Below are 57671 nucleotides of genomic sequence, written 5' to 3'. Positions count from 1 at the left end.
CTACATCCGCCTGTCGAAGACTTTCGATGCCGGCTCGGCGCTGCTGTTCGATGGCCTCGATCACAAGGAATACGTGATTCAGTTCGTGATCCAGCCAAAAAGCAAAACCGACCCGCGCCTGATCAAATTCGTCGACATCTACCAACATTCGCCAGCCGTTCGGGCAGCGCTGGATAAGGCTCACGGCAAGCTCTATCAAGCTGGTTGGGAAAGCTGAAAATGACGGCCGCTATCCAACGGCGACTGGATATTCCAGAGCCCCACAATGCTGATCAAACTGAACTGCACCCGGAGCTCAACCGCGCCCATGTGCGCTTCATCGGGCTGGGCAAAACCTATAACGGCAAGCAAGGGCCGGTGGCGGCGTTGCATGGCATCGACCTCGCGATCCAGCGTGGCGAAGTGTTTGGCATCATTGGTCGTAGCGGTGCCGGCAAGTCGTCGCTGATCCGCACCATCAACCGCCTGGAACAACCGAGCACGGGCCGAGTGCTGATCGATCAGGTGGACATTGGCGAGTTCGATGAAGACCGTTTGGTGGCGTTGCGTCGGCGGATCGGGATGATCTTTCAGCACTTCAATTTGATGTCGGCCAAGACCGTTTGGCAGAACGTTGAGTTGCCGTTGAAAGTAGCGGGGGTGCCGAAGGACAAGCGCGAAAAGAAGGTCCGCGAACTGTTGGAACTGGTGGGCCTTCAAGAGAAGCACAAGGCTTACCCGGCGCAGCTTTCCGGCGGGCAGAAACAACGCGTTGGCATTGCCCGCGCGTTGGTGCATGACCCGGAGATTTTGCTGTGCGACGAGGCGACTTCGGCGCTTGATCCAGAGACTACTCAATCGATCCTCGGCCTGTTGCGCGAGATCAATCAGCGCCTGGGTTTGACCATTGTGCTGATCACCCACGAGATGGCGGTGATTCGCGATATCTGCGACCGGGTCGTGGTGCTCGAACACGGAGGTGTCGTCGAGCAAGGGCCGGTGTGGGAAGTCTTCGGCAACCCGCAGCATGAGGTCAGCAAGACCTTGCTCGCACCGCTGCAACACGCCTTGCCGGAAGAACTGCAAAGCCGTTTGCGCGCGCAACCACAATCCTCGGATGAGGCCGTAGTGCTGCGTTTGCGATTCACCGGCAGCGCGACGGATGAACCGGATCTGGCGGCGCTGTTCGCCGCGCTCGGAGGCCGCGTGCGCCTGCTTCAGGGTGGCGTCGAGCGGATTCAGGGTCATGCGCTGGGGCAATTGCTGTTGGCGGTGACAGGCTCGTCCCTGGGCGCCGAGGAATTGCGTCAACGTGCCGGCAACTGGGCGCAACAGGTGGAGGTGCTGGGTTATGTGGTTTGATCGCTTGCTTCAGGGTTTTATCGACACCTTCCTGATGGTTGGCGTGTCGTCGCTTATCGCGCTGCTGGCAGGGATTCCGATGGCGGTGATTCTGGTCACCAGCGACAAGGGTGGCATCTACGAAGCGCCCCTGCTGAACCTCGTATTGGGCGCGTTCGTGAATCTGTTTCGCTCGATTCCTTTTCTGATTTTGATGGTGGCGCTGATTCCGTTTACCCGGCTGATCGTCGGCACCACCTATGGTGTTTGGGCGGCCGTCGTTCCGCTGACCATTGCCGCCACACCGTTCTTTGCGCGGATTGCCGAAGTCAGTTTGCGCGAGGTCGATCACGGGTTGATCGAAGCCGCGCAAGCGATGGGTTGCCGGCGCTGGCATATCGTCTGGCATGTGCTGTTGCCTGAGGCGCTGCCGGGGATTGTTGGCGGCTTCACCATTACGCTGGTGACGATGATCAACTCGTCGGCCATGGCCGGGGCGATTGGGGCCGGTGGGCTGGGGGACATTGCGTATCGATATGGGTATCAGCGCTTTGATAGCCAGGTCATGCTGACGGTGATTGTATTGCTGGTGGCGCTGGTGGCGGTGATTCAATTGGGTGGGGATCGGTTGGCGCGGGGGTTGGACAAGCGTTGAGCAAAGCGGGATTTATGCAGCGCTTTCGCAACCGCTCTCGCTAGAAGGCTAGCTCTCACCGTTGGAATGCGTTCCCCTGTGACAGCTAGCCCTCCCCGCTTGATGGCGTATATTCGGCAAACCCACATTGCCTGCGCAGCCGACCATGAAACAGACCCCCGACGACCTCCAGAAAATCACCGCCACCACCCTGGGCCATTACAACTCGGTGGCCGAAGGTTTTCGCGAGGGGACACGCGATCATGATGTGAGCCAGAACATCGACGCGTTGCTGCGGCACATCCAGGGTGAAGCGCCGTTCAGCATTCTCGATTTCGGCTGCGGTCCGGGTCGTGACCTGCAAACCTTCACGCGCATGGGCCACACCGCTGTCGGTCTCGATGGTTCGGAGAAGTTTGCGCAGATGGCCCGAGAGGACAGCGGTTGCGAGGTCTGGCAGCAGGATTTCCTGAAACTTGATCTACCGGCGGAGCGCTTTGACGGGATTTTTGCCAACGCGGTGCTGTTTCATATCCCCCGCCAGGAATTGCCTCGGGTGTTGACGCAACTGCACGGGGCATTGAAACCAGGTGGCGTGTTGTTCAGTTCCAATCCGCGTGGCGAGAATCAGGAAGGCTGGAATGGGCCGCGGTATGGGGCGTATCACGACTTACAGGCGTGGCAGGCGTTGCTGACCGAGGCCGGGTTTGTGGAGCTGGAGCATTACTACCGGCCGGCGGGGTTGCCGCGCGAGCAGCAGCCTTGGTTGGCGAGTGTTTGGCGTAAGCACTGAGTCAAGGCGAGGTCTGCACGCGGTAGTGACTGACCGCTCCTTCAGGTGTCACCACCGTGATGCTTGCGCCGGGCAAAGTCTGCCCGCGCACCTCGCGCGCAGCCTGATCAAAATTGGCCAGCAGCCGAGTGCCGTCCTCAAAAGAAGTCTGCTGCACTCGGCGGTCCGCGCTCAGCCATTGGAAATCAACGAGCGCCTGAGTCGCCAGACGTTCATGCAAGGGACGGAAAAACGCATCCTGCCGGGCAATCAACGGCAACCGCTGCGCAAGCGTCGCCGCACTCAGGTGATACAGCGGCGGCACGTTGTAAAGCAATTGCATGAGTTCGTTGTCCACCCGCACGTTGCTCAGCTTCAGGCTGTCGTACAACCAATGATGCGAGGTGATCACCGATCCGTGGAACACCGCCTGGTACAGCGGCAAACGGCTGGTCGGGTCAAAGTGGATGCGCCGATAGGGCTCTTTCATCGGCACGGACTTGAAGAACACTGCCGGTTGCTCCGGTGGATACCATTTGCCCGTGAAGTATTTCGATTCGGGGTTCTTGCTCATGTCGACATCGCCCCAACCGATGACTGGCGTCTGCATGCCATGTGTAAACAGCACCCCTTGCGCGGTGGTCGCATTACCATCCTCGGAACCGCTTGGCAGTTGCAACACCTGGTTGATCCAGCGTGACGCCAGGACTTTGCCCTCGGCGTTTTGCGCCTGGGTCATGCTGGCGCCGGGGCGATAGCTGTCGAACAGCATGCCGGTGGCGTAGGCATCGAGAAACCAGCTATTGAACCCGGTCTTGGCCTGCACGGCTTTGATGCGAGCCTCGAGCAACGGCCGCACGCAACGCGGATCGGTGTAATGCCCGGATTGCTGGAAACCGCTTTTGAAGGCGCCGCCGTTCAAGACAATCGCACACTCAAGATTGGCCCGTGAGCCGAGGTGCGCAGTGGTCCAGTCCGGGTTTTCAGTGGTGGTCAACGCCGTTTCATAAGAGTCGTACGGCGCCACCAGATAACCGGCGGCCACGCCTTGGCGTACCGTTTCGGGATGCCAAAGACCGCCCTCCCAGCCCTCACCGAGACCCAGCCACAGTCGTGACAACCCGGCCCTTTGCAATTGCGCCAGCGTCTCCAGCGACAGGGTGCTGCCCCACTGCTGCGGGTCGGCAGTCAAGGCGTCCGCGAAGGTATCGATGACTTGCGCCCGCAACTGTCCATAACCGTCTGCCAGTGCCTGCATGTCGGGCACGGCTCGGGCCTGCCAGGTTTTGCGCGCCTGAGTGTTCAACGCACGGTTGAAACTGCGCAACAACACGGTTTTCTGATAGCCATTCAACGCCGTTCTGGTGGCGAGAATCGGTACCGCTTCAGGGTCCATCGCAGCGCGCAATTCACTCACCAGCGCTCCAGGGCCGCGTAGCCCGTCGAGCAGCGCTGGCCAGTCGCGCACATCTTTTTGCCCCAGCAAGTCGTTGCCCCACAGGTAGACATGGCTCGCACCCAGCAATTTGCTCGCCTGCGGGGTCTGCTCAAGCTTGCTGCTCAAGGTTTCATAGCGCCCGTTATCGATAAGCCATTGTCGATAGCGTTTTGCGCCCGCCAACGGGTCCGTCGATCCCAGAAACAGGGTGAACGTCAGCGGCGTCGAAGGCTGCAGGGATGTGAATTGATGCCGCGCAGACAACGCCAAAACATCGCTTGGCGCGCTGAACAGCAGTTGATTGTTGTAGGGATTGGTCAGCAACCAGTTCAGGTTGAACCCTTCGTGCTGGACGCCCCACAGCGGCAGGCTGAGGTCCTGGGTGGTGTTGAACGCGCCCTGACTCGTCAAAAACTTTCGCCACACGGCGTCGCCACGGGGCACGTAATGCCCCTCGGCCAACGGCCAGATCAGTCCTTTGCCCATGGCTTCGGCGGGTTGGCGCAGGAACTCCAGCTCCGCAGGCTCACGCGCCGTGATCGAGAAGGACAGGTCGCGCTGATCCAGAGCAACACTGAGGGACCAGGCGCCCTCGTCCCATTGCCAGTCGATGCGATTGCCGCGTTGCACCTGCTCGCTGACCTTGTGGGCGACAACGCCCGCCGAGGCCTGAACGGTCGGACTGTCGGCCGGGGTGACACCCACAGCCAGAGTCGCGAGATCGATCTGCACCCGCCACAGCGAGTTCTCCAGCACGGTATCGGCCAACGCCGAAGGCGACAGGCACAGCGCGACGATCAACAGCACCGGGCGCATCCAGCAAGTAGCGATCGACATCAGACGTCCCTCTTCCAAATGGAGGAGGGACGTTAACGCATTACCCGTGAGCTGTAAGTCGGATCATTCCCAAAGGTGTAACAAGCAAAATCAATGGGACGCTGGCGATGAGTCCTTCTTCGGCTCGCGGATTTTGTACCAGGCCACATACAGCGCCGGCAAAAACAGCAGCGTCAGCAATGTCGCGATGATAATCCCGCCAATCATCGCGTAAGCCATCGGCCCCCAGAACACTTCCCGCGCAATCGGGATCATCCCCAAACTCGCCGCCGCCGCCGTCAGCAGAATCGGCCGGCGACGATGTTCCGTTGCTTTCGCCACCGCATCCCACGGCTCAAGGCCTTCCTTCTCCAGCGCATCGATCTGCGTCACCAGAATCACCGAGTTACGAATGATGATGCCGATCAGCGCCAGGATCCCGAGGATCGCCACGAAGCCCATCGGCGTGCCCGTCGGGATCAGCGCCAGCACCACGCCGATCAGCCCCAGCGGCGCAACACTCGCCACCAGGAACATCTTCTGCACGCTGTGCAGCTGGATCATCAGGAAGGTCGCCATCAAAAACAGCATCAACGGCACCACTTTGGCAATCGGCCCTTGGGCCTTGCCGCTTTCCTCGACCGTACCGCCAGTGGCGACCTTGTAGCCGACCGGCAGTTTTTCGGCGAAGGCGTCAATGGACGGTTTCAGCAGTTTCACCAGGTCGGTCGGCTGGATCTCATCGCGCACCGCAGCCTTGATGGTGATGGTCGGTTTGCGGTCGCGACGCCAGACCAGCGGCTGCTCCAGTTCATAACGAACCGTGGCGAAGGCCAGCAGCGGAATCGAGGTGCCGCCCGGCGTGACGATTTGCAGGTTTTGCAAGGTTTCCGGCGTACCGCGCTCGGCGTCTTCGGCGCGACCGACGACGTTGATCAGGTAGATATCGTCGTCCACTTGGGTGATCGGCGAGCCGACGACGATGCCGTTCATCAGGTTGGCCACGTCCTCCGACGACAGCCCCAGTTGCCGCGCCTTGTCCTGGGCGATGTCGATGCGCAGGACTTTGCCCGGTTCGTTCCAGTCGTAAATGATTTCGCCGATGTGCGAGTTTTTATCGAGCTCGGTGGCCAGTTCGATCGCGTGCTTGCGCACCTGATCGATGTCCTTGCCGCTGACCCGGTACTGAATCGGCCGCCCCACCGGCGGGCCCATTTCCAGCGCCTGGACGTAGCTGCCGATGCCGACAAAGTCTTTGCGCAGCCGCTCACGCAAGCGCTGGCTGAGCGCGGTGCGCGATTCCAGGCCTTTGCTGACGATCACCAGTTGCGCGTAGTACGGGTTCTGCAATTGCTGGTCCAGGGGCAGGTAGAAACGGATCGCACCTTCACCGATGTAGGTGCTCCAACGCACAATGTCCGGGTCGTCCTTGAGCGTGGCTTCGAGCTTGTCCACAGCCTTGCGCGTCTCGCCTATCGAGGCGTTTTGCGGCAGGTTGAGGTCGACGAGGATTTCCGGGCGGTCGGACGACGGGAAGAACTGGTTCTGCACAAATTGCATGGAAAATACCGACGCCACGAACAACGCAACGGTGATACCAATCGCCCACCAGCGATTGCGCATGGCCCAGAACATGCCGCCATTGAACGCCCGGCCGATGCGACCCGGCTCGGCGGAATGCGGTTTCACATTGGTGCTGAGGATGTGCACGGCAATTACCGGGGCAAACAGCACCGCGACCACCCATGACACCAGCATCGCCACGGCGATCACCGCGAACAGTGTGAAGGTGTACTCGCCGGCCGAACTGGCGTTCAAGCCAATCGGCACAAAACCGGCCACGGTCACCAGCGTACCGGTGAGCATCGGGAACGCGGTCGAGGTGTAGGCGAACGTCGCCGCCTGCTCCTTGGTCTCGCCCATTTCCAGGCGTGTGACCATCATCTCGACCGTGATCATCGCGTCGTCCACCAACAGACCGAGGGCGATGATCAACGCACCGAGGGAAATCCGCTGCATGGTGATGCCGCTGTATTCCATGAAGACGAAGACCATCGCCAACACCAGCGGAATCGAGCACGCCACCACCAGCCCGGCGCGCACGCCGAGGCTGATGAAGCTGACAATCAGCACGATCACCACCGCTTCGAACAACGCGCTGGTGAAGCCGCCGACGGCTTTTTCCACCACGTCGGCCTGGTCGGACACGTTGTGTACACCCACGCCCACCGGCAGGTCGGCGGTCAGGTCGGTCATGCGCTGATGCAACGCCTTGCCGAATTCCTGGATGTTGCCGCCCTTCTTCATCGCAATCGCCAGGCCGATGGCCGGGTGACCGTTGAAGCGAAATTCTGGCGTCGCCGGGTCGACGTAGCCACGGCTGATGTCAGCAATATCGGCCAGGCGATAGAAACGGTCGTTGAGCCGCAGGTTGACGTTGGCCAGGTCTTTCTCGGACGCAAACTGCCCGGAGGTGCGCACGGAAATCCGCTCCGGTCCGGCCTCGATCACCCCGGCCGGGGTCACGGCGTTCTGCGATTGCAGGCTCTGCACCACTTGGCGCTGATCGATGCCCAGCGCGGCGAGTTTGCGGGTGGAGAAATTCAGGTAGAGGACTTCATCCTGCTCACCGACCATCTCGACCTTGCCGAGCCCCGGTACATCGCGGATCGCCGCTCGCACCTGTTCCACGTAATCGCGCAACTGGCGCATCGACAAGCCGTCGGCGGTGAAGGCGTAGATCGAACCGAACACATCGCCGAATTCGTCGTTGAACCCCGGCCCTTGCAGGCCTTTGGGGAAGTCGCCGCGAATATCGTTGATCTTCTTGCGCACCTGGTACCAGATTTCCGGAATGTCCTTGGCACTGGTGGTGTCGCGCAGGTACACGAACACCGTCGATTCTCCGGGTCGGGTGTAGCTTTTCACGTAGTCGAGGGAGTCGAGTTCTTCGAGTTTTTTCTCGATGCGGTCAGTGACCTGCTTAAGGGTTTCTTCCTGGGTCGCGCCCGGCCAGCGGGTCTGTATGACCATGGTTTTGATGGTGAACGAGGGGTCTTCCTCGCGGCCGAGGTTCATGTACGAGAACACGCCCATCAGCAGCGCAACGAACATCAAATACCAGACAAACGACTGATGCTTGAGGGCCCAATCGGATAAGTTGAAACTCCCTTTCATTGTGGGCTGCCCTCGTCGACTTTGACTTTTTGCCCGGGTTTCAGGCTGTTCACACCGGCACTGACCACACGCTCACCGGACTTCACGCCGTCGGCCAGCACCACCGTTGAATCGGTGCGGCTGATCAGGCTGACGTCCCTTGGGGCAACGGTCTGGTTCTGCGGATCAATGATCCAGATGCGGGTTTTGCCATCGACCTCTTGCAGGGCGCTGAGCGGTAATTCGATGCGCGGTTTGATCGCCGAGCTGAGGGTCACGCTGATCGCTGTGCCGAGGCGAAAACCCGGCGGCGTATCAGCCAGGGTCAGCCGGGCGCGACGTGTACGGGTAGCACTTTGGGCCTGGGGTTCGATTTCGCGGATGGTCGCGGTGCTGGTGATGCTCGGGTCCAGTTGCGCTGCGACCTGGAACACCACGTCCGTTGGCAACTGATCGACCAAGGTGTCGGGCAGGTCGATCACCGCTTCCTTGATATCCGGTTGCGCCAGGGTCACCACTTGCTGGCCGGCGGTGACCACTTGCCCGGCTTCGGCATTCCACGCAGTGACGATGGCTTTGTGATCGGTGCGCAGTTCGACGTAGTTGAGCTGGTCCTTGGCCTGGCTGACCGAGGCCTTGGCCTGATCGAGGGACGCCTGAGTGGTTTTCAGGTCGGTCTGGGCGATGTCCAGTTGCGCCTGGGCGCCGACTCCGCGATTGAACAGTTCTTGCTGGCGTCGGGCGCTGGCCTGGGCATTGATGAATTGCGCCTGGATGCGTGCCAGATCGCCTTCGGCCGAGCGCAATTGGTTCTGCTGATCGGTAGGGTCGAGGGTGGCAAGCAAGGCGCCCTTCTCGACTTCAGCGCCGACATCGACATTACGGCTGGCGATACGACCCGGCACGCGAAAGCCGACATTGCTTTCGTAACGGGCCTGGATGCTGCCGGCGAAGCGTCCGAGCTCTTCCTGATTCAACGCTTTGACTTCGATGGACAACACCGGACGCACCGGTTCGGGCGGCGGTTCTTTTTTTGAGCAGGCTACCAACAGCAGGCCAGCGGACAACAGCATCAGGCGCTTCATGGCTGGGCTCCTGGTGCCAAATCCTTATAGGTGTTTTCGGCGATCTCGACTTTCATTCCCGGGTGCAACAACTGGCCGCCGGCGATGATGACTTTTTCGCCACCCTCCAGACCGCCGCTGATGATCACTTTGCCGGTCAGGTAGCGGCCAACGGTGACAGTGTGCAATTGGGCTTTGCCGTCAGCGTCCACTAGCCACACGGCCGGGTCACTGAGGTTTTTGGTCAGGGCTGACCAAGGCAATTCCACGGCGGATTTGCCCGGTGTCTTGGCGGTGGCGCTGACCACCGAACCGAGTTGCATGCCTTCGGGCAATCCATTGAGGGTGACTTTGACCTGCACGGTGCCGGTCTGCGCGGACACCGCCGGGGTGATTTCCCGAACGGTGCCGGTGGTTTTGATCGCGGGGTTGTCGAGCAGGCTGACCACCACCGATTTATCCGAGGGCGGCTCGGCCAGCAGCGATTCGTAGACGTTGAACACCGCGTCGCGCTCACCGTCCCGGGCCAGGCTGTAAATCGGCACCGTGGCTTGCACCACCTGGCCGACTTCGGCCTGGCGCGCGGTGATGATGCCTGGCGCATCAGAGATCAGCGAGGTGTAGCTCAGTTGTTCGCGGGCATTGGCCAGTTGCGCCTGGGCGGCGGTCAGGGCGCTCTGGCTGCTGCGCAATGCGGCTTGGGCGGCATCGTATTCGCTTTGGCTGGTGTAGCCCTTGGGCAGGAGTTTTTGCTGGCGGACAAACGCGGCGGCGGTCTGTTTGACGCGCGCCTGTTCGGCGACGACTTGGGCCTGGGCTGAATCGACGTTGGTCTGCAGGTCTTTCGGGTCGAGTTTGGCGAGCACTTGTTTGGCCGACACCCGGTCACCGACATCGACCATGCGCTGGATGATCTTGCCCCCCACGCGGAACGACAACTCGGTCTGCACGCGGGCCTGGACGTCGCCGGTGAGGGTCACCGAAGCGGCGTAATCCGCGGGTTTGACGGCTTGCACGAAGACACGCGGCAGGTCTTTCTCGACCGGTTTTTTATCGCCGCAGGCGGACAGCAGAGCGAAGACGCCCAGGCCCACTATTATTTTCAACCCGGTACCCGCCATGCAGACTCCTTTTCGTTGTACGAACGTGCAAGTGACGATACGACTGTGAGCTTAGAACAGGGTTCAACGTTCGCTCGTATGATGCTGAATTTACCGTGGCAGCTCCTTGTATCTCGACTATCGCTCCGTCAGGAGCGATAGTTCTCGACTGATCATCGAGGGAGGGACTTGGAAGCCGTGCAGCTCCTTAGGCTTTTTGCCTGTGATGTAGATCGTGCTCCTGCCCTCCACACTCACTCATATAGTTCGAACGGTATCTTGGGCCCGTCTTTGGCGAGAGCCCGCATTCGCAAGGTTGGACAGAGTGCAGTGATGATCGAAAACGGATCAATGGAGAGACAGTCATGTCCAATTTCGTCGGCGTCGATATCGCTAAAAACACCTTTGATATCGCCACCCACCTGCCAAACGGTAAACACAAAACCAAAGCCAAACTGGCCAACGACCCGAAGGGTTTCAAAGAGTTTGAAGCTTGGCTGAACAAGCAGGTCGAGCCTTCGTCCCTGATCGTGATGGAAGCCACCAGCGTGTATCACCTGGAACTTGCCGAGTTTGTTTACAACAGGGGCTACCGGGTCTGTGTTGTAAATCCGTCCACGACCAGCGCTTACGCCGGCAGCGAGTTACGCCGGATCAAAACCGACAAAAGCGACGCCAAACTGATCGCTGACTTTGCTCGGGAAAAGGCTGAGAAGCTTCAACTGTGGGCGCCGGAGCCGTTGAAGTATCGCCAGCTAAAGGCGATGGTGCGGCGGTTGGACGACCTTCAGGAGATGGAGCGAATGGAGCTCAATCGACTGGATGTGTCCGACGAGAAGGTCAAAGACTCGATCAACTCTGTGCTGCGCCACATCGAAAAAGAGATCGCTGAAACGCACAAGGCGATCAAAAAACACATCGACGATGACCCGGACATGCGCCAGATGCGTGACTTGATCGTCACCATCGACGGCATCGGACAGAAAACGCTTGAACGGCTGCTGGCCGAACTGGGCGACCTGCGCAAATATGACGATCCTCGCAAACTGGTCGCTGCCGCTGGGTTGAACCCAAAGCTTCAGGACTCAGGGGTGCTCAAGGGGCGAACTGTGATTTCGAAGATCGGCTCGGCACGGGTTCGGGCTGGTCTGTACATGCCAAGCTTGGTGGCGCTGAAGCACAACGAAGCGATAATCGCCATGAAGGATCGCCTGAAGGCCAACGGCAAGGCTCCCAAGCAGATCATCTGTGCAGCGATGCGCAAGCTGCTGCATTTCGTTTACGCCGTTCTAAAATCGGGCCAACCATTTGACCCGAAATTTGCACTTGCCCGATGAGGGGCAAGACGGTATCTGCAGTGGTCGCCTCAAGAGAAGGAATTTCATGCTCAAAACCCTCGCGGTGGCCAATTACCGCTCGATCAATAAATTGGTGATCCCGCTGGGTCGGCTGAACCTGATCACCGGCCCCAACGGCAGCGGCAAGTCCAACCTCTACCGCGCGCTGCGCCTGCTGGCGGAAACCGCTCAGGGCGGCGTGGTCAATGCGCTGGCCCGTGAGGGTGGGCTGGATTCGACGTTCTGGGCCGGCCCGGAAACCATCACCCGGCGCATGCGCAGTGGTGAAGTTCCGATTGAGGCCAGCGTGCGTCATGGCGTCAAACGCTTGCGCCTGGGGTTTGCCGCTGAGGACTTCAGCTACGCCATCGCCTTGGGCCTGCCTGAAAAAACACTGTCGTACTTTTCCATGGACCCGGAAATCAAAAAGGAATGCATCTGGTCCGGACCGTTCTACCGCCCCGCCAGTCTGCTGGTGGACCGCGAAGGCCCGATGATTCGCGCCCGTGAAGGGCGCAACTGGGACGTGCTGGCCCAGCACACGCCGAATTTTGACAGCTTGTTCGATCAGGTCGGCAGCTTTCGCACCTCACCGGAAGTCATGCAGCTACGTGAGTTCATCCGCCGCTGGCGCTTCTACGATCACTTTCGCAGCGATGCCGATGCCCCGGTGCGCCAGCCGCAACTGGGCACTCGCACGCCGGTGTTGCATCACGACGGCCGCGACCTGGCTGCCGCGTTGCAGACCATTCGCGAAATCGGTGACCCGGACGCCTTGCAGGCCGCCATCAGCGATGCATTTCCCGGCGCGCGATTGAACATCGCGCCGTTGCAGGGCGGACGGTTTGCGATTGAGTTTTATCAGGAAGGGTTGCTGCGGCCGTTGTCGGCGGCGGAGTTATCGGACGGGACGTTGCGTTATTTGCTGTTGGTCGCGGCACTGTTGACGCCTCGGCCGCCGACACTGATGGTGCTGAACGAGCCGGAAACCAGTCTGCATCCGGACCTGCTGCCGGCGTTGGCGCGGTTGATTATCCGTGCGTCCGAGCAGTGTCAGGTGTGGGTGGTGTCCCATGCGCGGCGGCTGATCTCGGCGTTGCAGGAAGATCCGGAGTGCAATTGCATTGTGCTGGAGAAGACATTGGGTCAGACCGGGATTGTCGGGCAACGGATGCTGGATGAGCCGGCGTGGTATTGGCCGGATTGAGCGGCGCCTGATAAACCGCTTTCGCGAGCAAGCCCGCTCCCACAGTTGACCGAGTTGCCCAGGCGGACGCGGTCCAATGTGGGAGCGGGCTTGCTCGCGAAGGCGACGAAAGATCACCGCATCGGTCAGGTCATCACCCCTGCCACTTCCCACCCTCAACAATCACGCTCTCAGGCTTGGTGTCATCGCTCAGTTCTTTACGCACGTACTGGTCGTACAGCTTGAGCAGATATTTCTCTTCACCCAACTTCGCCAACTCGGTATTCACCCAGTCCCGCAGTTCGATGTTGCCCTTCTTCACCGCCGGCGCAATCGGTGCCTCTGCGCCCAAGGTCTGCTCCAGCACACGGTAGCCAGGGTTTTGCTTGGCCCAACTGAACAGCACCAGATTGTCCTGGGCATAGGCATCACCACGACCATTGGCCAGGGCTTGCAGGGACTCGGAGTTTTTCTCGAACTTCAGCAGTTTCCAGTCCGGATGGTTTTTGGTCAGCCAGATATCGGCCGTGGTGCCAGTGGTGACGATGGTGGTGCGGCTCGCCAGGTCATCAAGATTTTTCACCGAGCTGCCCTGCGGCACGAGCGCCTGCACCGCAACCTTGAGGTTCGGGTTGGTGAATTCCACCGCTTCCTTGCGCTCCGGGGTGACGGTCATGTTGGCCAGGATCAGGTCGACCTTGTCGCTTTGCAGGAATGGAATCCGGCTGGCCGGTTCCACCGCGACGAACTCGACTTTGTTTTCATCGCCGAGCAAATCCTTGGCGAATTGACGGCCAATGTCGGTATCAAAACCAACGTAGCGCCCGGCCTCATCGACGAAACCGAACGGCGGTTTGTCGGTAAACACGCCGACGATCAACTTGTCCCGTGCCTTGATTTTTTCCAGGTAGCTGGCCGCCGGGGCCGCGCTGGCACTGGTGGCCGCTGGCTTGGCGGGTTCATCGGTTTTGTTGCAGCCGGCCAGCAGCGCGAGGCCGAACAGCGGCAGTAGCAAGAGTGAAGACTTGGCAGTTTTCATAGCAGTTCCAGTTCCTTTGTTTGAGTCTTTTTGGGCAGGGCTTCGACGTAGGAGAACTTCTCCAGGAACTGCTGCGCTCGTGCGGTTTGCGGGTTCGTAAAGAAAAGCTCGGGAGGGTTTTGTTCGAGGATGCGCCCGGCGTCCATGAACACGATGCGGTCGGCCACCGCCCGGGCGAAGGCCATTTCGTGGGTGACGATCAACAGCGTCATGCCTTCGCGGGCCAGGCCCTGAATCACTTCCAGTACTTCCTTGACCAGTTCCGGATCAAGGGCGGCGGTGACTTCATCGAACAGCATGACGTTGGGGTTCATGCACAGCGAGCGGACGATGGCGATGCGTTGCTGCTGGCCACCGGAGAGCTGACGCGGGAAGGCGTCGCGCTTGTCCAGCAGGCCGACGCGCTCAAGCAACGCTTCTGCCTGGGCACGAGCCTCACGGCGTTCGCGCTTTTGTACTTTGAGCGGGCCGAGCAACAAGTTATCGAGCACGTTCATGTGCGGGAACAGGTGATAACTCTGGAACACCATGCCTATCTGCTGCCGCACATCACGCCAATCGGTGCCCTTGTCCAGCAGCTCGCGGCCGTTGAATTTCAAGCTGCCGCTGTGGGCGACTTCCAATCCGTTGAGGCAGCGCAGCAAGGTACTTTTGCCACAGCCGCTGGGGCCGAGGATGACGATCACTTCGCCTGACTTTACTTGCAGGTCGATCTCGTTGAGCACCTGCTGCTCGCCGAAAAACTTGTTGAAACCCTTGAACTCGATCAATGCGCTCATGCTTGCGTCCAGCGCCGCTCCAGCACGCGCGAAGCGGCCGACAGCGGGTAGCAGATGAAAAAGAAAAACAGAAACAGTGCGCCGTAGATCAGCACCGATTCGTAAGTACGCTCGATGATCTGTTGGCCGACCTTGATCACATCCACCACACCGATCAGCACCGATAGGGAACTGGTCTTGATGATTCGCGTGTAGACGTTGATGGTCGGCGGCGTCATTCGTTTCAGCGCCTGGGGCAACAGTACGTAGCCAAACAGTTGCGGGCCGTTCAGACCAATCGACAACCCCGCCTCACGTTGCCCGCGAGGCAACGAAAGCAATGCGCCACGGACCACTTCGCCCACCTCGCTGGCGCCCCACAGCGACAGCACCAGCACCGCGCACCAGAAGCTTGGAATGCTCAGGCCAAAGAAAATCGGCAGGCCGAAAAACAGCAGGTAGAGCCAGACCAACACCGGGATCGCCCGGAACAGCTCCAGATAGATCCGCAGGATCGCGTTCAGCCATTTTGAATTCAGTGTGCGCAACACGCCGTAGAGCACGCCGCCGACGGTGCTGATAGCGATGCTCAGAAAAGAAATCGATAACGTTTGCGCAGCGCCCTTGCCCAGTTGCGGCAACGACACCCACAGCAACTCAAGACCCGAACTGGCCATGCTGGAGCCTCCTTTCCAGACGGCTGAGCAGCAGCGACAGCGGCAAAAACAACAGCACGCAAATCAGCGTCAGCACGGCGAGCATTTCGTAGGTTTTGTAGTAGAGCGCGATGTAGCTTTTGGTGGTGTAGAGAATCTCCGGCACCGCCACCGCCGAGACCACGGTGGTTTCCTTGAGCAGGAAAATGAAATTGGCGAACAGCGACGGCAGGCTGAGAATCCCGGCTTGCGGCAGGATCACGTACCGCAACAATTGCCCGTGAGAGAGGCCAATGGAGCGACCGGATTCGAGTTGTGCTTGCGGTACGGCATCGACCCCGGCGCGCAGCACTTCGGTGAGGTAAGCGCCGCCGAGGAAGGTCATGGTGATAATCGCCGCCGCGAACCCGGAAACGCTGATGCCCAGGGCCGGCAAGGCGAAATAGACGAAGAACAGTTGGATCAACAGCGGCGTGTTGCGCGCCAGCTCCACGTACAGCCCGACCAGGCGCTGCAAGTAAGGCGTGCGCAACACCAGAATCGTCGCGTTGATCAGCGCCACCAGCAGCGAGGTGCCGATGGCAATGAAGCCAACCTGCAGCGTCACGCCCACGGCTTTGAGAAACGCCGGCAGGGTGCTGAGGATAAAAGCGTAATCGAAGGTCATTGAACATCCTGGACGCCGCTCGGTAAGCGACGGTGGTGCAGTCCATGGGCGGTGGATAACCACCCGGCAGGCACCGACTTTAAAGGTATAAAAAGAAGAATTTAAATACCGTTAAAGCATATTGATATCACGCAAAAAACTATCTCGTGGATTTGCGGCGACAAAGGAAGACGACTATTTTCCTTTGCACTGTAGGAGGGATCTTTTTTTCAAAAAGTCCCTCCAAGGACGGACAGCTTTTGGCCAGACTCCCCGGCCAAACCATCACAAGGAAGAGAAAAATGGCTGACGTAAAAGTGCCGCAGCGGCTGGACCCGCAAGACATCGTGAAGTTGTTGGTGGCGTTACGCAGGGCGTTGAAGGCTCAAGTGGCCTGAGAATCAAGAGCACCCTCACCCCAGCCCTCCCGAAACGTCGGACCGCCCGTAGGGAGAGGGGCTGACCGAGGTGTCTCGCGTTATGCGCCGACCTGAGAGATCGAGTCGATTATGGATTCGGTACAGCCATATCAGGTCGGCGTACCTCTACAGCATCCCCCAATCAGTCCCCTCTCCCTACGGGCGGTCCGACGTTTCGGGAGGGCTAGGGTGAGCGGCTTTTCTATCGCACACACAAAAACGCCGATGACCATCACTGGCCATCGGCGTTTTCATACCTTGAAGGGGTTTGTTGCTGCGTCGAATCAGAACGCCGGCAGTACCGCGCCTTTGTATTTCTGTTCGATAAAGGCTTTCACTTCCGGGCTGGTCAAGGCTTTGGCCAGTTTCTGGATGGCATCGCTGTCCTTGTTGTCTGGACGGGCGACCAGGAAGTTCACGTAAGGCGAATCAGCACCTTCGATCACCAGTGCATCTTTAGCCGGGTTCAGGCCCGCTTCCAGTGCGTAGTTGGTGTTGATCATGTCCAGGTCGACTTGGTCCAGAACACGCGGCAACATCGCGGACTCAAGCTCCTTGAACTTGAAGTTGTGCGGGTTCTTGGCGATGTCTTTTGGGGTAGCCAGGGCGTTTTTCGGGTCTTTCAACTCGATCAGGCCAGCCTTCTGCAGCAGGATCAGGGCACGGCCGCTGTTGCTGCCTTCGTTAGGGATAGCGATGGTTGCGCCGTCTTTCAGCTCAGCCAGGGTTTTGACTTTCTTCGAGTAGCCGCCGAACGGTTCGACGTGCACACCGATCACGGTGACCAGGTTGGTGCCTTTGCCTTCGTTGAAGCTTTTGAGGTACGGCAGGGTCTGGAAGTAGTTGGCGTCCAGACGCTTCTGGTCGACCTGCACGTTCGGCTGAACGTAGTCGGTGAAGACTTTGATTTCCAGATCCACGCCTTCTTTGGCGAGGGTTGGCTTGATCAGTTCAAGAATCTCGGCGTGTGGAATCGGGGTCGCCGCCACCACCAGTTTCTCGTTAGCCTGGGCCAGGCCCGCAGTCAGGGCAGCCGCCAATGCGGTGAACAACAGAACCTTTTTCATGCAGTGTCCTTATCGGGAATCACGGTCGCTTATGGCGACGGCTATTAGTACGAGTGCCAGTGAAGTGCTATCGCTGGCGTGATGCGGACAATACCGGGATTTTTTATTCCCGAACAATATCTTTTATTCACTTTGATATTCCATTTTGTTCATACAGCTCTGGCCCGCCGCTTACCGAATGTGGGAGCAAGCTCTCTCCCACAGGGTTACAGCGCTTGGCTCAAGCTTTCGAGTAGGTCCTTGAGGGCCGAACGCTCGGCAACCGTGCCGTTTTTGCTGACTTGCGCAACTTGCCGCTCAATCTGCACCAACGACGGCAACACCTCCGGCAGATTCAAATGCTCCGGCAAGATCTCATCCCCGGTACTCACCAGCAGCGCAAAGTGAATGACGTTCTCCAGTTCCCGGGTATTGCCGGGCCAGCTATGCGCCTCCAGCACATGCTGCGCCGCATCACTGATCAACGGCACCGGCAAGTCCAGGCGCTGGCTGTAGATGCCAAGGAAATACTCGGCGAGGGACAGAATGTCTCCCACCCGCTCACGCAAGGCCGGCAACTCAAGCTGCCCTTCGCTGAGGTAGTGATAAAGCCGTTCATGAAATTTCCCGGCCGCCACCGCCTGGCCCAGGTCGATGCTGGTGGCGGCGACCAGGCGCACGTCCACCGGGCTCGGCTGATGAGCGCCGACGCGGGTGACTTCGTGGTTTTCCAATGCTGAGAGCAACTTGATCTGGATTGGCAGCGGCAGATCGCCGATTTCATCCAGATACAGCGTCCCGCCATTGGCCGAACCGAACCAGCCAGCCCGGCTGCTGGCCGAACCGGTGTAACTGCCGGCGGCATAGCCGAACAACTCGGCATCAGCGTACGTCGGGCTGATCGCGCCGCAATTGACCGACACGAACAACCCGCCGCGATCACTGGCGCGGTGGATGTGGCGGGCGAGCAATTCTTTACCGCTGCCGGTTTCACCGCGAATCAATACCGAAATGGCGCGCGGTGCCAGTTGCTCCAATTCCTGGCGCAACTGCCGCGAACGCGGATCAACAAACACCAGCGCCTTGGCGCGGATGCTCAGAGGACTTTTTTCTGCATCGGGGAAGGTCAGCAGCGGCTGACCGAAGGCTTCAAAACTCATGGCAGACTCCCGCCCAAAACCGCCGGGAGACGGGGGGCGTTGTTTTAAAAAACAAAAGCAAAAAATAAAGGGTTCAAGCGCGGCGCAGGGCGTGATGTTCCATGCGGTTTTGCAGGCGATAGAGGTACGCAAAACCCTGCTCCCAGCGCTGGTGACCGGACTTGACATTGATATGCCCGGCACCCGCCAGAATCCCCGCCTCGGCGCCCCAATTACGGGCCAGCTCCATCGCACGGGATGCGCTGACGGCGCTGTCGTTGTCGGAACTGACGACCTGGCTCGGGAACGGCAACAGGGTGGTCGGAATCGGTGCAAAGTTACGCAAGGCCGGCGAGCAGGCCGGGCGTTCGACGTCCGCTGGCGCAACCAGCAAGGCACCGCGCACCTGACGCAAAAACTGCAACGGCGCAGTGGCTGCCCAATGGGCAACGGTGATGCAACCCAGGCTATGGGCGATCAGGATCACCGGTGTGCTGTCGGCGGCAATCGCCTCGGCCAGCGCGGCGACCCAGTCTTCACGGCGCGGCGTCAGCCAATCGGCCTGCTCCACCCGTGCACTGTTCGGCAGACTGTTCTGCCAATGGCTTTGCCAATGATCTTCTGGCGATCCTTGCCAGCCCGGCACAATCAGGTAGCGAATTGATTCGTTGCGCATGGGGGAGCTCTCCTGCTGCGTGTCTGTTCCTGATCGAGTATAGGGACGAGAGTTATATTCGTTAAGGAATAAGAAGCTATTTATTAAGACCTTAATTGAATATGCACGTATCCCCCTGTGGGAGCGGGCTTGCTCGCGAATGCGGTGGATCAGACAACATTGATGGCGACTGACCCGCTGCATTCGCGAGCAAGCCCGCTCCCATAGGGGACCTGCGTTTACCTTGGGAATAAAAAAAGGGCCGCACCCTGCCAAGGAGACGGCCCCGGAAAACTTGAAATCTGTTAACGCGCAGTAATCACCGACAACTTGGTAATCCCCGCCCGCTCAATCGAGGCCATGGCCCGCGCCACTTCGCCGTAATTCACCCCATCGTCCGCCTGCAATTGCACGCGCACTTCCGGATCCTTGGCCTTCGCCGATTTAAGGTTGAACTCCAGCAAATCCGGCTGGATTTCATCCTTGTTGATAAACAGCTTGCCGGCGCCATCGATGCTCACCACCAGCGGGTCTTTCTGCTCCACCGGGGCCACGGCCTCGGTCTTGGGCAGGTTGATCGGGATCGCGTTGGTCAGCAGCGGCGCGGTGACGATAAACACCACCAGCAGCACCAGCATCACGTCCACCAGCGGTGTCACGTTGATCTCGCTCAGCACCTCATCACTGTCTTGCGTGGAGAAGGCCATATCAGGACGCCTCCTTCACTTTCTGCGCACCGCCCTGGGCCACGACTTTGTGCGAGGTCGGGTGAATCAGCAGACGGAACGAACTCTTCTGCGCCAGGCTGTAGAAGTCATGGGCGAAGTCATCCAGGTCCGCCGCCGTGAGTTTCAGGCGCCGCAAAAAGTAGTTGTAAACCAGCACCGCCGGCACCGCGACCGCGATCCCCACACCGGTGGCGACCAGTGCTGCACCAATCGGCCCGGCCACCGTTTCCAGGCTCGCCGAACCCGCCGCGCTGATGCCTTTCAACGCTTCCATGATTCCCCACACCGTGCCGAACAAGCCAATGAACGGCGAGGTGCTGCCAATACTCGCGACCACCGCCAGCCCGGTTTCCAGCGAACGACGCTCGCGGACGATCTGCTGACGCAACGCACGCTCCAGACGATCCTGATGATTGATCGCCTGGCTCAAGTCATTCGTGGCCGGCGCTTCACCTACCTGGATCGCCGCGTAACCGGCCTGGGCCACACGGGCCGCCGCGCCTGGCTGGGTTTCGCTCAGCTCGGCCGCTGAGTCGAGACTCGACGCGGCCCAGAACTGTTTATGAAATTTCTTATCCTGGGCTTTCAAGCGCCCGAATTGCACGCCCTTGAGCAACGCCAAACCCCAGGTGGCAACGGAAAAAACCACCAGCAGCCAGATCACCGCACCTTCGATGGATTCAAGTGGAGAGGCTAGTAACGTCATGATGTATTCCCTCGTGTAAACGTTTCGCGCGAAATTGGTTTCGGTTTAATGAATCTTGAAATCGATGGGCACGCTGACCCAGCCATCCTGGGCAACATCACCTTGCTTGGCCGGCACGAAACTCCAACGCTTCACGGCGGTTAACGCCGCGTCGTCGAGCTGGTCGCGACCACTGCTTTTCTGAATCTGGATCTCGCCCGGTTTGCCATTGGCCAGCACATGCACCCGCAACAACACCGTGCCTTCCCAACCGCGACGCTGAGCCAGGGACGGATATTCCGGCGCCGGGTTTTTCAAGTACGCGGCGTTGGCCGAGGCCGGGGTCACTGGCGCGGGCGCCGGTGGTGCGGGTGGCGCCGGGGCTGCGACAGGTGCCGTTGGTTGCGGCGGTGCTGGCGGCTGTTCAACAGCTTTGGGAGCTGGTTTCGGTACGGGCTTAGCGACCGGTTTTGGTTTTGGCTTTGGAATCGGTTTTGGTGGCGGCGGCTTCACGGCCAACTCGTCTTCCACGGGCGGCGGTGGCTCGACCACGGGTTGAGCAGGTTGTGGCGGTGGCGGCTCGACCACGGGCGGTGCCGGGCGCGAAAACTCGATGGTCATCGGCGGAATTTCCGGCGGCACGATCGGCAGCACGGTGGTCGGTTGCTGATTGACCCAATAGATCACCGCGCCATGCACCAGCAACGCCAGCACACCAAGCAGGATCGCTTCGCGCCGGCTCAGAATGCCCTTGGGCGCACGTTGCAAACGCAACTGACCCAACGGCACGCGGTGCACCCGGCCGAGGTCGACCAACTCGCCACTCGGCGCCTGGCGCCAGAGCACCTCATGTGCGCCGGCGGCGGTCTGGACATTGCCCATTGATTAACTCCCTGCGGTCTCTTTTACGGTCTGTTCATGAACAGCTCGACACACCCGCACTTGAATCCCCCGCGAGGCGTATCGACGGGCCAATCATTGGGCCAGACGCTTATCTCTGAAAGTAACCTTTAAAGTTATGGATAGACCTGAATCGAATATATGAAGCAATCACTTTCGCCAAAGCCACGCCGTACAAGGGCTGTAGCGATGCGTGCGAAAAACGATGCTTTTCAAGCATTAAAAGTATTCGCGCAACGCATCGGAAAAGACCCGATGCGCGCTTCAACTATCGACTGGCATTCGTCTGCTGCGCGCCCACACCCGGTGCAATCACCGCTGTCTGCGAACGTGGCGTCCCTTTTGGTACCCAGTCATAACTCACAGGCAACGCGCGATAGACCCAGTTGCTGATGGCATCGCTGCCCGGTGCTTTGCCGAGATAAGGGCTGACGTATTCCCAAACGTTTTCACCGTTCACCGTCACCTGGAAAAACCGCCCGTTCATGCCCTCATCAATCAACGTGTTGCCGTTCGGTAGACGTCGCGCACTGCTGATGAAGGAGCTGTAAAACGCCCAACCCGGCTGCCTGGAACTGGCCGCGCTGTACTGCCAGACGATTTCATTCTTGAGCGGATCGATTTCCAGCACCCGTGAACCGGAAATCAGCCCAAGAGTGACGTTCGGATAACCCGCCGAACCCTGGTTATCGAACACCAACAGATTGCCCGCGCCCGGTAGGCCCGCCGGGATAATGTGGGCGTCATGCTGGCCGACGAACTGGTCGATCGGACGCGGCAGTTTCTGCGGGATTTTCGGATCGATCTGTGGCAGGTTCGGGCCAAGGCGCCAAACCACTTTGCCGCTGTGCTTGTCGATGATCGCGATGAAGTTGGCATTGCGCGAATCGAGCAACACGTTGTCCGGGTTGAAGCGTTTATCGCCGGCATCGAACCACTTGTTCGGACCGACGAGGCTGAGGTTATTGATGTGCAGGTAATCCGGGTTGTCGCTCGCGCGCACCAGCTTCAACTGCTCGGGCGTGAAACCGAATTCATCGAGGTGTTCCGAGGCCAGCCACTGCCATTTCACCTCACCCTTGGGGCTGACCTCGTAGATCGCATCGTCGATCACCTCGGGCACTTTGAACCCGTCGACCTTGTGCACCTTGTTCGCCAGCACCACGGTGTTGCCATTGCTCAAGCGACGCTGGTCATGGTGCTGTTGCGCCGCGCCGCCCGGCGCCTTGTCGCCCCACTGCCAGACCACTTTGCCGTTCCAGTCCAGTTCGCCGACGCTCTGGTTGCCCAGGCCATTGCCGACCGAGCCGAGCTTGCCGGGGTCCTTGTCGCTCAGTTGCAGCAGCACGTGGCCACGTTCGCCGCCGACCAGTTTCGGGTCGATGATTGCTGAAGGGAAACCGGCCTGGGGCCAGGTTTTCACTGCGTTGCCATTCATGTCAATCAGGTGCGTCTGCTTGTCGGCGCCGCTGAAAATCACGTACTGGTTGAAGGCTTTGGCCGGGTCGTAACGGGTGACGCCGGTGGGGTAGACGCTGGGCGCCGCGAAAGCGCCAACGCTCAATACTGCGCCGGACAGCAACACGGGTAACGCCGTTTTGATGCTCACCATGATGAAGCTCCTTGAGTCACGAATCAGAAGTCGTAGCGACCGGTCAGGCCGAGGGTGCGTGGCGTGCCGAGCAAGCCTTCATAACCGCCGTTGGCGCCGGTCCAGAGGGTTGTGTAATAGGTTTTGTCGAAGGCGTTTTTCAGCCACAGCGAGACGTCCCACTGACCTTGGTGGAAGTCGCCGCGCAGGCCTGTGGATAAGTTGACCACGGCATAACTCGGGATTTGCCCGAAATCCGAATCCTCCACCGTGCCTACCGCTTTGGAGCGGAAGGCGTAGCTGCCGGTGACGTACTCTTCCAAGCCGTTGCTCAGGTTCCATTTGTATTCGCCGTTGGCGTTGCCGATCCATTTCGAGGCGCCGACCACCAGGTGGCCGCTGAGGTCGCAAGAGGCCGGTGCGCCCGAACGCAGGCTGACTTCCGGCGGGCACGGGGCATCTTTGTAGGAGAGGTAGCTGACGTCGTTGAAAGAGCCGTTGAGGTTCAGGGTCAGGCCGCGCAACGGGATGATCGTGCTTTCGACTTCCACGCCACGGGAGCGCACGGAGCCGGCGTTGGTCAGGTATTGCACACGGTTGACGTCGTCATAGGCGTTGGTCTGGTAAGCGTTGACCTGGGTCCAGAACACGTTGGCGTTGAGTTGCAGGCGCTTGTCCCACAGGGTGCTTTTGAAACCGAGTTCGGCGTTGTTGGCACGCTCGGTGCCGATCAGCAACGAGTCGGCGCCGGCCGTCGGTGCGGAGCCGACCGCGAGGTTCACGCCGCCGGATTTTTCGCCGTGGGACAGGGTTGCATAGCCGAGCAGGTCATCGGTGAAGCGGTAGCTCAGGTTCAGCAGGCCTGAGGGGCTGGAGCTGTACTGATTCAAATCGCCGGAGTCGTATGCGCCGGCGCGACCGCCTCGTGCCGTGGCCGCCGCGCCTGTGACTGCCGCACCACCGACCGGCGCATCACGCGTCACCCAGGCGTTTTTTTCTTCATAAGTGCCACGCAGCCCGGCGGTGAAGTCCAGGCGCTCGGTGAGGTGCCAGGTGCCTTGGGCGAACAGCGCAAAGCTGTTGGTTTCGATGTGGCCGTTGCCGACGCTGTCGACGTTGGCCAGCGCGCCTCGCGGCGTGCCGTTCCAGATGTCCGCTTGCGGGCCGTAATAGGAGAAAGATTTGTTGTCCAGGTTCGAGCCGAAGTAATAGGCACCGAGCACGTAATCGAAGAATTCACCCTTGGGTGACGCCAGGCGGAACTCCTGGGAGTACTGCTTATCCTCCACCGACACCCCGGCGTTGTAACTCGCCGGTACGTTGAGGCCATCGTCGTTGCGCGGGGTGAAATTCCAAAAGCGATAGGAACTGATCGAGGTCAGGGTGAAGTCGCTCGGCAAGGTCCAGTTAGCCTCCACCGACGTGCCGCCCTGATGCACCGTGACGTGTTGATCGTTGTCGAGATTGACCATCGCGATGGGAGCCGTTGACCAATGTGGCGCCAGCGGTAGCGGCCCGCGCCGAGTAAAGGTTCAAACCATTGATGGTCGGCCCGGTGTTGTACAACACCCGGGTGCCGGCGCTGGAATCTTCTTCGTTATAGTCGCCGATCCAGCGCACGTTGAACGACTCGTTGGGCTTGAACAGCAACTGGCCACGGAAGCCGTCGCGCGAGCCGCCGTTCAATTCATGGCCGTTGTATTCGTTCTTGATGTCGCCGTCACTGCTGGAGCGATAGGCCGAAAAACGCCCCGCCAGTTCATCGTTCAACGGGCCGGAAATCGTGCCCTTGGTTTGGAAGTAACCGTCCTCGCCCACCGAGGTTTCGATGCTGCGCTCAGGGGTGAACGACGGCGCCCGGGTGCTGATGTTGATCACCCCGGCCGTGGTGTTTTTGCCGAACAACGTGCCTTGCGGACCACGCAAAACTTCGAGCTGCTCGATGTCCATCAGGTCGAACACCGCCATGCCCGGCCGCCCGAGGTAAACGTTGTCGATGTAGAGCCCGACGCTGCCTTCAAGACCATCGCTGGCCGGGTTGTTACCGAGGCCGCGGATCGACACGCTGGACTGGCGCGCATGCATGTAGGCGACGTTGACGCTGGGCACCAGTTGTTGCAGATCCTGGATGCGATATACCCGCTGCGTTTCCAGAGTCTGGCCGCTGACCACGCTCATCGGCGTTGGCACGTCCTGCGAACTTTCTTCGCGGCGGCGGGTGGTGACGGTCACGGTTTCCAACTGTGAACTGTCGGCCGCAGGCTTGCCGGCCGGAACCGCCGCCGGGGTTTGCGAATCGGCGGCGTAGCTGTGAGTCCAGCTGGCGCTCCCCGCCAGTAACAGGGCCAGGGGCAGGCGTTTGAGCCGTCGGGGCGAAAGGGGTGAGGCGAGGTTCAACGGACTCATAGGGCGGCTCCTGATCAAAAAACACGCAAACGCTTTCAGCCCTGCATATTCTTTTAAGTTATTTATTTATGTTTTTAGAAAGATTTACTGCATAAGAGATTGCCTTTATAAGGAGTCCACCTGATGCATATCCAATGCATTCGCCCGATATTTTTTATGTGAAAAATGCATATCGATTTGCGCCAACTTCGTCACTTCATCGCCCTCGCCGACCAGCGCAGCTTCGTCGCGGGTGCGCTGGCGGTGAACCTCTCGCAATCGGCGTTCAGCCGCAGCATTCAGGCGCTGGAACACAGTGTCGGTTGTCAGTTGGTGGATCGCGGACGCAAGGACCTGGCGCCGACCAAACAAGGTCAGGTGTTGCTCGAACACGCGCGGCGGCTGGTCAGCGGCGCGCAGCAGATGGCCAACGAGATCAGCCAGTTCAATGGCCTGGAGGCCGGCGAATTACGCTTCGGTTGCGGCCCGGCACCGGCGGCCGGGTTGATCCCGCGGGCGATCGGTAGCTTCATCGGGCGCTATCCGAAAGCGCGGGTGCAGTTTCAGGTCGACGATTGGCAAAGCCTGAGCAAGCGGCTACTGAGTGAGGAGTTCGAATTCTTCGTCGCCGACACCCGCCATTTCGAAGCAGACCCGGACTACCTGACCCAACGCCTGCGCCCACGCAAATGGCATTTTTGCTGCCGCGCCGGGCATCCGTTGGCGGGGCGTGAGAGTGTCAGTGCTGCGGAGTTGATGAGTTATCCGATGGCCGTCAGCATTCGCCCGCCGAACCTGCGCAAAGTCATCGTCGACTTGAGTGGGCGGCCGGATTTCACGCCGAACGTGGAATGTGAAAACAGCTACAGCCTGCTGAGTGTGGTGATGCGTTCGGATGCCATCGGGATTGTCGGCGCGTATTCAGATGCGCTGCACCTCGCCAAGGGTGAATTGGTGTGTTTGAAGATTGAGGGTTTGGCGGATGATCTGGAGGAGTTGTATACGCGGTACGGGATTGTCAGCCGGGCGGGGTATCGGTTGTCGCCGTTGGCCGAGGCGATGATTGCGCAGATCAAGGAGATTGATGAGCTGGATGAAGAGGTGTGTTCTCTTGAAAATCTGGCTGTCTGACCTACCGCTATCGCGAGCAAGCTCGCTCCCACAGTAGATCCTGCAATGCCCACTCTCTGTGGCAACCACCAGTTCCCTGTGGGAGCGAGCTTGCTCGCGATGGCGTCCGCCCGGCTAACGATGCACCCACTGCATAAAACCCATTCCCCAAATGCACTTGCCTCAACCCCACCCCACCAGCGAAAACCCTCGCCTGTCTTCTGATCGGTGAACCCCATGCCCAACACCCAAAAACCCGTGCGCAACGTGCTGTACATCATGTGCGATCAACTGCGCCGCGATTACCTGTCGTGCTACGGCCACCCGCATTTGCACACCCCGAACATCGATCGCCTGGCCGCTGCCGGCGTGCGTTTCAGCCGTGCCTACACCCAAGGCACGATCTGCGGACCGTCGCGGATGTCGGCCTACACCGGACGCTATGTCAGCAGCCATCAAGTGGCGTGGAACGCGGTGCCCTTACCTCTGGAAGAGCTGACCATCGGCGACTATCTGCGCCCGCATGGCATTCGCACCGCGCTGGTGGGCAAGACCCACGCCACGCCCAATCTGGATGCGTTGCAACGGTTGGCCATCGACCCTGACAGCGATCAGGCGGACGCGTTGAACGAGGTCGGTTTCGAAGCCTATTTTCGCCACGACGGGATCTTCCCGGACGACCCGATCTTCGATGAGAAACGCGAATCCGCGCCTTACACCCATTACCTGCGCGAGAACGGCTTTGAAGGTCGAAACCCCTGGCACGACTGGGCCAACGCCGCCGAAGGCCCGCAGGATGAAATCCTCAGCGGCTGGAAAATGCGCAACGCTCATCTGCCGGCCCGCGTCCCCGAGCAGCATTCGGAAACCGTCTACACCACCGACCGCGCCATCGACTTCATCGCTGAGCAAGGTGAGCAGCCGTGGTGCCTGCACCTGTCGTACATCAAGCCGCACTGGCCCTACATCGCCCCGGCGCCGTATCACGCGTTGTATGGCGCCGATCAGGTGATTGAACCGGTGCGCGCAGCGTTCGGCGAGGAGAGTGATCACCCGGTGTACAACGCGTTTCGGCAGCATGAAGAAAGCCTGAATTTTTCCCGTGATGAGGTGCGGTTGAACGTGGTGCCGACCTACATGGGGTTGATCAAACAGGTCGATGATCAGCTCGGGCGCTTGTTTGATTTTCTCCAGAGCAACGGTCGATGGGATGACACGCTAATTGTGTTCACCAGCGATCACGGTGACTTCCTGGGCGACCATTATTTGGGGGAGAAAGAGTTTTTGCTGGAGCCTGCGGTGGGGATTCCGTTGATCGTTCGCGACCCGCGTGTGGCGGCGGATATCACTCGAGGATCGGTGGATGATCGGCTGGTGGAAACCATTGATGCGTTGCCGACGTTTCTTGACGCGCTGGGTTTGCCGAGTGCTGAACACCGGCTTGAAGGACGCTCATTGATTGCGCTGCTGCACGGCGTGAAAACCAATTGGCGCCGCTATGCGATCAGCGAATATGACTACGCATTCCAGGCCCCGGCGCGGGAGCGGCTTGCGCAGCCGATCGACCGTTGCCGCATGACCATGGTGCGCAGCGAGCGCTGGAAATACCTGGCGTACGACGGGTTTCGGCCGCAGTTGTTTGATCTGCTGAATGATCCGCAGGAGTTGCGAGATTTGGGCGCGAATCCGGCGTTTGCGGCGGTTCGTGAAGAGCATGCGGGGTATTTGTTTGAGTGGGTGCGCGGGTTGAAGCGGCGTACGACCATCAGTCATCAAGAGATTGATTTGCGCGGGCAGCGGTTTCGTTATGGTGAGCCGGAAACCGAGAAATTGGTCCAGATCGGCGTGTGGTAGTTAAAAGCATCGCTGGCAAGCCAGCTCCCACAGGGTTTGTGTTTTACACATCCATTGTGTTCAACACTTTCCACTGTGGGAGCTGGCTTGCCAGCGATGGGGTCAGATCAGACGCCGCCGATATCAGGGCCTTTGATGGTCTGACTCCGCTGCCCCGCCACGCCCACCGGTACCTCGCCCTTCAACGTCACCCGGCGAACGATCCGATCCTGAGTCCCATAGTCATCCACCGCGTAATGCTGGGTGGAGCGGTTGTCCCAGATCGCCACGTCACCAGCCTTCCAGCGCCAGCGCACGGTGTTTTCCAAACGGGTGACATGGCTCTGCAACAGACCAAATAAATGCGCCGAATCCGCCAGGGAATAACCCTTGATGCGTTTGACGAAATGCCCCAGCAGCAAGCTCTTTTCGCCGCTGATCGGGTGCACACGGACCACCGGGTGCTCGGTTTCGTAAACGGTGGAAGTGAAGATCTTGCGGTAGCGCTCCAGCTTTTCCGCCGACACGTCCGGTTTGGCGCCGGCGTAGTCATATTCGTTGCTGTGTACGGCGGTGAGCTTGTCTGCCAGTTCACGCAGCTCCGGCGCCAGCTCGTTGTAGGCCGTCGCGGTGTTGGCCCAGAAGGTATCACCACCGAACGCCGGGGCCACCACCGAGCGCAGGATCGAGGCTTTCGGGTACGCGTCAACGAAAGTCACGTCGGTGTGCCAGGAGTTGGCGCGCTGGCCTTCAGCGCCGTCCAGTTCCAGCAGGTAACGGGTGCCATCGCGTACCGGTACGGTCGGGTGCGCCACTGGCTCGCCGAGCAAGTGGGCGAATGCTTCCTGGCTTTGATCGTCGAGCTGCGTCTGCTCGCGGAAGAACACGACTTTGTATTGGACCAGCGCCTGCTGGATCGCTTCGACGGTGCTGGCGTCCAGCTCGCCGGAGAGTTTCACGCCACGGATCTCGGCGCCGATCCGGCCGGCCACCGGATGGATTTCAAGCGCGTGAACAGCGGGTTTTACAGCTAAAGCGGCATTGCTCATGGGTAGACCCTCGATCGGACTGCTGACGGTTGAGCGGCAGCGAAACAATGCTCTATCTATATTCAATTTAGATCTAATAGATATCTACATGCTTCGTTGACGGAATAAGAGCTTGCATTTAAAACCTCTAGCAACCCTCGTCGCAAATGCCTTCGAGCTATTTTTAGGATGCCGGAAAAGCATATGGATCTTCGCCAGTTGCGCTACTTCATCGCCCTCAACGAACACCGCAGTTTTGTCCGCGCGGCCGACGCCATGGGCATCACTCAACCGGCGTTCAGCCGCAGTATTCAGGGGCTGGAGCAAGAGTTCGGCTGTGTGTTGGTGGACCGTGGCAACAAGGATTTGCGCCCGACACCCGAGGGCCAGGTGGTGCTGCAACATGCCTTGACCCTGGTCCAAGGCGCGGCGCTGCTCAATGCCGAAGTGACGCAGATGACCAAGCTCGACGCCGGTGAACTGCGCTTCGGTTGCGGCCCGGCGCCAGCGGTGAAACTGGTGCCGGATGCGGTGGCGCAATTCATCAATGCGCACCCGAAAGTACGCACCTGTTTTCAGGTGGATAATTGGGAAAAACTCAGCCGCGCCCTGAGCCGTGAAGAGATCGAGTTCTTCATCGCCGACATCCGCCATTTCGAAGCCGATCCGAACTTCCAGACCCAGGCCCTGACGCCCAAGCGCGGGGTGTTCTTCTGCCGGCCGGGGCATCCACTGCTGGTCAAGGACAGCCTGTCGACCAACGACATGTTCGACTACCCGTTGGCGACCACGTTGATCCCGCCGGGCATTCGCAAACTGCTGGCAAACCTCAGCGGGCGGATGGATTTTTCACCGACCATCGAGACCGAGCACTTTCCGGCGCTGGTGAAGATCGTGCTGCAATCGAACGCGATTGGTATTGGTACGGAAGAGGCGTTTAACGAAGACATCGCCCAGGGCACGCTGGTGTTGCTGCACTGGCGCAATTTGCCGCAGAACATCGAGAGCATGAATGCGCGGTGCGGGATTGTCAGTCGCACCGGGTTTCGGTTGTCGCCGGCGGCGCGGGCGATGATTGAGACGTTGGTGGCGGTGGATAAACAAGAGATTAGCGTCGCGGTTTGATGACCCCATCGCGAGCAAGCTCGCTCCCACAGTAGATTTGCGGTGTACACAAATTTTGTGTCCGGCAGAGATCCACTGTGGGAGCGAGCTTGATCGCGATGAGGCCAGTGAGATCGCTAAAAATTCAGAGCTTCGCTGCAGCCAACTCCGGCGCTACCCAATCCGTCACCTTGAACGGCTTGCGAATCAGCTTCTGCTGCGAAGCCAAATCCACTGCATCCTGCAATTTCCCCAGGAACACCGGATCCAGCGTCGAGGGGAACACGTCGCTCAACTTCTGATCCTTCAAATCCTGCTGAAGAATCACTGGCGGATAACTCGCCAGCCCCGACACCAACTGAATGTACGCATCCTTGTTGCTGTCCTGCGTCAGCCACTCCACCGCTTGCTGCTGCGCCTTCAACAGTTTCGCGACCGCCTCCGGATGCTCGTCGACAAATTTCCCGGTGCCCACCAACACCGCCTGAACACTGCCCGCCCCACCCAGATCCTTGGTGTTCAACGGCAACTCGGCCAACCCCTTGGCTTGCAACGCCGTCAATCCAGAACTGCCCCACGACGCATCAATCTGCTTGGCCGCCAGCGCGGCAACGGCGCCGCTAAAGTCCAGATTAATGACCTTCAGATCCTTCTCGCTCAAACCCTGGCTGGCCAGCGCCGCATCAAAAGACAACTGAGTAGCGGTGCCCCGAAAGATCGCCACGCGTTTGCCTTTGAGGTCTTGCAGGGTTTTGATCCCCGAACCGGGCACCACGCCCAGGTACTGTTTCACCCCGCGCGCAGAGGCGCTGAGCAGGCGGGTGTCCAGACCATTGGACTTACCGATGATTGCCGCGAGATCTCCCAGGTAAGCCAGGTCTACCTGACCGTTGGCGAACGCTTCGTTGATCACCGGCCCGGCGCCTTTGAAGAAACTCCACTGAATTTTGATCCCCTGATCGGCGAAGGCTTTCTCAAAAATCTGCTGGTCGCGCAATACATCCGTTATACCGCCGCCACTGTGCTGGGTGCCGGCACTCAGGTCAGGCACGGCGATCCGAATTTCCTTGAGTTCGTCGGCGTGGGCGGTGAACGCCAGCAACCCCGCCAGGGCCGGTATGGCAAACAGACTGATGACACGTTTGAAGGGACGATTCATGGGTGCGGCTCCTGGTGGCGACGGCGTTGAGGAGCAGAACGTAGGCTGAATCAGTCCCTACGCTTAAATACTATAAATTCACATTTTTATAGCTTTTGGGTCTATGTCAGTCAAAGCGGGGCTCTCGGGCGGGTATGCATAAACAGCATCGAAAATATTCTTCGAATGCATTGGATGCGTGTGGGCTGGAGGCCTTAAATGGTCTCGCTTATCTCTCAATAGCATTGATTTTAATTTTTATAGATCAAATTCGCATACACCTTAAACCTGTTGGAGCGAGGCTTGCCCGCGAAGAGACCCGTCACATCCAACAAGAGGGTGACTGACAGATAGCCTTCGCGGGCAAGCCCCGCTCCTACAAGGTCAAAAACGGAGGTCATTCATGGCCCGTGTTTCCCTTCTCAGCCTGCCGCTGGCCGCCCCACCGCTCAATGGTCGGCGCCTTTGGCCAAGCCTGAGCCAGCGTCTCCTGCCCTGGATGTTACCGATCAGCCTGTTCGCCCTATGGTGGCTGGCCAGCCGCAATCACTGGATGAGCGAGCAGATCCTGCCGGCGCCCTCTCTGGTCTGGAACAGCGCCGTCGAACTGTCCCAAGGCGAGTTGTGGAGTCATCTGTGGATCAGCCTGCAACGCCTGTTCTGGGGCTTGCTCGCCGGGATCAGCGCTGGCGCAGCCTTGGGCGCGGCGCTGGGTTTCAGTCGGCGTCTGGAGCGCCTGGTGTTCCCGACGTTCGCCGGTTTGGCGCAAGTCCCGACCCTGGCCTGGATTCCGCTGTTCATGGTGTTTTTCGGCATCGGTGAAGTGTTGAAACTGGTGGTGCTGGTGAAGGCGATTGTGGTGCCGGTGACCCTGCACACCTTGGTCGGTGTGCGCGACGCACAACCCAAATTGCGCGAGGCCGCCGCCGTGCTGCGTCTGCCGCCGCGACTGTTGATCCGTCGCCTGGTGCTGCCCGCCGCGCTGCCCGCCTTCATGGCCGGTGTGCGACTGGCGCTGGCCGCCGGTTGGACCTCGTTACTGGCGGTGGAACTGCTGGCGTCCAGCGAAGGCATCGGTTACCTGATGGTCTGGGCGCGCCAGTTGTTCATGCTCGACATCGTCTTCGTGGTGATCGTGGTCATCGGTTTGATCGGCGTGGCGATGGATCGCGGCATCGGTCTGCTGGATAAAAAATGGGTGCACTGGCCGCACCCGGCCACCGCCGAAATCCGCCGTGGCCCGAAGTATCAAGGCTGGCAACGTCTGCAACCGTGGCTGCTGCCCTTGGCGTTGCTGGCGTTGTGGCAAGTGACCACGGATCAGCAGTGGATCGACGCGAATATCCTGGTCAGCCCGTTCGCGGTTTTGGAAACCACTTGGCACGGCCTGCGAGACGGCACATTGATCAGCGGCATGGCCCTGAGCCTGGGCCGCACCCTCGGCGGTTTGCTGCTGGGCGGTGGACTCGGATTTTTGCTGGGCTTGCTGCTGGGGCTGTCGCACACCAGTGAACGCATCCTCGGTCCGACCCTCGCTGCCATCCGCCAAATCGCGATTTTCGCCTGGGTGCCGCTGCTCACCGCATGGTTCGGCCTGGGGGAATTGGCCAAGTGGGTATTCGTCGCACTCGCTGCATTTTTTCCGCTGTTTATTGCCACCCAACGCAGCGTCGCCAACCTCTCGCCGCAACTGAATGAAGCCGCTCAAGTGCTGCGTCTGAATCTCGGCCAACGCCTGCGCCGCCTGGTCTTGCCGGGCGCGGCCCCGGGGATCTTCGCCGGCCTGCGCCTGAGCCTGATCTACGCCTGGCTCGGCACCATCGGCGCCGAATATTTCATGCCGTCCAATGGCGGCATCGGCAGCCAGATGATCGGTGCCCAGCAACTGCTGCGCATGGACCTGATCATGGCCGGCATGCTGCTGGTGGGCCTGACCGGTGCCCTGCTCAACCTCATTGGCCAACGCCTGGAAATCCGCGCTACCCGCTGGAGACACGCATGAACGCACCGATTGTCAGCTTCAACCACGTCGGCAAATCCTTCGACGTCGACGGCTTCGAACTCGAGGCCATACGTGAATTCAACCTGGAAATCGCCGAGGGTGAATTCGTCGCCATTGTCGGCTCCAGCGGCTGTGGTAAATCAACTTTGTTGCGACTGCTGGTGGGGCTTGATACGCAGTTTCGCGGGAAGATTACCGTGGACGGCAAAGCGGTCACTGGCATCGGCAGCGAACGCGGAATTGTCTTTCAGGAACACCGTTTGTTCCCATGGCTGACGGTCGCCGACAACATCGGCCTGGGCCTGGTCAATGAGCCGTTGAGCGCCGCGCAGAAGCAACAGCGGATCAACGATTTCATCGATCTGGTCGGCCTCAGCGACTTCACTCGCGCCTATCCGCACCAGCTCTCCGGTGGCATGGCGCAACGGGTGGCGATTGCGCGCGGCCTGGTCGCCAGCCCCCGGATTCTGCTGCTGGACGAACCCTTCGGCGCCCTCGATGCACTGACCCGTCAGCAGATGCAGGACGAGCTGCTGGCGATCCGGGCACGGGCAAAAATCACCACGATTCTAGTCACCCACGATGTGGAAGAAGCGATCTTCCTCGCGGACCGCGTGGTGGTGATGGAACCGCGTCCCGGACGGATCAAGCAAGTGGTCGACATCGCCCTGCCCCATCCGCGTCAGCGCAGCAGTTTCGACTTCCACCAATTGCGCGAAGAACTGCTGCACGAACTCACCAGCGATGACCATTACCAACCGGTCGTGCCGGTACAAATCCGCGATCTGCCGCTGTCCTTTATTGCCTGCTGAACAGGAGATTTTTGATGCCGCAACGTCCCAACTTTCTGGTGATCCTGGCGGATGACCTGGGTTTTTCCGATATCGGCGCGTTCGGCGGCGAAATCGCCACGCCGAACCTCGATGCGTTGGCCAACAACGGCCTGCGCCTGACCGACTTCCACACCGCGCCGACCTGCTCGCCGACCCGTTCGATGCTGCTCACCGGTACCGACCACCACATCGCCGGCATCGGCACCATGGCCGAAGCGCTGACCCCCGAACTGATCGGCAAACCGGGTTACGAAGGTCACCTCAATGACCGCGTAGTCGCGTTGCCTGAGTTGCTGCGCGAGGCCGGTTACCAGACGCTGATGAGCGGCAAATGGCACTTGGGGCTGACCGCTGAACTGGCGCCGCATGCGCGGGGTTTCGAGCGTTCGTTCTCGCTGCTGCCCGGCGCTGCCAACCATTACGGTTTCGAACCCACCTACGATGAGCAAACGCCGGGGCTGCTGAAATCCACACCGGCGCTGTATATCGAGGACGATCAATTCATCGATGAGTTGCCGAAGGATTTCTATTCCTCCGACGCCTTTGGCGACAAGCTTTTGCAGTATCTGAAGGAGCGCGATCAGACCCGGCCGTTCTTTGCCTACCTGCCGTTTTCGGCACCGCACTGGCCGTTGCAGGCTCCGGCCGACGTGGTCGAGAAATACCGTGGCCGCTATGACGCAGGCCCCGAGGTGTTGCGCCTTGAGCGTCTGGAAAAACTAAAATCCCTGGGGTTGATCGACGCCGATGTCGAACCGCATCCGCTGATCCAGCTCAACGCGCAATGGGACGCCTTGAGCGACGAACAACGGCAGGTTTCCGCGCGAGCCATGGAGGTTTACGCGGCGATGGTCGAGCGCATGGACTGGAACATCGGCCGTGTCGTCGACTACCTGCGCAATCAGGGGCAACTGGACAACACGTTCATCTTGTTCATGTCCGACAACGGTGCCGAAGGCGCGCTGCTGGAAGCCTTCCCGAAATTCGGCCCGGAGCTGCTGACTTATCTGAACCAGCATTACGACAACAGCCTGGACAACATCGGCCGCGCCAATTCCTACGTCTGGTACGGGCCGAGCTGGGCTCAGGTCGCGACCGCGCCGTCACGGTTGTTCAAGGCGTTCACCACTGAAGGCGGGATTCGGGTGCCGGCGCTGGTGCATTACCCGCAGCTGTCGCTCAAGGGCCAGGTCAGCCACGGGTTTGGCACGGTGATGGACGTCACGCCGACCATTCTCGACCTCGCCGGTGTGCGCCATCCCGGCAAGCAGTGGCGCGGCAAGCCAGTGGCGCAGTTGCGCGGGAAATCGTGGCTGGGGTTTCTATCCGGCGAGACGGCGCAGGTGCATGACGAGCACACCGTGACCGGGTGGGAATTGTTCGGGCGGCGGGCGATTCGGCAGGGGCAGTGGAAGGCGGTTTACATTCCGGGGCCGGTGGGGCCGGCGACCTGGCAGCTTTATGATCTGGGAAGTGATCCGGGGGAGATTCATGATTTGGCGGTTAGTCAGCCAGAGAAGCTCAGCGCATTGATCGAACATTGGCAGACTTATGTGGATGAGACCGGGGTGATATTGAGCGAGTCGCCATTTCAGCCGGATTGAACACTAACACTGTGGCGAGGGGGCTTGCCCCCGTTCGGCTGCGAAGCAGTCGTAAACCAGACGACCGACCTCTATCTGTTAAACCTCGGTCGTCTGGTTTTGGGGCCGCTTCGCAGCCCAACGGGGGCAAGCCCCCTCGCCACAGGTATGAGTCAGGCCTGGGCGGTTTGTGTCGTGGCGCTCACCACCTCGTCCTTGCGAACAAACCGGTTCGCCCGCACAAACGTCCCGAAATCATTAAACCGAACCCCCATCTCGCGCATTACCTTATGCGCCACCGGCACGGTCATCTGGCGGATGTAAAACGGTTCCTTCACCACAAAGTGATGAATCCCGTGGCTGCTGCCGAAGTTGAAGCAGAACACTTGCAACGGCCACATCCACCAAGGGTTCAGCACCTGAGTCTGTTGAATCACATTCCCCAGCTCCACATCACCGTAGTAATGCATGTTCGAACTGACAAAGTGCAGGCAAAAAGTGCGCAACACGTTCGGCCCGATGATCACCACTGCCGCAATATCGATCACTTGCATCACGGACAGCGTGGTCGCCGACCACTCAATCGGTGCACCGAGCAAATGCGCAATGCCATTGGCCGCATGAAAGCCGAGAAACACATACCACGCGCCCCAATGCACCAGCGCCAAAGGCGCATAGACCTTCAAGGTGCGCTTGATGATGCTGAATTTGTGCGCCCAGGTCTTGGCCCGCAGCATGCGAATAAACGCCGACATCACGTTATCGCCGACCATCAACAGCCGGGCAATGCCCCAAGGCTCGCCATTGGTGATCGCCCGCTCTTCCATGTCGGTTTCGGTGCCGGAAACCTTGTGGTGATTGAGGTGCAGATGACGGCGGATCCACGGGTTGATCGTGCTTGGCCGCGCCAGCCAGACCAGGCCCATCATCAGGTTGTGCGGCAGGCGTTGCTTGCGGAAGTACATGCTGTGAATCAGGTCGTGTTCCAGTTCGTGGGTCAACGACGCAAAAAACGCATTGAGCAACAGGCACGCCCACCAGGCCATGTGCCCGGTGATGTAGAGCGCCGCCGAACCGATCATCCCGACCAGCGCAAAGGCCAGAATGCCTGCGCCCAAAGCGTCCTGATGGTTAAGAATCGGGTAGCGTTTGCGCAGTTCGACGCCCTTGGCCAGCACCACTTCGCGAATATGTGCTGATCGCTGGGCTGCATTCAGTCGCTGGGGACTTGCAGAAGTACGGTCCATGCTTCCATCCTCTGGTTATTGATGCTCACATCCTGCCTTGTGACGCCTCACAAGATGGTAGCCGTGAACGCCAACCTGTTGACCGGAAGCGCCAATCACCATGAGTGAACCGACCTCCCTCGCCAGCTGGACCCGCGCCCTGCGCAAGCAACTCGATGCGTTGGGCCTCGACAGCACCGCCCTGTGCCAACAGGCGGGGCTTGACCCGCAGTTGATGGACGACCCGAACGCCCGTTATCCGTTGTCCAGCACCACGCGCCTGTGGGAAATCGCCGTGCAGGCCAGCGGCGACCCGGCGATCGGCTTGCGGGTGTCGCGCTTTGTCAGCCCGACCACATTCCACGCGTTGGGTTATGCGCTGGTGGCCAGCGGCAGTCTGCGGGAAGTGTTCGAGCGCATCGTGCGTTATCACCAAGTGGTCAGCGATGCGTTGGAACTGGAGCTGACTCGCGGCGAGGATCGCTACCGTTTCCGCCTGAAAGTCCCCCTCGGTAGTCTGGCCCCGGCCTTCGAAGCCATCGACGCCTTCGCGGCGATCTACGTGCGCACCTGCCGCAATCGCCTGGGCCGCGAGTACGCGCCAATGGCGGTGTACCTGCGCCGCCCGGAACCGGCGGACCCGCATCAGTGGCACAAAGTCTTTCGCTCCCCGGTGTACTTCAGCGCCGATGAAGACCGACTGGAATTCTCGCTGGTGGATTTCGACAGCCACCTGGACGACGCGAACCCGGAACTGGCCGAACACAACGAAACCGTGCTCAAACGCACCCTGGCACAGCTCAAACCGCTGACCTGGGAGCGCAAGGTGCGCGACGCCATTGAAGAACAACTTCCAGAAGGCGAACCCAGCGCCGAACGCATCGCCCAGGCCCTGCACCTGAGCTTGCGCAGCCTGCAACGGCACTTGGCGGATGAGGGTTGTCGATTCGACACGTTGCTCAACGAAAGCCGCGAAAACCTGGCGCTGCTGCATCTGCGTGATCCGCAGTGTTCGTTGAGTGAGGTCAGCTATTTGCTGGGGTTTGCCGATACGAGCAGCTTCAGCCGCGCGTTCAAGCGCTGGACGGGGATGACGCCGGGGCAGTTTCGGGATGGGTTGCGCTGATTGATCCCAACTCTGGGTCGTCAGATCCGGCGCCTTCGCGAGCAGGCTCGCTCCCACAGGGGAAACGCATTCCAAATGTGGGAGCGAGCCTGCTCGCGAAGAGGCCCTTTAATTCACTAAAAAACCCAGTTCAAAAACGGTGCCATCAGCAGCACTGCTCACCCGCACCTGCCCCCATGCAACTGCATGATCGATTGCACAATGGCCAGCCCCAGCCCACCCGAATCCCCTGGCTCCGCGCGCGAAGGATCGACGCGATAGAAACGATCGAACAATCGGCCCAAATGCTCCGGCGCAATCGCCGGGCCGTGGTTATGTACCTGCACCCAGTGCCAACCCGGCTCATCGTGCCGGCGCAGGCTGATCGAGGTGCCGGGGGCCGCGTGGCGCACGGCGTTGGCCAGCAAGTTGCCAAGTGCGCGTTGCAGCAGTTGCTGATCGGCGCGGAGTTCGCCGTGCAGATGGTTTTCCAGGCGCAGGTCGCGGTCGTCGGCCAAGGCTTCGAAGTAATCACACAGCTCGCTGCCAACATCTTGCAGATCCAGCGTTTGCAAGTTGAGCGCTCGCTCGGCCTGTTCGGCGCGGGCGAGGAACATCAGGTTTTCCGCCATGCGTTTGAGGCGCTCGAACTCTTCCATGTTCGAGGCCAGCACTTCCTGATATTCCGCCGTGCTGCGCGGGTGATTCAGCGCCTGGCCGTTGCTGGCGAGCAAGGTGTGCAGCGGCGTGCGGATCTCATGGGCGAGGTCGGCGGAGAACTGCGAGAGGCGCTGCACGCTGTCGTCCAGACGCGCGAGCATGCCATTGAGCGCCTGCACCGGTTCAAGCAGTTCGGCGGGCGTGCCCGTCGCCGGCAAACGTTGATCGAGGCTGCGCAGGTCGATGCGGCGTACCGCTTCGCTCAATTGCCGTAACGGTTGCAGGCCTCGGCGCAGCAACAGCAAGCCCAAGGCAAACGCGAGCAGCGCACCGAGACCGACCGAGAGATACAGCCGCAAGCGATAGCTGCCGAGCATCTGCTCGCGCTCGCTCAGCACTTTGCCGGCGATCACCGTCAGCGGTTCGCCACTCGGCCCTTGCGCGTCACCGGACAACAGCGCCAGCTCGGCACCGTCCTGGGCTTGCCAGGTCAGCACGTCGCGGCGTTGCGGGGTTTGCTCACGCGCGATTGCGTTGAGCTTGGGCAGTTCGCGTTGACGCGGGTTGATGGCGATCACGCTCGAGCCGTCGGCACGTCGCACCAACAACAAGCTGTCGAGATTGCCGAGCATGTTCTGATACAGCCGTGGCCGCGCCTGCAAGGCGTCGAGGCTGTCGCTGTCGGCGAGCAAGGCGCGCACCTGCTCCAGTCGGCCAAGCAACGCGAGGTCGTCGCGGTAGGCGAGTTCAGAGGCGAGCGAGCGGTAGAGGAACACGCCGATCGCGCTCAAGACCAACGCGCAGACCAGTGCGAACGCCAGCGCCAGGCGCCAGGCGATCGACCTAGAGCGCATCGTCCGGCGCTTCCAGTTGATAACCGACGCCGCGCACGGTGTGGATCAGTTTCGGCATGTACGGGTCATCGACTTTCGCCCGCAGACGGCGCACCGCGACTTCGACCATGTTGGTGTCGCTGTCGAAATTCAGGTTCCACACCTGCGAAGCGATCAGCGTGCGCGACAATACTTCGCCCTGGCGGCTGGCGAGCAGTTGCAGCAGGGCGAATTCCTTGTTGGTCAGGGCAATGCGCTGGCCGCCGCGACTGACACGGCGGCGCAGCACGTCGATGTCCAGATCGGCGATGCTGTACGACTCGGCTTCGCGCATCGGCCCGCGTCGCAGCAATGTGCGCACGCGCGCGAGCAACTCGGCGAACGCGAAGGGTTTGAGCAAGTAATCGTCGGCACCCAGTTCGAGGCCACGCACGCGGTCTTCAATGGCGTCCTTGGCGGTCAGGAACAGCACCGGCGTGGCGCCACGCTGGCGGATCAGTTGCAGCAATTGCCAGCCATTGAGGCCGGGGAGCATCACGTCGAGGATGATCAGGTCGTATTCCTGCTGCTCGATGAAGTAACGTCCATCGAGGCCATTGAGTGCCACGTCCACGGCAAATCCCGACTCACCCAGGCCTTTGGCGAGGAAATTCGCGGTTTTGGCTTCATCTTCTACGACCAGCAAACGCATGGCACACCTCGATTGATCAAGCACACAGGCTAGGCGCCTTCGGCGGCGTTGCCCATTACAAACTTGTAATCAGACTGACGAAGTTCTGACGAAGACCGGCGGCTAAGGTGGCGACCTTCGCTTCTGGAGCCTGTCCATGACCGTCAAATACCTTGCAGCCAGCCTCGCCATCGGCCTCAGCGCCAGCGTTTTCGCTGCCCCCGAACTGCCGCGCCACGCTGACCTCGACCTGAAAACCGCGCAACTGCTGGCCAACACGGCACTGAGCAATTGCACCGGCACGGTGTCGGTTCTCGACCGTGGCGGCAACCTGTTGGTAACTCTGCGTGGCGATGGCGTCGGCCCGCACAACACCGCCGCCAGCCAGCGCAAGGCGTACACCGCGCTGTCGACAAAAACCGCCACTCGGTTGTTCGCCGAACGCGCTCGCAGCAACCCGGAAACCACCAATCTCAACACCCTCGACGAATTGCTGCTGCTCGGCGGCGGCATTCCGCTGTTCGCCGCCAACGAGTTGGTCGGCGCCATGGGCGTGGCCGGTTCCGGCGGCGGTGAGCAAGACGAAACCTGCGCGATCAAGGCTGCCGAGAAAACCGGCCTGACCACCACCCGTTCCCAATAAGGAGATTCACCATGAGTTCTTTGCGCATGACCTTTGCCGCGCTCGGCCTGAGCGCTTTCTCTAGTCTGGCCCTCGCCGCCGGCAACCCGTTGAGCGTGCACGTGCTCAATCTGGAAAACGGCCTGCCTTCGCCGGGCATCGACGTGACCCTGGAGAAACACGTCGGCCAGAACTGGCAGCCATTGGCCCAGGGCACGACCAATGAACAAGGGCGGATTGCCGAACTGTTCCCGGCCAAACAGCCTTTTGAAGCGGGTGAATACCGCGTGGTGTTCAAGACCGGCGAGTACTTCAAAAAGGTCAAGCACGACACGTTCTTCCCGGAAATCCCGGTGATTTTCGAAGTGAAGCAGACCGACCAGCACTACCACATCCCGCTGCTGCTCAGCCCATACGGCTTCTCGACCTATCGCGGTTCGTAACCCCCCACACAAAACCCCTGTAGGAGTGAGCCTTTGTGGCGAGGGGATTTATCCCCGTTGGGTCGCGGAGCGGCCCTGAAAACCGGGACTGCTGCGCACTCCAACGGGGATAAATCCCCTCGCCACAAGTATGTGGTTCACCGGTGATTTTCGAAGTGAAGCAGACCGACCAGCACTACCACATCCCGTTGCTGCTCAGCCCATACGGCTTCTCGACCTATCGCGGTTCGTAAGCCTCCACACAAATCCCCTGTAGGAGTGAGCCTTTGTGGCTAGGGGATTATCCCCGTTGGGTCGCGGAGCGGCCCTGAAAACCGGGACTGCTGCGCACTCCAACGGGGATAAATCCCCTCGCCACAAGTATGGGGTTCACCGGTGATTTTCGAAGTGAGGCAGACCGACCAGCACTACCACATCCCGTTGCTGCTCAGCCCATACGGCTTCTCGACCTATCGCGGTTCGTAAGCCCCCGCACAACCCCCTGTAGGAGTGAGCCTTTGTGGCGAGGGGATTTATCCCCGTTGGGTCGCGGAGCGGCCCTGAAAACCGGGACTGCTGCGCACTCCAACGGGGATAAATCCCCTCGCCACAAGTATGGGGTTCACCGGGGATTTTCGAAGTGAAGCAGACCGACCAGCACTACCACATTCCGCTGCTGCTCAGCCCATACGGCTTCTCGACCTATCGCGGTTCGTAAGCCCCCGCACAACCCCCTGTAGGAGTGAGCCTTTGTGGCGAGGGGATTTATCCCCGTTGGGTCGCGGAGCGGCCCTGAAAACCGGGACTGCTGCGCACTCCAACGGGGATAAATCCCCTCGCCACAAGTATGGGGTTCACCGGGGATTTTCGAAGTGAAGCAGACCGACCAGCACTACCACATCCCGCTGCTGCTCAGCCCATACGGCTTCTCGACCTATCGCGGTTCGTAAGCCTCCACACAAATCCCCTGTAGGAGTGAGCCTTTGTGGCTAGGGGATTTATCCCCGTTGGGTCGCGGAGCGGCCCTGAAAACCGGGACTGCTGCGCACTCCAACGGGGATAAATCCCCTCACCACAAGTATGGGTCCACACCGTGTGTTGGGTATGGTGCCGCTAAATCGTGGCCAGCGCCCGCAACCGCTCGGCGTCCAGAATCTCGATCTCGCCATAGCCCAGGCCGATAATCCCCTGGCCCTGCAATTCCTTGAGCAACTGGTTGGTGGTCTGGCGCGACAGCGACAACATCGACGCCAGTTGCTCCTGGGGCAGTTGCAGTACCCGTCGCGGCGGATCGACTTCGCCATAGCCCTCGGCAATCATCAACAAGCGGTGGGCAAGGCGGGCCGGGGCCGGCAGCAGGCTCAGTTGTTCGAGGTAGATGAAGGTCAGGCGCAGTTTGTGGCTCATCAGCAACGCCAATTGCCGCCAGTACAGCGGTTGTTCATCGAGCAACTTCAGCAATGCCGTTTGCGGGATGTGCAGCAGGATACATTGACCCACGCCATAGGCGTCGTGGGTCCGGGGCTGGCCATCGAACAGACAGATTTCGCCGAACCAGTGCGGTGGCTCGACCAGGCTCAGCAGCGCCTCCTTGCCCTGCTCGCTCACCGCACCGATGCGTATCGAGCCTTCGAGTACCGCGTACAGACCGCACGGCGGATCGCCACGCTTGAACAGCCGCTGCCCCGCCGTCAACCGCCGAACCCGGGCTGCCGCCAGCAGACTATCCTGAAAGGGAACGGGTAAATGACTGAACCACTGCCCACTCATCAGGCGTGGACGCCAGACCTGCATATCCATGAAGACTCCTAGAGATTGTCGCCTGGCTGACAGAGCGAGCGCCGAACCCGGGGCATGATCAGTCACCCTACAGGAGGAATAACAATGAAAAGCCTCGTTGACCATCTCAGTCAATACGCCGCCTACCACCGTGACCCCCGCAATATCGCCAGCCACTTTATCGGCATTCCGCTGATTGTGGTGGCCGTCGCGGTTTTACTGTCGCGGCCGCAATGGGCTGGAGGCTGGGTTTCGCCGGCGGTGCTGCTGGCGTTGGCGTCTGCATGGTTTTACTTGCGCCTGGAGCTGCGCCTCGGGGTGCTGATGACGGTGTTGCTGGGCCTGTCGGTTTGGCTGGGGCATGCGTTGGCGCAGCAAAGCACGATGCTCTGGCTGAGCAGTGGCGTGGGGATGTTTGTGATTGGCTGGGCGATTCAGTTTGTCGGTCATCACTATGAGGGGCGTAAGCCGGCGTTTGTCGATGATGTGACGGGGTTGATTGTCGGGCCGTTGTTTGTGGTGGCGGAACTGGCGTTCATGCTCGGTCTGCGCCAGGAATTGAAGCACGAGATTGAACTGCGCTCCGGCCCGGTAACCCTGCGCGAACACAAAACCGCGCATTGAAAAACCGCGCAAGGTGCGCGACTGCGCACCTTGCGCGGCATGCTTCACAGCGCGCCGAACGTCACCTGCACCGTCAGCGCGCCCTGATTGTCGGCGAGTCCGACGCCATATCGGCCCTCCAGATCGTCGTTGATACACAGCTGCAATTCGCCTTGCTGCCCCGCAGGAATCTGCGCCAGATCGCCAATCAGAAACGGCGCCCCGGTACTGCCGATCCGCCCGATCAACGCACCCTCGTTGGCGCCCGGCAAGGTGTAGCCGGGTTTGGCGATCAGGCCCGCGCTGCCGTTGCCGTCAACCATGCCGCCCGCCGGGCTGGCGAACCAGTGCCCACTGAGATAACGCACCAGGCGCGGACTCGGCCCGTTGATCTGCACGCCCGTGCCCTGCCAGGGCTGATTGGCCTGAACCTGCACCGTGGCGGTTTTCAGGTCGTTGGCCAAGGTGTCGCCGGCCTGAATCGACAACGCTGCGATGGTCAGGCTCGGGTTTGAAGTGCCGGTGCTGGGGAACACACCGTCGCCGACCAGGAACAGGTTTTTGTGATCCCAACTGCGCTGATCCTTGTTGACCACCGATTTCAACGGGTCATCGCCCATGCGGTAAGTGCCCATCAGGTGGCCGGCACCCTGGAAGCTGTAATCCACGCCTTTGTAGTTGAATTTCCCCGGCGGTAACGGCTTGGTCAACTCGGTGGCGCCGAGCAGCTCGGTGATGATGTGCGTGGCGAGGATCTTCGCCTGCCGGAAGCCCTCCTTGGTGTAGTCGGACAAGTCGTAGTGAATCTCCGGCCGCGGAATGCCCAAGCGATCCTTGTACTGCGTTGACGGCACGATGTAGCAATTGGCGTTATCCGGATCGTCCTCGACCTGTTCCACCAGAAAACCGATGCGGAACTGGCGAGTCAGCAAGTCGTTGAGTTTCTGCACCAGTGCCGTGCCGTACAACACTTGCTGCGGGCCCTTGGCGGGTGGCAGTGGATTGGTGGCGCTATCGTTGGCGCCATCGATCAGGTCGGCGACGGTGACGTAGGGATCGCCCACCGGCCAGTTGAAGCCTTCGTTGCCGATTTCGATTCGCCACGCCGCGCGCTGACTGCGAAAGGCGCCGTCGCGCAGGCTTTCAATGCCTGCCGTTGAAACCGGTCCGCGATAAGGGAACACCGCTTTGCCTTCCGGCATCAGGCCCCAGGCCAGATAGATCGGATGGTCCGCCAGGCTGCGTCCAACCTGACCGCTGCTGTTGGCCACGCCTTTGGGCCACGCGGGGCTGGTGGAATTGAGCAGCAGTTTCGGCGTCTCGATAGCATGGGCGGCGATCACATAACGCTGGCCGACTGCGACGCCGGTGCCGGTCGGCGGGCCGTCGCCGAGTTGATACTGGATGAACTCGATGCCGCTGATGGACTTGTCCGCCGCCACCGTGACTTTGCTTGCCACGGTTTTGTAGAGCACCCGCACATTGCCGGTGTTCAGCGCGTTGTTCATGGTCACCGTGGCGTCGTACTTGGCCTGAATCGGACAGATAGGTGTGCAGTTGGTATTGCCGGCGCACACGCGACGACCCGCGTAGGGTTGCGAATTGCGCCCGGCCGGTGTCGGGCTGACCACCAGTGGCAGGCCGTCGAACGATTTACCCTGAACCGCCGCAACAAAACTGCCATCGACCAGTGACAGCGGAATGCTGGTCATCGGGAATTGATAGCCATCCGGGAATGTCATGCCCAGATACGCCTGATCCGCCACATTGGCGGCCACGCCAATTTCCGCTTCGGCGCGGCAATACGCGCTTTGCAGATCGTTGTAACTGATCGGCCAATCGACACCGACGCCGTACAGCGACTTCAGACGGAAGTCGTTGGGCACCATGCGCAGACAGGTCGCCACCCAATGCCAGGTGGTGCCACCGCCGACCCGCTCATAGGTGCTGGTAAAGGCCAACGGGCCCTTTTGCACCAGGTAGCTGATTTCAGGGTTTTCCCAACCAAGGATCAAATCGGCGATGGTCGCGCGCGGCGCATTCTGCTCGGCCGGATTGCGCGGCGTGTCCAGCGTGCTGACCGGCGGATACGGCGATTCCGGGGTCTTCAAGGTCGCCGTGTAAAAGCGTTCCAGATACTGATTACGGTTGGCCGGAATCTCCGGCCCGGACTCCAGCACCAACACTTTCACCCCGGCCAGCCCCAACTGATAGGCGATGATGCTGCCGGCCAGACCGGCGCCGACGATCACCACATCTGCTTGTTCGCTACTCATGACGACGCTCCTTGTGGTCCGCTCGCGGGCACCCCGGTGAAGTCTTCAAGGCTGGGCGGCACTTCGTTCCAGTAACCGAAGAAAAATTCGCTGTAGCCCATGGGGTGCGCCTGGGCGATTTTCCATGCCCAGCTCTGGGTGTAAGCCTGATCGGAGACCACCATCTGATCCCCCGCCTTGTTGCTGCCGACGGTGTACGGCTGATACCAGACGCCCAGCAGCCAGAGCTTCATGATCGAACGGGCGGCTTGCGCCGTTTGCGTGGTGGCCGGTTGCGTGCCGTTCATCAACACCGCTTGGGCGATCTGATCCGGCGGCACTTTATCCGCCAGCAAGGTCGCGTATTGGGTTAGTAACGCCTGCAATACCGGGGGAGTGATGCGTGGCCCGATGAACGTCAGGAACTGAGTCGGCAGGTCGATCGGATCGACAGAGGGTGCAATGAACGTTAGCGGAATGCCGGTCAGGGCCGAAGACAGACCGGCAAAATTATCCAGATCGATGCTCATGGCTGACTCCTTGTCGCGCCAGTCGATTGCGCGCGTTCGAGCAAGTAGGTGAAGTCCGCGAAACTGGTGCGCGGCGACTCGGTGACATGGGTGGCGGCGTTGCCGTGGCAGGCGATGCAACTGGAGGACGCTTGCGGCACGGTGCCCTGGATGTAGGTTTCCAGCGTGGTATTGGCGAGGAACGCAGGCGCCGGTCGACCCAGAGGCTCGGTTTTCGAGATCTGGCACGGTGGCTGCGGCGTCAGTGTCGGCCATTGCGTGCTGATCAACTGATAGTTGGCCCACACGCTGTTCGGGTTCACCGTGCGCAACAGCGTCTGATAGGTGCTGTTGAGGGTTTTGGTGGCCGGGGTCAACGACGCTTCGCGCACGATCTGCGATGGCGTTGCCTTGACTGCCGGGTTCCACGGACGCGGCGGTGGCTGGTTGATTTCCGCCTGACTGTTAGCGTTGTAGAACAGATACGGGCCTTTGCGCTCGGCCACGGGGGTGGACTGCTCCGGCACGTTGTCGACGTGTTCGAAGGTCGACCAGACCCACTGCGGCGCACTGCTGGTCTTGTGCACGATGTGCAAGCCCACCAACCCGACCGGTTCGGCCTTGCACGACTCCGGCACTACCGGGCCTTTGCTCGGGTCGCTGTTGCCCGGCGTGTAGACCAGCGCATCGACGGTGTGGAATTTCTCTCGTCGGTCATTGCCGTCGAGGACTTTCCACGACGCCTTCACCATCAGCGATCCGACCTGGCGGGTGTCGTTGTTGCCGCAACTGAACGCCACCGTATTCTTCGGATCGGCCGCAAAGTACGCCTGCTGGCCCTGAATGCTGTACAGACCCTTGTTGACGATGTCGTCGAACATCGGCTGGTTGACGACGATTTCGTTGCGCGTATAAACGCCGCTCTGATCGACCAGCGGCCCGCTCTGGAACGGCTGGATAAACTCGTCGAGCACGTCCGGCACTTTGCCCATCTGTTGCAGCAAGCGCCCGGAACCCAAGCCTTCGCAGGCTTTCGGAATCGTCGCGGGCGCGTTCCAGGGATTCGGCGTCTGGCCGTTGGCGAGGAAAATCTGATAGCTCTCTTTCCAGTTCTCCCAGACCGTCGCACCGTCCTGTTGGCCGATCGGCGTGCCCGTATTCGGGGCGCCGTTTTCCAGCGCCGGCCAGTTCAAGGCGATAAACGTCTGCCACGACATATCGTCGAAATTCTGTTGCAGGCTGGTCAGGGAAAACGGCGGGGTCGCCGTGACATCGAAAGGTATTTGCGTTGACAGCGTGGGGTCGGCGTTGGCCAGTGGGCTGAGCATTGCGCCAAACAGCGCGCAACCGAGCCACGGCGCGGGCCGGTGGACTTCCGTTCTCATCGTTATCTCCTTGGCATCAGGGTCCAGGAGATACGCCGGTCCGTCATGGACTCTTCACTGCGCCTCCTGGCACAGCCTGGAGATTAGGCAAGGAACGCGTCACGGTTGGTGGGGCAGTTAGATCAAATCGAGTTAAGCCCAATAGCCACACAACACCCCCCTGTAGGAGCTGTCGAGTGAAACGAGGCTGCGATCTTTTGACTTTAAAATCAAAAGATCGCAGCGTGCCGCAGCTCCTACAGGAGCTTTTGATTTTAGATGTTGGCGACTTTCTGCCAGACCTTGGGTTTGAAGAACAACGTCTCACCCTTGGCCAACCCGACCAGGCTGTCGTGATCCTTCACCACTTCAGCCTCGATCAGTTCGCTCTGCCCTTCAACCTTCAACGTCACCCGAGTGGTGGCGCCCAATGGCCGGATATCGCGCACTTCAGCCGCGTGGTGATCCTCCAGCTCATGCCGCGACAGCGACACTTCGTGCGGGCGGAACAGCACGTGATTGTCGTCACCCAAGTGCAAACGGTTGGAGTCACCGAGGAAGTGATAAACGAAATCGCTGGCCGGGTTTTCGTAGACGTCGCCCGGTGAACCGATCTGCTCGATCACACCTTTGTTCATCACCACGATGCGATCCGCGACTTCCATCGCCTCTTCCTGGTCGTGGGTCACGAACACGGAAGTCAGGTTGATGTCTTCGTGCAGCCGCGCCAACCAGCGACGCAGTTCTTTACGAACCTTGGCATCCAGTGCGCCGAACGGTTCGTCCAGCAGCAGAACTTTCGGTTCCACCGCCAACGCGCGGGCCAGGGCAATACGCTGGCGTTGACCACCGGACAGTTGCTCCGGGTAGCGATCCGACAACCAATCCAGTTGCACCATGTTCAGCAGTTCGTGAACTTTGACCGCGATCTGGCTTTCGCTCGGGCGCTGGTTTTTCGGCTTCATGCGCAGGCCGAACGCGACGTTGTCGAACACCGTCATGTGCCGAAACAAGGCGTAGTGCTGGAACACGAAACCGACGTTGCGATCACGCACGTCGTGGCCGGAGACGTCTTCACCGTGGAACACGATGTTGCCTTGGTCCGGGGTTTCCAGGCCGGCGATGATCCGCAGCAGCGTGGTTTTGCCGCAACCCGACGGGCCGAGCAGCGCCACGAGTTCGCCGCTGTGGATATCCAGGCTGATGTCGTTCAGGGCCTTGAACGCGTTGAAATTCTTGCTGACGTTACGCACTTCGATCGACATGACTTATTCCTCCGCGGCGCTGGCGCGCAGGCGGTTAATACGGTTTTCGCTCCACTGCTTCAGCAGCAGGATGAAGAGCGCCATGATCAGCAACAGGCTCGCTACAGCGAACGCGGCCACGTGGTTGTATTCGTTGTAGAGGATCTCGACGTGCAGCGGCAGGGTGTTGGTCACCCCGCGAATGTGCCCGGAAACCACCGACACCGCACCGAACTCACCCATCGCCCGCGCCGTACACAGCACCACGCCGTAGATCAGGCCCCATTTGATATTGGGAACGGTGACGTGCCAGAACATCTGCCAGCCATTGGCGCCGAGCAGGCGCGCGGCTTCTTCTTCCTGGGTGCCTTGTTCCTGCATCAGCGGGATCAGCTCACGGGCCACGAACGGCACGGTGACGAAAATCGTCGCCAGCACGATGCCCGGCAAGGCGAAGACGATCTGGATGTCGTGATCCTGCAACCATGGACCGAACAGGCCTTGGGCACCGAACATCAGTACGTAGACCAGACCGGCGATCACTGGAGAGACCGAGAACGGCAAGTCGATCAACGTGACCAACATACTTTTTCCACGGAACGAGTATTTACTCACGCACCACGCTGCGCTGACGCCGAACACCACGTTCAGCGGCACCGAAATCAGTACGGCGATCACCGTGAGTTTCAGCGCCGACAAGGCGTCCGGTTCAAAGATCGCGGTGAAGAACGCGCCCAGGCCGTTTTTCAAGCCCTGGGACACGACGATAAACAGCGGCAACAATAAAAACAGCGTGAAGACCAGCCAGCACAGACCGATCAGGATACGCCGCGAAGTAGCACTGCCACGGCGGGCGGCGTTGGCCGAAGAGGCGGCCGCAATAGACGATTGGGACATGGTTCGCGCCTCCTTATGGGGTTTCGATGCGCCGCTGCAGCAAGTTGATCAGCAGCAACAGGACGAAGGAAACCACCAGCATCAACACGCCAATGGAGGTGGCACCGGTGTAATCGTATTGGTCGAGCTTGACCATGATCAGCAGCGGCAGGATCTCGGTTTTCATTGGCATGTTGCCGGCAATGAAAATCACCGAACCGTACTCACCGACACCACGGGCAAACGCCAGGGCAAAACCGGTCAGCCAGGCCGGCAACAGCGCAGGCACCAGGATGTAGCGGAACACCTGCAACGGCTTGGCGCCGAGGCATGCTGCCGCTTCTTCGATTTCACGCGGGATGTCGGCCAACACCGGCTGCACCGTGCGCACCACGAATGGCAGCGTGACGAAAGTCAGCGCCAGGGTGATGCCGAGTGGGGTGTAGGCGATCTTGAAGCCCATGTCCGCGGCGAACTGCCCGACCAGACCGGTCGGCGTGTACAGCGCGGTCAGCGCGATACCGGCCACGGCGGTGGGCAAGGCGAACGGCAGGTCGATCATCGCGTCGATGATCTTGCGGCCCGGGAAGGTGTAGCGCACCAGCACCCAGGCCAGCAACGTGCCGATGATGCCGTTGATGATCGCAGCATACAGCGCAGTGCCGAAGCTCAGCTTCAACGCCGCCAGCACGCGAGGCGCGGTAACGATGGCGTAGAACTGATCCCAGGTGAGTTGGGAGGCATGGATGAACATCGCCGCCAGTGGAATGAGCACAATCAGGCTGAGGTACACCAAGGTGTAGCCCAGCGTCAGCCCGAAGCCGGGTATGACGGGGGAGATACGACGCGACATAAAAGTCCTTGGTTAAAAACGCATCAATGTGGGAGCGAACCCTGTGGCGAGGGGATTTATCCCCGTTGGGCAGCGAAGCTGCCCCAAAACCATCACATGCGGTGTATATGGTTTTCCGCATTTGCCGATTTTGGGGCTACTGCGTAGCCCAACGCGGATAAATCCCCTCGCCACAAAAGCCCGCTCCCACAGTTTGTAGTCAGGTTACTGCGCCTGGTAAATCTGGTCGAACACGCCACCGTCATTGAAGAATTTCGGTTGGGCAGTTTTCCAGCCGCCGAAGTCTTTGTCGATGGTCACCAGGTCCAGTTTCGGGAACTGCTTGGCGTATTTGGCTGATACGTCCTTGTCACGAGGACGGTAGAAGTTCTTCGCCGCGATTTCCTGACCGGCCGGACTGTACAGGTGCTTGAGGTAGGCCTCAGCAATCTCGGTGTTGCCCTTTTTCTCGGCGTTCTTGTCGACCAAGGCCACCGGTGGTTCGGCGAGGATCGACAGCGAAGGCACAACGATCTCGAACTTGTCGGCGCCGCCGTCTTCTTTCAGTGCCAGGAACGCTTCGTTTTCCCAGGCCAGCAACACGTCGCCCTGACCGTTGTTGACGAAGGTAATGGTCGAGCCGCGAGCACCGGTGTCCAGCACAGGCACGTGTTTGAACAGGGTTTGTATGTATTCTTTGGCCTTGGCTTCGTCACCGCCGTTGGCTTTCAGGCCATAGGCCCAGGCCGCGAGGAAGTTCCAGCGTGCGCCGCCGGAAGTTTTCGGGTTCGGGGTGATGACCGACACGTCGTTCTTGATCAGGTCGCCCCAGTCCTTGATGCCTTTAGGGTTGCCCTTGCGCACCAGGAACACGATGGTCGACGTGTAAGGCGTGCTCGCATCCGGTAGACGCTTCTGCCAGTCGGCCGGCAGGGTCTTGCCGAGTTTGGCGATTTCGTCGATGTCACCCGCCAGGGCCAGGGTCACCACGTCGGCCCGCAGCCCGTCGATTACCGCCCGGCCTTGTTTGCCCGAACCACCGTGGGATTGCTGGATCTTCACGTTGTCGCCAGCGTGGTCTTTCTTCCAGAAGTTGATGAATTCAGCGTTGTAGTCCTGATACAGCTCACGGGTCGGGTCGTACGACACGTTGAGCAGCTCGTAATCCTTGGCAACCGCGGAGCCTGCAAAAAGAGCGCTGGCCAGCGCGGCCAAAGCGAAATGACGAATCGACGACATGGTGAAAGCTCCTGGAATTCTGATTGTGTTGCTTTTTCTTATGAGTTTCTTGAATCGCGGTTGCCGTTTACAAAGATCGCCGCCTTCGGCCGCTCCTACCTCAATCCCCCGTAGGAACTGCCGAAGGCTGCGATCTTTTGATCTTTCTTTTGATTTTCGCTTCAGCTCGGTTTGTTAACCGGGTTCTGCAAGCGGAATTTCTCTTTGCGTTCGATCTGGACCACCTGGGCGTTGTGCACGGTGATTTCCACTGCGCCGAAACGCAGATCGCGCAGGGCACTCTGGATCTCACGCAAAATGGTTGCTTCGTCCTGGCCGTCAACGCTACGTAGGGATGCGCTCATGGTGCTGCTCCTTATCTGAGAGGTTGCCTGGCAGTGTCGGTACTGCTTGCGGCGTGAGGGCAATAGTAGATAGGCGCGGATATTCTTAAAAAGACTATTTAAGAATGTTTATATAACCAAAAAGTATTATTTGGTGGGACAAGGGCTTGCGGAGGATTTTGAGTTTTTGAAATCACTCAGACCCCTGTGGCGAGGGAGCTTGCTCCCGCTGGACTGCGTAGCAGTCCCAAAAGCGTCACCGCTACCGATGAGCAAATCCCTCTAATAGTTGGCGAGCGTTTCGCACTCGAACGGGAGCAAGCTCCCTCGCCACAAAAGCGCATCACGAACTCAGCAAATAATCGGCGCCCGAGCCCAATCCAGTTGCCCCGCTGGCACCGGCCTGCCAAACCAGTAGCCCTGCCCCAGTTCGCAAGCGTGCTCGAGCAGGAATGCCGCTTGCTCCACTTGCTCGATCCCTTCGGCATGCACCTGCATCCCCATGCTGTTGGCCAACGCGATGATCACCCGCACAATCGCGCCGTCATCCTCGTCCCACGGCAACCCGGCGACAAAACCCTGATCGATCTTGAGCTTCTGCACCGGCAAACGCTTGAGCCGCAGCAGCGACGAATAACCGGTGCCAAAATCGTCGATGGCCAGCCGAACACCCAACTCACGCAAGCGGTGCATCTGCTCCAGCGCCACTTCCGGATCGTCCATCACCGCACTTTCGGTGACTTCCAGTTCCAGATACGCCGGATCCAGCCCGGTTTCGTGCAGCACCTGCGCCACTTGCTGATACAACTCGCGGCGCGCAAACAACCGCGAAGACACATTCACCGCGACAAACGACAGCACCACGCCTGCCTGCTGCCATTGGCACATCTGCTGACAGGCTTGGCGCATGACCCAGGCATCAATCTCGGAAATCAGCCCGGTACGTTCGGCGACCGGGATGAACTCGGCCGGCGATATCAAACCGCGCTGCGGATGATCCCAGCGCACCAGCGCCTCGACGCCGATCAAGCGACTGGTTTTGAGGTCATGGACCGGCTGGTAGTAAACCCGCAGTTCCTGCTGTTCCAGCGCGCGGCGCAGTTCGAAGGCGATCTCGACCCGCTGCTGGGCGTGTGCGGTCAATTCTTCGGTGTAGAGCGCGTAACCATCACGGCCGGTGCTTTTGGCCTTAAACAGCGCCGAGTCGGCATTGCGCAGCAGTTGCTCGGCACTCAAAGCATCGCCGGGGAACAGGCTGATGCCGATGCTGGCGTTAATGAACAACTGATGCCCATCGATCTCGAACGACTCCTTGATGCCATCGATGATCCGTTGCGCCAGCGCCGCCGCGTGCACCAGTTGCGGACAATTTTCCGCAAGTACGGCGAATTCGTCGCCGCCCAGCCGCGCCAGGGTGATGCCCGGTACGAACAGGCCTTTGAAACGTACGGCCACGGCCTTGAGCAGTTGGTCGCCGATGTTGTGCCCGAGGCTGTCGTTGATCATCTTGAAATGATCCAGATCGATCATCAGCAATGCGCAACCACGCTTGTGCAGTTGCGCCGAAGTCAGTGCCTGTTCGACACGATCGGTGAACAGCAGGCGATTGGGCAGATCGGTCAACGGGTCGTGGTGAGCCAGGTGTGTCAGTTCGTGTTCGGAGTTCTTGATCGCGCTGATGTCGGAAAACACCGCCACGTAATGACTGACACGGCCCAGGTCGTCATGAATGAGGCGGATGGTCTGCCATTGCGGGTAGATTTCGCCGCTCTTGCGCCGATTCCAGATCTCCCCGCTCCACTCGCCGCTGCTACCGAGCATGGCGAACATCGCCTGATAGAAGGCCGGCGGGTGGCGACCGGACTTGAACAGACTCGGCCGTTGGCCCATGACCTCCTCACGCAGATAACCGGTGATCTCCATGAACGCGCGGTTCACATGCACGATCAGCCCGTTGCGGTCGGTCACCAACACCCCTTCGCGGGTGCAATCGAACACGGCTGCTGCTTGGCGCAGACGTTCCCGGTCTTCATTGCGCTCGCGTAATTTGGCGCCGATCCCCAGGCAGCGGAACAGTTTGGCCCGGGCGAGAAAGATTAATCCGGCGCTGAGCAGCACCCAGGCATAACCGTTGATCAGTTGCCATCGCAACAGCTCGGTGGAGCTATCGAAGAAACTGTTCAATAAATAACCACTGAACTGGAGCCAGACTACTGAAATCACCAGATAAAGCAGCGCTGCACGCAAGGCATCGCGATATGTTGCAGTCATTCGGCCATCCATGTCCCTACAAACGGGTTGGAATTATAGGTTAAAGAAACATCCGGCCACTCTTATCTGAAAGGGCGACTGGTTTTATCTGTGGGCTTAGTGATAATGCAACGGCTGTTTTTTTATTTATCGAGGGCCCTATAGCCTATGTGGTACGAAGGTTTTCTCGGCTTGTCGCCCTGGTCACTGGTGGCAGTCACCCTGCTGATGACCCATGTGACCATTGTTGGTGTCACGGTCTATCTGCATCGCTATTCAGCCCATCGCTCCCTGGAGCTCAATGCCGGCCTGAAACATTTCTTCCGCTTCTGGCTGTGGCTGACCACGGCGCAGAACACCCGCGAGTGGACCGCCATCCACCGCAAGCATCACGCCAAATGCGAAACCGTCGATGACCCGCACAGCCCGGTCATCAAGGGGCTTTCCACCGTGTTGCGCAAGGGCGCCGAGTTGTACCGCGAAGAAGCGGAAAACCCGGAAACCCTGCGCATCTACGGCAAGAACTGCCCCGAAGACTGGATCGAACGCAACCTCTACAGCCGTTACCCGTTGTTGGGCGTCGCGATCATGGGCGTCATCGACCTGCTGCTGTTCGGCACCATCGGCATCACCATCTGGGCCATCCAGATGATGTGGATCCCGGTCTGGGCCGCCGGCGTGGTCAATGGCCTGGGCCATGCCATCGGCTACCGCAACTTCGAATGCCGCGATGCGGCAACCAATCTGGTGCCTTGGGGCATCCTGATCGGCGGCGAAGAACTGCATAACAACCATCACACCTACCCTAACTCGGCAAAATTGTCGGTGAAGAAGTGGGAATTCGACCTCGGTTGGGCCTGGATCCAGGTCTTCAGTTTCTTCCGTCTGGCCAAGGTCCAGCGCGTTGCGCCGATCGCCCACCGGGTTGAAGGCAAGGGCAATCTGGACATGGACACCGCCATGGCCATTCTCAACAACCGCTTCCAGATCATGGCGCAGTACCGCAAGTTGGTTATCGCGCCGCTGGTCAAGCAGGAGCTGGAAAAGGTCGATCACTCGGTCCGTCACCAGTTCCACCGGGCCAAGCGTTTGCTCTCGCGGGAAACCAGCCTGCTGGATGACAAGCACCATATCCGCATCCAGAACATGCTCGAGCACAGCCAGGCGCTGAAGGTAATTTACGAGAAACGCCTGGCCTTGCAGCAGATCTGGGTCAAGACCAGCTCAAATGGTCACGATATGCTTGCCGCTATCAAGGATTGGGTACACGAAGCCGAAGCCAGCGGGATTCAATCCCTGCGCGACTTCGCCGACCAGCTGAAAACCTACTCCCTGCGCCCTGCAGCGCCTGTCTGACCTGTAGTCACAGGCAAGCCTCTGAACCGAGGCTTGCCTGTGGCGAGGGGGCTTGTCGGAACGCCACACCGCCCCGTTCGGCTGCGCAGCAGACGCAAACCCAGACGACGCGTTTCAACTGAACAAACGCGTCGCCATTACCGCCCGGCGGGAGCAAGCTCCCTCGCCACCCAAGGCGGGAACTAAGCTCCAAATCCCCTATCTCAAAGACACTTCGCCATCCAGGCGGGCCGGGACCTGTTATCAATTCTTTCCCACACCAAGCGTGATGCGCCTGCTGTGGCACAAGAAATAATTGATAAAAGGCCCACGTTGTGGCCGCTTTCGAACCTCCGAGCGGCGCACGCCCTTTGAGATTTATGCCGATGGTCACTAAAAACCTACAAGACTCATCCCATCCGCAGTGGCCCGAGGCAGCGCAAACCCTGATGGCACTGATGCATGCCCAAGGTGAAGTCGCGCGCCTTAGCGAACGCGAACAACTGTTCAGCTCCTTGCTGGTCAGCGTCAACGCGGTGCTTTGGGCATTCAATTGGGAAACCCGTCAGGTGCTGTACGTCAGCCCCGCCTATGAACGGATTTTCGGCCGTTCCGCCGGCCTGTTGCTGGCCGATTACAACCAGTGGCGCGACAGCATTTACCCCGACGACCTGGACTACGCCGAGCGCAGCCTGGCCGAAGTGCTGGTCAAAGGTGCCGTCGAAGACCGCGAGTACCGCATCATCGCGGCCGACGGTCAGGTGCGCTGGCTCAGCGACAAGTGCTTCATCAACCGTCAGGCCGACCCTGGGCAACCGGTGATCATCGTCGGTATTGCCGAGGACATCACCGAAAAGAAGCAAATGGAAGCCGAGCTTCAACGCTTGGCGACCACCGACGTGTTGACCCAAAGCAGCAATCGCCGACACTTCTTCGAGTGCGCCCATCGCGAGTTCGAACAGGCACGGCTGCAAGGTGCGCCGCTGGCCTTCCTGCTGCTGGACATTGATGACTTCAAGAAGGTCAACGACACCTACGGCCACCCGGCGGGCGACACTGTGCTGCAACGTATCGCCGAGAGCGGTCGCGCGACATTACGCCGGGGTGATCTGTTCGGGCGAATCGGCGGCGAAGAGTTCGCGGCGATATTCCCGGGTTGTGCGCCGGACATGGCCATGCAAGTGGCCGAGCGCCTGCAGCGAGAGATTCAGCGATTGAGCTTCAGCCATGATGAGCAGACCTTCGGCATCACCGTCAGCCAGGGCCTGACCCGCCTCACCAGCGACGACGAAAGCCTCGATAGCCTGTTCGCTCGCGCGGATGCGGCGATGTATGAAGCCAAGCGCCAGGGCAAGAACCGGATTATCTCCGCCTAACGACTTTCCGGCGCAACTGAACTCCTGTGGCGAGGGGACTTGCCCCC

The 57671-nt window shown here is 60.0% G+C and carries 48 protein-coding genes and 5 pseudogenes (1 of these 53 cut by a window edge); 22 read left to right on the top strand and 31 right to left on the bottom strand.

Annotated features, from left to right (window positions below):
- From JFT87_RS05940 to JFT87_RS05925, 4 genes are all read left to right on the top strand, one after another.
- A protein-coding gene (locus JFT87_RS05940; protein WP_201199675.1) for a MetQ/NlpA family ABC transporter substrate-binding protein crosses the window boundary here: on the top strand, positions 1–217 show its 3' end. It extends 593 nt beyond the left edge of the window; the window shows 217 of its 810 coding nt (coding positions 594–810); the start codon falls outside the window, past its left edge; its stop codon occupies positions 215–217.
- A 2-nt stretch (positions 218–219) separates the two neighbouring features.
- Positions 220–1341, top strand: a complete 1122-nt coding sequence (locus tag JFT87_RS05935) for a methionine ABC transporter ATP-binding protein (RefSeq protein WP_201199673.1) — start codon at positions 220–222, stop codon at positions 1339–1341.
- Entirely contained in the window at positions 1331–1975 is a 645-nt protein-coding gene (locus JFT87_RS05930) for a methionine ABC transporter permease (RefSeq protein ID WP_201199665.1), read from the top strand. Before JFT87_RS05935 ends, JFT87_RS05930 begins: the two co-directional genes overlap by 11 nt.
- Positions 1976–2120: 145 nt before the next feature.
- The gene (locus tag JFT87_RS05925; protein WP_201199663.1) at positions 2121–2747 is read left to right on the top strand and encodes a class I SAM-dependent methyltransferase; all 627 of its coding nucleotides are present in this window, start codon (positions 2121–2123) and stop codon (positions 2745–2747) included.
- Position 2748: 1 nt separating this feature from the next.
- On the opposite strand, the gene JFT87_RS05920 is transcribed toward JFT87_RS05925, so the two are convergent.
- The 4 genes from JFT87_RS05920 to JFT87_RS05905 form a co-directional block, all read right to left on the bottom strand.
- Positions 2749–5001: a glycoside hydrolase gene (locus JFT87_RS05920; protein WP_201199661.1), complete on the bottom strand. Its 2253-nt coding sequence runs from the start codon at positions 4999–5001 to the stop codon at positions 2749–2751.
- A gap of 90 nt (positions 5002–5091) precedes the next feature.
- Positions 5092–8157: an efflux RND transporter permease subunit gene (locus JFT87_RS05915; RefSeq protein ID WP_201199659.1), complete on the bottom strand. Its 3066-nt coding sequence runs from the start codon at positions 8155–8157 to the stop codon at positions 5092–5094.
- On the bottom strand, positions 8154–9221 hold the full coding sequence (locus JFT87_RS05910) for an efflux RND transporter periplasmic adaptor subunit (protein WP_201199657.1): 1068 nt from the start codon (positions 9219–9221) through the stop codon (positions 8154–8156). Before JFT87_RS05910 ends, JFT87_RS05915 begins: the two co-directional genes overlap by 4 nt.
- Positions 9218–10321 (bottom strand): efflux RND transporter periplasmic adaptor subunit, encoded by a 1104-nt coding sequence (locus JFT87_RS05905; RefSeq protein WP_201199655.1) that lies wholly within the window; start codon positions 10319–10321, stop codon positions 9218–9220. Before JFT87_RS05905 ends, JFT87_RS05910 begins: the two co-directional genes overlap by 4 nt.
- 344 nt (positions 10322–10665) lie before the next feature.
- On the opposite strand from JFT87_RS05905, the gene JFT87_RS05900 reads away from it, so the two are divergent.
- Both JFT87_RS05900 and JFT87_RS05895 read left to right on the top strand, forming a co-directional pair.
- Complete coding sequence (locus JFT87_RS05900) at positions 10666–11637, top strand: IS110 family transposase (protein ID WP_201199653.1); 972 nt, start codon at positions 10666–10668, stop codon at positions 11635–11637.
- 46 nt (positions 11638–11683) lie between these two features.
- Positions 11684–12844 carry an AAA family ATPase gene (locus tag JFT87_RS05895; protein ID WP_201199651.1) on the top strand — a complete coding sequence of 387 codons (1161 nt, stop codon included), beginning with the start codon at positions 11684–11686 and terminating at the stop codon, positions 12842–12844.
- 133 nt (positions 12845–12977) lie between these two features.
- Here JFT87_RS05895 and JFT87_RS05890 read toward each other — a convergent pair whose 3' ends face one another.
- From JFT87_RS05890 to JFT87_RS05835, 12 genes and pseudogenes are all read right to left on the bottom strand, one after another.
- Complete coding sequence (locus JFT87_RS05890) at positions 12978–13862, bottom strand: transporter substrate-binding domain-containing protein (protein ID WP_201199649.1); 885 nt, start codon at positions 13860–13862, stop codon at positions 12978–12980.
- On the bottom strand, positions 13859–14641 hold the full coding sequence (locus JFT87_RS05885; RefSeq protein WP_201199647.1) for an amino acid ABC transporter ATP-binding protein: 783 nt from the start codon (positions 14639–14641) through the stop codon (positions 13859–13861). The genes JFT87_RS05890 and JFT87_RS05885 overlap by 4 nt, the downstream gene beginning before the upstream one ends.
- Complete coding sequence (locus JFT87_RS05880) at positions 14638–15297, bottom strand: amino acid ABC transporter permease (protein ID WP_201199639.1); 660 nt, start codon at positions 15295–15297, stop codon at positions 14638–14640. Before JFT87_RS05880 ends, JFT87_RS05885 begins: the two co-directional genes overlap by 4 nt.
- A complete protein-coding gene (locus JFT87_RS05875) occupies positions 15278–15943 on the bottom strand; it encodes an amino acid ABC transporter permease (protein WP_201192451.1) in 666 nt (221 codons plus the stop codon). The genes JFT87_RS05880 and JFT87_RS05875 overlap by 20 nt, the downstream gene beginning before the upstream one ends.
- A 682-nt stretch (positions 15944–16625) precedes the next feature.
- Entirely contained in the window at positions 16626–17408 is a 783-nt protein-coding gene (locus tag JFT87_RS05870; RefSeq protein ID WP_201199637.1) for a MetQ/NlpA family ABC transporter substrate-binding protein, read from the bottom strand.
- Between the two features lie 206 nt (positions 17409–17614).
- Complete coding sequence (locus tag JFT87_RS05865) at positions 17615–18547, bottom strand: sigma 54-interacting transcriptional regulator (RefSeq protein ID WP_201199635.1); 933 nt, start codon at positions 18545–18547, stop codon at positions 17615–17617.
- 73 nt (positions 18548–18620) lie between these two features.
- Complete coding sequence (locus tag JFT87_RS05860; RefSeq protein WP_201199633.1) at positions 18621–19202, bottom strand: alpha/beta hydrolase; 582 nt, start codon at positions 19200–19202, stop codon at positions 18621–18623.
- 284 nt (positions 19203–19486) lie between these two features.
- On the bottom strand, positions 19487–19888 hold the full coding sequence (locus tag JFT87_RS05855; protein WP_003220570.1) for an ExbD/TolR family protein: 402 nt from the start codon (positions 19886–19888) through the stop codon (positions 19487–19489).
- A 1-nt stretch (position 19889) separates the two neighbouring features.
- Positions 19890–20615 carry a MotA/TolQ/ExbB proton channel family protein gene (locus tag JFT87_RS05850; protein WP_201199631.1) on the bottom strand — a complete coding sequence of 242 codons (726 nt, stop codon included), beginning with the start codon at positions 20613–20615 and terminating at the stop codon, positions 19890–19892.
- A gap of 45 nt (positions 20616–20660) precedes the next feature.
- Entirely contained in the window at positions 20661–21476 is an 816-nt protein-coding gene (locus JFT87_RS05845; RefSeq protein ID WP_201199629.1) for an energy transducer TonB, read from the bottom strand.
- Positions 21477–21762: 286 nt separating this feature from the next.
- Positions 21763–23106 (bottom strand): aryl-sulfate sulfotransferase, encoded by a 1344-nt coding sequence (locus tag JFT87_RS05840; protein WP_201199627.1) that lies wholly within the window; start codon positions 23104–23106, stop codon positions 21763–21765.
- A 23-nt stretch (positions 23107–23129) separates the two neighbouring features.
- Positions 23130–25491, bottom strand: a pseudogene (locus tag JFT87_RS05835) (TonB-dependent receptor).
- Between the two features lie 165 nt (positions 25492–25656).
- On the opposite strand from JFT87_RS05835, the gene JFT87_RS05830 reads away from it, so the two are divergent.
- Together JFT87_RS05830 and JFT87_RS05825 are read left to right on the top strand one after the other, a co-directional pair.
- Positions 25657–26601, top strand: a complete 945-nt coding sequence (locus JFT87_RS05830; protein WP_201199625.1) for a LysR family transcriptional regulator — start codon at positions 25657–25659, stop codon at positions 26599–26601.
- A gap of 216 nt (positions 26602–26817) precedes the next feature.
- A complete protein-coding gene (locus JFT87_RS05825) occupies positions 26818–28434 on the top strand; it encodes an alkaline phosphatase family protein (RefSeq protein ID WP_201199623.1) in 1617 nt (538 codons plus the stop codon).
- Positions 28435–28541: 107 nt separating this feature from the next.
- Here the strand turns inward: JFT87_RS05825 and JFT87_RS05820 are convergent, their stop codons facing one another.
- Positions 28542–29462 carry a TauD/TfdA dioxygenase family protein gene (locus tag JFT87_RS05820; RefSeq protein ID WP_201199620.1) on the bottom strand — a complete coding sequence of 307 codons (921 nt, stop codon included), beginning with the start codon at positions 29460–29462 and terminating at the stop codon, positions 28542–28544.
- A 183-nt stretch (positions 29463–29645) separates the two neighbouring features.
- Here JFT87_RS05820 and JFT87_RS05815 point away from each other — a divergent pair, with 183 nt between their 5' ends.
- Positions 29646–30566, top strand: coding sequence for a LysR family transcriptional regulator (locus JFT87_RS05815; RefSeq protein WP_201199618.1), 921 nt, complete (start codon positions 29646–29648; stop codon positions 30564–30566).
- 124 nt (positions 30567–30690) lie between these two features.
- On the opposite strand, the gene JFT87_RS05810 is transcribed toward JFT87_RS05815, so the two are convergent.
- Positions 30691–31704, bottom strand: a complete 1014-nt coding sequence (locus tag JFT87_RS05810; protein WP_201199615.1) for an ABC transporter substrate-binding protein — start codon at positions 31702–31704, stop codon at positions 30691–30693.
- A gap of 382 nt (positions 31705–32086) precedes the next feature.
- Between JFT87_RS05810 and JFT87_RS05805 the strand changes: the two genes are divergently transcribed.
- The 3 genes from JFT87_RS05805 to JFT87_RS05795 are packed head-to-tail and all read left to right on the top strand — an operon-like array spanning position 32087 to position 36122.
- A complete protein-coding gene (locus JFT87_RS05805) occupies positions 32087–33685 on the top strand; it encodes an ABC transporter permease (protein ID WP_201199613.1) in 1599 nt (532 codons plus the stop codon).
- A complete protein-coding gene (locus JFT87_RS05800; RefSeq protein WP_201199611.1) occupies positions 33682–34497 on the top strand; it encodes an ABC transporter ATP-binding protein in 816 nt (271 codons plus the stop codon). The genes JFT87_RS05805 and JFT87_RS05800 overlap by 4 nt, the downstream gene beginning before the upstream one ends.
- A gap of 14 nt (positions 34498–34511) precedes the next feature.
- On the top strand, positions 34512–36122 hold the full coding sequence (locus JFT87_RS05795) for an arylsulfatase (RefSeq protein ID WP_201199609.1): 1611 nt from the start codon (positions 34512–34514) through the stop codon (positions 36120–36122).
- A 152-nt stretch (positions 36123–36274) separates the two neighbouring features.
- On the opposite strand, the gene JFT87_RS05790 is transcribed toward JFT87_RS05795, so the two are convergent.
- The gene (locus tag JFT87_RS05790) at positions 36275–37348 is read right to left on the bottom strand and encodes a fatty acid desaturase (protein WP_201199607.1); all 1074 of its coding nucleotides are present in this window, start codon (positions 37346–37348) and stop codon (positions 36275–36277) included.
- A 100-nt stretch (positions 37349–37448) separates the two neighbouring features.
- Here JFT87_RS05790 and JFT87_RS05785 point away from each other — a divergent pair, with 100 nt between their 5' ends.
- A complete protein-coding gene (locus JFT87_RS05785; RefSeq protein WP_201199605.1) occupies positions 37449–38453 on the top strand; it encodes an AraC family transcriptional regulator in 1005 nt (334 codons plus the stop codon).
- Positions 38454–38561: 108 nt separating this feature from the next.
- On the opposite strand, the pseudogene JFT87_RS05780 reads toward JFT87_RS05785, so the two are convergent.
- Positions 38562–39946: pseudogene (locus tag JFT87_RS05780) on the bottom strand (heavy metal sensor histidine kinase).
- Positions 39936–40616: a heavy metal response regulator transcription factor gene (locus JFT87_RS05775; RefSeq protein ID WP_201199597.1), complete on the bottom strand. Its 681-nt coding sequence runs from the start codon at positions 40614–40616 to the stop codon at positions 39936–39938. Before JFT87_RS05775 ends, JFT87_RS05780 begins: the two are co-directional and overlap by 11 nt.
- Before the next feature lie 136 nt (positions 40617–40752).
- Between JFT87_RS05775 and JFT87_RS05770 the strand changes: the two genes are divergently transcribed.
- The 6 genes and pseudogenes from JFT87_RS05770 to JFT87_RS05745 all read left to right on the top strand — a co-directional run bounded on the left by JFT87_RS05770 (position 40753) and on the right by JFT87_RS05745 (position 42589).
- Positions 40753–41238 (top strand): GlcG/HbpS family heme-binding protein, encoded by a 486-nt coding sequence (locus JFT87_RS05770; protein ID WP_201199591.1) that lies wholly within the window; start codon positions 40753–40755, stop codon positions 41236–41238.
- An 11-nt stretch (positions 41239–41249) separates the two neighbouring features.
- A complete protein-coding gene (uraH, locus tag JFT87_RS05765) occupies positions 41250–41660 on the top strand; it encodes a hydroxyisourate hydrolase (RefSeq protein WP_201199589.1) in 411 nt (136 codons plus the stop codon).
- A 140-nt stretch (positions 41661–41800) separates the two neighbouring features.
- A pseudogene (locus tag JFT87_RS05760) lies at positions 41801–41893 on the top strand (hydroxyisourate hydrolase); the annotation flags it as partial.
- Between the two features lie 139 nt (positions 41894–42032).
- A pseudogene (locus JFT87_RS05755) lies at positions 42033–42125 on the top strand (hydroxyisourate hydrolase); the annotation flags it as partial.
- A gap of 139 nt (positions 42126–42264) precedes the next feature.
- Positions 42265–42357, top strand: a pseudogene (locus tag JFT87_RS05750) (hydroxyisourate hydrolase); the annotation flags it as partial.
- Between the two features lie 154 nt (positions 42358–42511).
- Positions 42512–42589 carry a hydroxyisourate hydrolase gene (locus tag JFT87_RS05745; protein ID WP_446739725.1) on the top strand — a complete coding sequence of 26 codons (78 nt, stop codon included), beginning with the start codon at positions 42512–42514 and terminating at the stop codon, positions 42587–42589.
- 163 nt (positions 42590–42752) lie between these two features.
- On the opposite strand, the gene JFT87_RS05740 is transcribed toward JFT87_RS05745, so the two are convergent.
- Positions 42753–43439 (bottom strand): Crp/Fnr family transcriptional regulator, encoded by a 687-nt coding sequence (locus tag JFT87_RS05740; RefSeq protein WP_201199581.1) that lies wholly within the window; start codon positions 43437–43439, stop codon positions 42753–42755.
- 84 nt (positions 43440–43523) lie between these two features.
- Here JFT87_RS05740 and JFT87_RS05735 point away from each other — a divergent pair, with 84 nt between their 5' ends.
- On the top strand, positions 43524–44042 hold the full coding sequence (locus JFT87_RS05735) for an Mpo1 family 2-hydroxy fatty acid dioxygenase (protein ID WP_201199580.1): 519 nt from the start codon (positions 43524–43526) through the stop codon (positions 44040–44042).
- A 44-nt stretch (positions 44043–44086) separates the two neighbouring features.
- Here JFT87_RS05735 and JFT87_RS05730 read toward each other — a convergent pair whose 3' ends face one another.
- The 9 genes from JFT87_RS05730 to dibA form a co-directional block, all read right to left on the bottom strand.
- Positions 44087–46297: a GMC family oxidoreductase gene (locus JFT87_RS05730; RefSeq protein ID WP_201199579.1), complete on the bottom strand. Its 2211-nt coding sequence runs from the start codon at positions 46295–46297 to the stop codon at positions 44087–44089.
- Positions 46294–46806 (bottom strand): sorbitol dehydrogenase, encoded by a 513-nt coding sequence (locus JFT87_RS05725; RefSeq protein WP_201199578.1) that lies wholly within the window; start codon positions 46804–46806, stop codon positions 46294–46296. Before JFT87_RS05725 ends, JFT87_RS05730 begins: the two co-directional genes overlap by 4 nt.
- Positions 46803–48170, bottom strand: a complete 1368-nt coding sequence (locus JFT87_RS05720) for a cytochrome C (protein ID WP_201199577.1) — start codon at positions 48168–48170, stop codon at positions 46803–46805. The genes JFT87_RS05725 and JFT87_RS05720 overlap by 4 nt, the downstream gene beginning before the upstream one ends.
- A 254-nt stretch (positions 48171–48424) precedes the next feature.
- Entirely contained in the window at positions 48425–49414 is a 990-nt protein-coding gene (locus JFT87_RS05715; protein WP_054050209.1) for a sulfate/molybdate ABC transporter ATP-binding protein, read from the bottom strand.
- Between the two features lie 3 nt (positions 49415–49417).
- Positions 49418–50290 (bottom strand): sulfate ABC transporter permease subunit CysW, encoded by an 873-nt coding sequence (gene cysW / locus JFT87_RS05710; RefSeq protein WP_054050211.1) that lies wholly within the window; start codon positions 50288–50290, stop codon positions 49418–49420.
- 13 nt (positions 50291–50303) lie between these two features.
- On the bottom strand, positions 50304–51122 hold the full coding sequence (gene cysT / locus JFT87_RS05705) for a sulfate ABC transporter permease subunit CysT (protein ID WP_201199576.1): 819 nt from the start codon (positions 51120–51122) through the stop codon (positions 50304–50306).
- A gap of 204 nt (positions 51123–51326) precedes the next feature.
- Positions 51327–52340: a sulfate ABC transporter substrate-binding protein gene (locus tag JFT87_RS05700; protein ID WP_201199568.1), complete on the bottom strand. Its 1014-nt coding sequence runs from the start codon at positions 52338–52340 to the stop codon at positions 51327–51329.
- Positions 52341–52501: 161 nt separating this feature from the next.
- On the bottom strand, positions 52502–52684 hold the full coding sequence (gene oscA / locus JFT87_RS05695; protein WP_123498265.1) for a sulfur starvation response protein OscA: 183 nt from the start codon (positions 52682–52684) through the stop codon (positions 52502–52504).
- A 330-nt stretch (positions 52685–53014) separates the two neighbouring features.
- A complete protein-coding gene (gene dibA, locus JFT87_RS05690; protein WP_201199566.1) occupies positions 53015–54934 on the bottom strand; it encodes a phosphodiesterase DibA in 1920 nt (639 codons plus the stop codon).
- Positions 54935–55081: 147 nt separating this feature from the next.
- On the opposite strand from dibA, the gene desA reads away from it, so the two are divergent.
- Both desA and JFT87_RS05680 read left to right on the top strand, forming a co-directional pair.
- Positions 55082–56269, top strand: a complete 1188-nt coding sequence (gene desA / locus JFT87_RS05685) for a delta-9 fatty acid desaturase DesA (RefSeq protein WP_201199565.1) — start codon at positions 55082–55084, stop codon at positions 56267–56269.
- Positions 56270–56634: 365 nt separating this feature from the next.
- The gene (locus JFT87_RS05680) at positions 56635–57624 is read left to right on the top strand and encodes a GGDEF domain-containing protein (RefSeq protein WP_201199563.1); all 990 of its coding nucleotides are present in this window, start codon (positions 56635–56637) and stop codon (positions 57622–57624) included.
- The last annotated feature ends 47 nt before the right edge of the window (positions 57625–57671 follow it).

The organism is Pseudomonas sp. TH15 (assembly GCF_016651105.1).
In the GTDB taxonomy this organism is placed as follows: Bacteria; Pseudomonadota; Gammaproteobacteria; order Pseudomonadales; family Pseudomonadaceae; genus Aquipseudomonas.
The sequence above is the reverse complement of the archived record's forward strand: the minus strand, read 5'-3'. Positions and strand labels throughout refer to the sequence as shown.

Coding starts and splice junctions, on each gene's coding strand:
- JFT87_RS05795 (WP_201199609.1), top strand. CDS start 34,512: ATGCCGCAACGTCCCAACTTTCTGGTGATCCTGGCGGATGACCTGGGT.
- JFT87_RS05810 (WP_201199615.1), bottom strand. CDS start 31,704: ATGAATCGTCCCTTCAAACGTGTCATCAGTCTGTTTGCCATACCGGCC.
- JFT87_RS05870 (WP_201199637.1), bottom strand. CDS start 17,408: ATGAAAAAGGTTCTGTTGTTCACCGCATTGGCGGCTGCCCTGACTGCG.
- JFT87_RS05915 (WP_201199659.1), bottom strand. CDS start 8,157: ATGAAAGGGAGTTTCAACTTATCCGATTGGGCCCTCAAGCATCAGTCG.
- JFT87_RS05935 (WP_201199673.1), top strand. CDS start 220: ATGACGGCCGCTATCCAACGGCGACTGGATATTCCAGAGCCCCACAAT.
- cysT (WP_201199576.1), bottom strand. CDS start 51,122: ATGTCGCGTCGTATCTCCCCCGTCATACCCGGCTTCGGGCTGACGCTG.
- JFT87_RS05720 (WP_201199577.1), bottom strand. CDS start 48,170: ATGAGAACGGAAGTCCACCGGCCCGCGCCGTGGCTCGGTTGCGCGCTG.
- JFT87_RS05865 (WP_201199635.1), bottom strand. CDS start 18,547: ATGAGTTTTGAAGCCTTCGGTCAGCCGCTGCTGACCTTCCCCGATGCA.
- JFT87_RS05845 (WP_201199629.1), bottom strand. CDS start 21,476: ATGGGCAATGTCCAGACCGCCGCCGGCGCACATGAGGTGCTCTGGCGC.
- dibA (WP_201199566.1), bottom strand. CDS start 54,934: ATGACTGCAACATATCGCGATGCCTTGCGTGCAGCGCTGCTTTATCTG.
- JFT87_RS05800 (WP_201199611.1), top strand. CDS start 33,682: ATGAACGCACCGATTGTCAGCTTCAACCACGTCGGCAAATCCTTCGAC.
- cysW (WP_054050211.1), bottom strand. CDS start 50,290: ATGTCCCAATCGTCTATTGCGGCCGCCTCTTCGGCCAACGCCGCCCGC.
- JFT87_RS05910 (WP_201199657.1), bottom strand. CDS start 9,221: ATGAAGCGCCTGATGCTGTTGTCCGCTGGCCTGCTGTTGGTAGCCTGC.
- JFT87_RS05785 (WP_201199605.1), top strand. CDS start 37,449: ATGAGTGAACCGACCTCCCTCGCCAGCTGGACCCGCGCCCTGCGCAAG.
- JFT87_RS05840 (WP_201199627.1), bottom strand. CDS start 23,106: ATGGTGAGCATCAAAACGGCGTTACCCGTGTTGCTGTCCGGCGCAGTA.
- JFT87_RS05735 (WP_201199580.1), top strand. CDS start 43,524: ATGAAAAGCCTCGTTGACCATCTCAGTCAATACGCCGCCTACCACCGT.
- JFT87_RS05895 (WP_201199651.1), top strand. CDS start 11,684: ATGCTCAAAACCCTCGCGGTGGCCAATTACCGCTCGATCAATAAATTG.
- JFT87_RS05880 (WP_201199639.1), bottom strand. CDS start 15,297: ATGGCCAGTTCGGGTCTTGAGTTGCTGTGGGTGTCGTTGCCGCAACTG.
- JFT87_RS05905 (WP_201199655.1), bottom strand. CDS start 10,321: ATGGCGGGTACCGGGTTGAAAATAATAGTGGGCCTGGGCGTCTTCGCT.
- JFT87_RS05680 (WP_201199563.1), top strand. CDS start 56,635: ATGGTCACTAAAAACCTACAAGACTCATCCCATCCGCAGTGGCCCGAG.
- JFT87_RS05855 (WP_003220570.1), bottom strand. CDS start 19,888: ATGGCCTTCTCCACGCAAGACAGTGATGAGGTGCTGAGCGAGATCAAC.
- JFT87_RS05930 (WP_201199665.1), top strand. CDS start 1,331: ATGTGGTTTGATCGCTTGCTTCAGGGTTTTATCGACACCTTCCTGATG.
- JFT87_RS05820 (WP_201199620.1), bottom strand. CDS start 29,462: ATGAGCAATGCCGCTTTAGCTGTAAAACCCGCTGTTCACGCGCTTGAA.
- JFT87_RS05715 (WP_054050209.1), bottom strand. CDS start 49,414: ATGTCGATCGAAGTGCGTAACGTCAGCAAGAATTTCAACGCGTTCAAG.
- JFT87_RS05890 (WP_201199649.1), bottom strand. CDS start 13,862: ATGAAAACTGCCAAGTCTTCACTCTTGCTACTGCCGCTGTTCGGCCTC.
- JFT87_RS05885 (WP_201199647.1), bottom strand. CDS start 14,641: ATGAGCGCATTGATCGAGTTCAAGGGTTTCAACAAGTTTTTCGGCGAG.
- JFT87_RS05920 (WP_201199661.1), bottom strand. CDS start 5,001: ATGTCGATCGCTACTTGCTGGATGCGCCCGGTGCTGTTGATCGTCGCG.
- JFT87_RS05770 (WP_201199591.1), top strand. CDS start 40,753: ATGACCGTCAAATACCTTGCAGCCAGCCTCGCCATCGGCCTCAGCGCC.
- JFT87_RS05830 (WP_201199625.1), top strand. CDS start 25,657: ATGCATATCGATTTGCGCCAACTTCGTCACTTCATCGCCCTCGCCGAC.
- JFT87_RS05790 (WP_201199607.1), bottom strand. CDS start 37,348: ATGGACCGTACTTCTGCAAGTCCCCAGCGACTGAATGCAGCCCAGCGA.
- JFT87_RS05740 (WP_201199581.1), bottom strand. CDS start 43,439: ATGGATATGCAGGTCTGGCGTCCACGCCTGATGAGTGGGCAGTGGTTC.
- JFT87_RS05825 (WP_201199623.1), top strand. CDS start 26,818: ATGCCCAACACCCAAAAACCCGTGCGCAACGTGCTGTACATCATGTGC.
- JFT87_RS05850 (WP_201199631.1), bottom strand. CDS start 20,615: ATGACGTTACTAGCCTCTCCACTTGAATCCATCGAAGGTGCGGTGATC.
- JFT87_RS05860 (WP_201199633.1), bottom strand. CDS start 19,202: ATGCGCAACGAATCAATTCGCTACCTGATTGTGCCGGGCTGGCAAGGA.
- uraH (WP_201199589.1), top strand. CDS start 41,250: ATGAGTTCTTTGCGCATGACCTTTGCCGCGCTCGGCCTGAGCGCTTTC.
- JFT87_RS05900 (WP_201199653.1), top strand. CDS start 10,666: ATGTCCAATTTCGTCGGCGTCGATATCGCTAAAAACACCTTTGATATC.
- JFT87_RS05815 (WP_201199618.1), top strand. CDS start 29,646: ATGGATCTTCGCCAGTTGCGCTACTTCATCGCCCTCAACGAACACCGC.
- JFT87_RS05730 (WP_201199579.1), bottom strand. CDS start 46,297: ATGAGTAGCGAACAAGCAGATGTGGTGATCGTCGGCGCCGGTCTGGCC.
- JFT87_RS05875 (WP_201192451.1), bottom strand. CDS start 15,943: ATGACCTTCGATTACGCTTTTATCCTCAGCACCCTGCCGGCGTTTCTC.
- JFT87_RS05725 (WP_201199578.1), bottom strand. CDS start 46,806: ATGAGCATCGATCTGGATAATTTTGCCGGTCTGTCTTCGGCCCTGACC.
- JFT87_RS05925 (WP_201199663.1), top strand. CDS start 2,121: ATGAAACAGACCCCCGACGACCTCCAGAAAATCACCGCCACCACCCTG.
- oscA (WP_123498265.1), bottom strand. CDS start 52,684: ATGAGCGCATCCCTACGTAGCGTTGACGGCCAGGACGAAGCAACCATT.
- desA (WP_201199565.1), top strand. CDS start 55,082: ATGTGGTACGAAGGTTTTCTCGGCTTGTCGCCCTGGTCACTGGTGGCA.
- JFT87_RS05805 (WP_201199613.1), top strand. CDS start 32,087: ATGGCCCGTGTTTCCCTTCTCAGCCTGCCGCTGGCCGCCCCACCGCTC.
- JFT87_RS05775 (WP_201199597.1), bottom strand. CDS start 40,616: ATGCGTTTGCTGGTCGTAGAAGATGAAGCCAAAACCGCGAATTTCCTC.
- JFT87_RS05700 (WP_201199568.1), bottom strand. CDS start 52,340: ATGTCGTCGATTCGTCATTTCGCTTTGGCCGCGCTGGCCAGCGCTCTT.